Genomic DNA, 56,801 nt, shown 5'->3' with positions numbered 1-56,801 from the left:
CGTGACGGCGTCGGGCTATCCGGTCCAGCCGGCCATCACGATTCCGGCGAACGCGCTCTCCCTGACCATCGCGCGCGACGGTACGGTCTCGGTCACGCAGCCGGGCAACACGGCCAACGTGCAGATCGGTACGTTCCAGCTCGCCACGTTCATCAACAACGCCGGTTTGCAAAGCCTGGGCGAGAACCTGTACGCCGAGACGGCCGCCTCGGGAGCGCCGAACGTCGCACAGCCGGGTACCAACGGCGCGGGCGTGCTCAACCAGAACTACGTCGAAACGTCGAACGTGAATGTGGTCGAAGAGCTGGTGAACATGATTCAGGCGCAGCGCGCCTACGAAATCAATTCGAAGGCGGTCACGGCATCCGACCAGATGCTGCAGCGCCTGACGCAGATGTAAGCGGTGCGCCGCGGAAAGCCCCAAAGAATGAACGTCGAAATGTCAGCTCAAACGACCGTAAAGCATCGCGGCGCAGGCCTCGCGCGGTTCCTGGCGCTGGCGGCCGTCGCCGCGTTGAGCGGTCTGGCGGGCTGCGCTTACATCCCACAGGAACCGGTGGTGAACGGGCCGACGACCACGCGCCCGCCGCCCCCGCCGATGTCGGCCGATCCGGAAGGCTCGATCTACCGCCCGCTTTACTCGAACCGTCCGCTGTTCGAAGACCGCCGTCCGCGCAACGTTGGCGACATTCTCACGATCGTCATCAACGAAAACACGGCGGCGAGCAAGAACTCGGCGGCCAACACCACGCGTGCTGGCAGCGGCACGCTGAAGCTGAATCAGACCCCGGGCGTGATCGGCGGCGTGCTCAACAATCAGGGCCTGGACGTGAGCGGCGGCAACAAGTTCGACGCCAAGGGCGCGGCGAATGCGAACAACGTGTTCTCGGGCCAGATCACCGTGACCGTGATGGAAGTGCTCTCGAACGGCAACTTGGCGGTGGCCGGCGAGAAGCAGATCGCGATCAACCAGGGCACGGAATACATCAAGTTCTCGGGCGTGGTCAGCCCACAGACGATCTCGGGCGCGAATACCGTGCCTTCGACGCAGGTGGCCGATGCGCGCATCGAATACCGTGGCAAGGGCTATATCAACGAAGCCGAAACCATGGGCTGGCTGCAGCGCTTCTTCCTTAATATTTCGCCATTCTGATGTCGATCATGCCGTTCCCGTCGCGCCTTGCGCCGTCCTTGCATCACCTTCGCCAGGGCCTTCACCGCTTTGTCACCACGCTGGCCGTGGCGGGCGCGGCCGCGATGCTGCTGTGTCCGGGCGTGGCTCGCGCCGAACGTCTCAAGGAGCTGGCGTCGATTCAAGGGGTGCGCGACAACCAGTTGATCGGCTACGGCCTGGTGGCGGGCCTCGACAACTCGGGCGACCAGACCACGCAGACGCCGTTTACCGTGCAGAGCATGACCAACATGCTCTCGCAGCTGGGCATTACCGTCGCGCCCGGCACCAACATGCAGTTGAAGAACGTGGCCGCTGTGATGGTGACGGCGACACTGCCGGCGTTCACGCGCCCCGGTCAGGCCATCGACGTGGTGGTCTCCTCGATGGGCAATGCCAAGAGCCTGCGGGGCGGCACGTTGCTTATGACCCCCCTCAAGGGGCCGGACGGGCAGGTCTACGCGCTGGCGCAGGGCAACCTGCTCGTGGGCGGCGCTGGCGCGTCGGCCAATGGGTCGAGCGTGACCGTCAACCAGTTGGCCTCGGGCCGTATTCCGAGCGGCGCCATCGTCGAGCGTGCCGTGCCGACCGCGATGGGCGGTCAACAGGGCACGGTGCAGATGGAACTGAACGTGACCGATTTCTCGACCGCGCAGCGTGTGGTCGATGCCGTGAACCGCCGCTTCGGCTACGGCACCGCGCAGGCGCTGGACGGCCGCGTGATCCTGTTGCGCACGCCGAGCGATCCGTCGGGCCGTGTGCAGTTCCTCGCCCAGCTCGAAAGTGTGGACGTGCACCCCGACAACACGGCCGCGCGCGTGATCATCAACGCGCGCACCGGTTCCGTCGTGATGAACCAGAACGTGACGATCCAGCAGTGCGCGGTCGCCCACGGCAATCTGTCGGTCGTCATCGACACGCAAAACAACGTGAGCCAGCCCGCGCCATTCTCGGGCGGTCAGACGGTGGTGGCGCCGAATTCGCAAATCTCCGTTCAACAGGAGAACAACGCGCTCAGGATGATCAAGGCGGGCGCGAACCTGGCCGACGTCGTCAAGGCGCTCAACTCGCTCGGTGCCAGCCCGGCCGATCTGATGTCGATTCTGCAGGCCATGAAGGCCTCGGGCGCGCTGCGCGCCGATCTGGAGATCATCTGATATGGCCGACGGCTCCCGACTGAGCGGTGCGGGCAAGTCCCTGCCCGACCTGACGCAACGCGCTACCTACGACATGCAGGGCCTCACAGCCTTGCGCGCGGCGGCCCACCAGCAAACTCCGCAGGCCACGCAGCAGGCGGCCAAGCAGTTCGAGGCCGTTTTCACGCAGATGATGATGAAGAGCATGCGCGACGCCACGATGTCTGGCGGCCTGCTCGGCAGCGATCAGGAAAAGATGTTCAACGGCATGCTCGACGACCAGCTCGCGCAGCAGCTCGCGTCGAACAAGGGCATCGGTCTGGCCGACATGATGCTCAAGCAGCTCGCCCAGACCGGCACCACCCTGCCGCCGGCGGCGATGGGGCGCCAGCAACCGTTGCAGGGCCGCGCCTACAACGCGGCGGATGCCATCGGCGTGGCCGAGGGCGCCCCGGCCGCCGCAGGCGATTTCGTCGAGCGCATGGCCACGGCGGCCCAGAACGCCAGCGCCAACAGCGGCATTCCGGCGCGCTTCATGCTCAGTCAGGCGGCGCTTGAATCCGGCTGGGGCAAGCACGAAATCCGTCGGCGCGATGGCAGCACGAGCTTCAACGTCTTCGGCATCAAGGCGGGCAAGCACTGGACCGGTCCGACGGTGGAGGTCGCCACGACCGAGTACGTGAACGGCCAGCCGCACAAGGTGATGGCCAAGTTCCGCGCCTATCGCTCGTATGACGAGGCGTTCGCCGATTATGCGAACCTGATTTCGAGCAATCCGCGCTACGCGTCGGTCGTGGCGAGCGCCAACGACGCCGCGAGCTTCGCCACCAATCTCCAGCGCGCCGGGTATGCGACCGATCCGCAGTACGCCAGCAAGCTGATGAAGATCATGAAGCACTTCGCCTGACTGGCACGGGCGTCGACAGGGCATCCTCCGGCGCGTCGGCCTCAATTTTGCCGGCGGGCTGCCGTAAACACATGGGTAACGGTGCGCGAACGGGCTTTCCGCTGTGGGGCGCACCCTCCATTCAAGCCGCGAGATCATGAGCCTAATCAATATTGGCATGAGCGGGCTGAACGCCTCCCAGTTCGCCCTGAACACCACCGGCAACAACATCTCCAACTCGGGGACGGCCGGATACAACCGCCAGGTTGTCGACTACACCCAGGCGGACAGCCAGTTCGCCGGTGTGGGCTACGTCGGCCAGGGCGTGCTGGTGAGCGATGTGTCGCGCGTGTACGACCAGTTCCTGTCGAACCAGGTCAACCAGGCGCAGACACAGTACAGCCAGCTCAACACCTACTACCAGCAGATCTCGCAGATCAACAATGCGCTGGGTAGCTCCACGACCGGCCTGTCGGCCTCGATGTCCACGTTCTTCACGAACCTGCAGACGATCGTGACCGCGCCGAACAACTCGGCCACGCGGGCGACGGTGATTTCGTCGGCGCAGACCCTCACGAGCATGTTCCAGTCGCTCTCGGGCACGCTGTCGTCGCTGCGCACCAGCGTGAACGGCAACATTACCCAGGCGACCACGCAGATCAACACGTACGCGAAGCAGATCGCCAGCCTTAACGACGCGATTCTGCAGGCGCAGGGCAACGGCACCCATACCATGCCGAACGACCTGCTCGACCAGCGCGATCAGGCCGTCGCAAGCCTGAACGCCATCGTACAGACGAACATCGTCAAGGACACCAACGGGTCGTACAACGTCTTCGTCGGCAATGGCCAGTCGCTGGTATCGGGCAACTCGGCCTATCAGATGACGACGGTGCCTTCGACCAGCGATCCGTCGCAAATGACCGTGGCCTACGTCACCGGCAACGGCACGAAGGTCGCGATCCCGGAGTCGTCGATCACCGGCGGCTCGCTCGCCGGCCTGTTGTCGTTCCGCAGCGGCGCGCTCACGCAGGCGCAGAACTCGCTCGGCCAGATCGCCATGTCGCTGGCCGGCACGTTCAACGCGCAGAACCAGTTGGGGATGGACCTCTACGGTCAGATGGGCGGTAACTTCTTCACGGTGCCCAATCCGACGATCATCGCGAATACCGGCAATTCGAACGCGGCCACGCTCAACGCCAGCATCACCGACGCCTCGAAGGTGACCGCAAGCGACTACTCGGTGAGCTTCGACGGAACCACCTACACACTCACGCGCCAGAGCGACGGCGCCAAGTGGACGGCGGGGGCGCCCGCCACGCCGAGCACCCCGCTGAACTTCCAGGACACCAGCGGCGCGGCATTCGGCGACGGCTTCTCGGTGACCACCACCGGCATGGTCGCCGGCGACAGCTTCGCGATCCAGCCCACGCGCAACGCCGCGCAGAACATCGGTGTGGCCATCACCGATCCGGGCAAGATCGCCCTGGCCGCGCCGATCCTCGCCTCGACCCCCAGCACCAATAGCGGCTCGCTCAAAGTCGATCAGGGCAGCGTGGACGCCAACTATCTGTCGAACGTACTGAGCGCACCGGTCAACTTCACGTTCACCAAGGACCCTGTGACCGGCGCACTGACGCTCGTCGCCCCGTCGCCGATGACGGTCTCGGTCAATGGCGTGACGACCTCGTATGCCGCCGGCGCCACCGTGCCGTACAACGCCGCAACGGGGGCGAAGATCACGATGAGCGGCATGACGGTCAACCTGAGCGGCACGCCGTCCAATGGCGACACGTTCACCATTTCGCCGAATACGTCTGGCGCGGTGACCGACAACCGCAACGGTCTGGCGTTGTCGGCTCTGCAGAACGACACGACCAAGGTGGGGGGCGCGCAGAGCTATGCGACCGCCTACGCGAGCCTGGTCTCGTTTGTCGGTTCGACCACGAATACGTACAAGTCGACCAGCGCGGCGCAGCAGACCCTGTTGCAACAGACGCAAACGGCACAGCAGTCCAATTCTGGCGTGAACCTCGACGAAGAGGCGGCGAACCTGATCAAGTACCAACAGCTCTATCAGGCCAACTCGAAGGTGATTCAGACCGCGTCGACGTTGTTCAGCACCATCCTCCAGATCGTCAATTAAGCGCAGGGGCATCGCGATGCGGATCAGCACCAACATGATTTACGATCAGGGGATGCGCTCGATGAGCCAGAACACCTCCGATCTGCTCAACGTTCAGGCGCAACTCTCGTCGGGCAAGCGCGTGACCACGCCGAGCGACGACCCGATTGCGTCAGCCCAGGCGGTGGCCGTGTCGCAGGACAACGCCATGAACACGCAGTACGCGGCGAACCGGCAGTCCGCGACCACCCAGTTGCAGCTCGAGGACTCGACCTTCGGCAGCGTCATCAACGCGTTGCAGCACGTGATGTCGCAAGTCGTGTCGGCGGGCGACGCCTCGCTCAACGACAAGGACCGATCGACCATCGCGAGCGACCTGCAATCGAGCTTTCAGCAATTGCTTTCGCTGGCGAACACCACCGATGCCAACGGCCAGTATCTGTTCTCGGGCTTCAAGGGCAACACCGCGGCGTATATGACATCGGCCACGGGGGCGTCATACACGGGCGACTCGGGCGTGCGTTACGTGCAGGTGAGTCCGAACCGTCAGATCGCAATCAACGACGTTGGATCGAGCGTCTTCGAAAGCGTGCAGAGCGGCACGTCGGGCACGCTGATCAGCGGAAACGCCGCCAATCAGGGCACCGCCACGTATTCCACTGTCTCCACGACCAACGTGGCGGCGGCGGGCGCAAACCATCAGTACCAGATCAGCTTCGCGATCGACAACACGACCACGCCGCCCACGACCAACTACACGGTCAAGGATCAGACGGATACGACCGTGCCGGACGTGACGGGCGTCTACACCGCCGGCCAGCCGATCTCGTTCGGCGGCAAGGCGGTCACGTTCTCCGGCGCGCCGGCCACGGGCGACACCTACACTGTGCAACCGGCCACCATGGGCAGCACGAACATGTTCGACAACCTGCAGGCGCTGATCAACACGCTCAAGACGCCGGTCAGCAGCACGAACGGCACGGGCCAGGCCAACCTGGACAACGCGCTGACCACGTTCGGCCAGATGTTCAGCAACACCTACGACAACGTCACGACGATTCGCACGACCACGGGCTCCCGCATGAACGAACTCTCGGCGCTCAACAACATCGGCGACACCAATTCGCTGAATTATCAGTCGCAGTTGGGCGATCTGCTCGACGTGGACTGGAACTCGTCGGTGACCAAGTTCTCGCAGTTGCAGGCCGCGTTGCAGGCATCGCAGCAGAGCTTCCTGCAGACGCAGAAGCTGTCGCTGTTCAGTCTGCTCTGACCGGTTGCGCGGGACATTGCCCGCGCCGGACAAGGCAGGACCGCAGCAAAGACATTGGGCCGCCCGGGATTGCCGGGCGGCCCAATGTCATTTGTGGGGGCATTGCGACATCGCTCGCGCCCGGTGTTCAGGGTTTTGGGACGAAGGCCGCGGTCGTGCGGATCATCATGTCGATGCCGATCGCGATGAAGTGGTCCATCACCGGCGCAATACGCGGCATCATCAGCTCGATCACCACCAGCCCCACGCCCAGCGTGAGCGGAAAGCCGACGGCGAAGATGTTGAGTTGCGGCGCCGCGCGATTCAGAATGCCCAGCGCCAGGTTGCAGATGAGCAGCGCGGCCACGAGCGGCAGCGACAGCATGAGCGCGAGCATGAAGAGCTGGCCGCCCAGCATGGCGAGATAGTGCCAGCCCACGCTGGAGAGCGGTACGGCGGAGACTGGCAATACCGTGAAGCTTTGCACCAGCGTGGCGAACATCACCAGATGTCCATTGGTGGCGAGGAACACGAGCATGGCCACGACATTGAGCAGCATGCCGAGCACGGCGGTGCTGCCGTCGCTGTTCGGCGTGAGCAGCGTGGCGAACGACAGCCCCATCTGCAAGCCGACGAAGTCGCCCGCCATGCTGATCGCGGAGAACACGATCTGCATGCACCACCCCAGCGCCGCGCCGATCATCACCTGCTGCACGAGAATCCAGAGTCCCTCCCACGAGAACGGCGAGGCGGCGGGCATGGGGCCGAGCACCGGGGCGAGCGCCAGCGCGACAATGCCCGCGAGGCCGATCTTGACCGTGCCGGGCACGGCGGCGTCGCCGAACAGGGGGGCGCTCATCGAGAGCGCCAGCAGGCGCACGAATGGAAACAGGAACGCCGCAATGACGCCCGAGAGTTGTTCGTAAGTGAAGCTGATCAACGCGGGCGCGGCTTACCCGACGAGGCCGGGAATGCCCGTGAGCAACTGGCGCATGTAGTCGACCATCAGGTTGAGCATCCAGGGGCCGGCGATCACCAGGGTGGCGAACACGGCCAGCAGCTTCGGGATGAACGACAGCGTCATTTCATTGATCTGGGTGGCGGCCTGAAACAGGCTCACGAGCAGACCCGAGACGAGCGCGACGAGCAGCAGCGGCGCGGCGAGCAGCAGGGTGACCTGCATTGCCTGATGGGCCAGCGCCATGACGGTTTCCGGAGTCATCTCGCGTTCCTGCGCTACATGGTGAAGCTCTGGGCGAGCGAGCCCAGCAGCAGTTGCCAGCCATCGACCACCACGAACAGCATCAGCTTGAACGGCAGCGATACCGTGGAGGGCGACACCATCATCATGCCCATCGACATCAACACGCTCGCAACCACCAGATCGATGATCAGGAACGGAATGAAGATCGTGAAGCCGATCTGAAACGCTGTCTTCAGTTCGCTCGTGGCGAAGGCGGGAACGAGAATGCGCATCGGCACGTCTTCGGGGCCGTTCATCGGCGGGGTCTTGGCGAGCTTGGCGAAGAGTGCGAGGTCGGCTTCACGCGTCTGCTTGAGCATGAACGCGTGGAACGGCTTGGCGCCGGTGTCGATGGCCTGCTCGAAGCTGATCTTGTTCGCGGCGAACGGCTGGTAGGCGTCGGTGTAAGCCTTGTCGAACACCGGCGACATGACGAAGAAGGTCAGAAACAGCGCCAGGCCGATCAGAATCTGGTTCGGCGGCGACGTGGTGACGCCGATGGCATGGCGCAGCAGCGAGAGCACGATGATGATGCGTGTGAAGGCGGTCATCATCAGCAGCATCGCGGGCAGGAAGCCCAGCGATGTGAGCAGCAACATCGTCTGCACGGACAGCGAATAGGTCTGTCCGCCGCCGGGCGCCGGGGTCGTGGTGAACGCGGGCAGCGTGGCCTGCGCCAGGGCGGTGCCCGGCAGGGCGAGGCAGGCGAGCGCCAGTCCCAGCGTGATACCGAGTGCCCAACCCGCTTGGCGAGGCGATGGCCCGGTCAACCGCAAACCGCGCGCCATCAGGAATCCTTTTTCATCGTTTCGCGCAATTTCTGCGCAAACGCTTGTGCGGCGCGGTTGGCCTGCGCGCCCGGATGGGCAACGGTGGGCGCGGCGGGCATATCGGCGACACGATCCGCATCGATCACATGCAGGCTGCGCACCTGACCGGGCGCAACCCCCAGCACGATCCAGTCGCCCGCGACCTCGACCACGACCACGCGTTCACGTTGGCCCACGGCGGCGCTGCCGACCACGCGCACGTTGCCGCCCCCCAACGGGCGTTGCAGCCCGAAACGCTTGGCCAGCCACGCCAACCCGAAGAGCAGCGCCAGCACCAGCACGAGGCCCAGCCCCGTCTGCACGATGCCCGCGCCGCCAAGGCTCGGTACGGCCGCAGCCTGCGAGGCCGTGCCCTGGGCGTGCGCGGTGGCGATCGTCAGGCAGGCCAACAGGGCGGCCGCTGCCGCGGCACGCCCCACGGGGGCGCCGCGGACTTTTGTTGCATTCATCGGTTGAGCTTTCGGATGCGTTCGGATGGCGTGATGATATCAGTCAGGCGAATGCCGAACTTGTCGTTCACAACCACGACTTCGCCCTGGGCGATGAGGCAACCGTTGACCAGCACGTCCATCGGCTCACCGGCCATGCCGTCGAGTTCCACCACGGAGCCCTGCGCCAGTTGCAGCAGGTTCTTGATGGCGATCTTCGTGCGGCCCAGCTCCACGGTCATCTGGACCGGGATGTCGAGAATCAGGTCGATGTCGTTGTGCGTCGCGTTCGGCGGATTGCCGGCCGTGGCCGCCAGGGGCTGAAACACGGGGGCGGCGGCCGGTGGCGCCGCGGCTTCGGTCGCCGTCTGCTCCGCCATGGCACTGGCCCACTCGTCCGCCATGGCCTGGGCGTCGTCACCAAGCGTTTGAGGGGTATCGCTCATCACTCGTTGTCCTTCGTGTAATCGCTGTGCGAATGGTTGATCATCTGGTTCACGCGCAGCGCATATTGACCGTTGAACACGCCGTAATTGCATTGCATCACGGGCACGCCGTCGACCTTGGCCTCGAGCACCTCGGGCACGTCGAGCGGAATCACGTCGCCCACGCGCATGTTGAGCAACTGCGAGAGCGTCATGTCGAACTGCGCGAGGTTGGTCACGATTTCGACGTCGGCCGCTTGCACCTGTTGCGAGAGCAGACGCACCCAGCGCTTGTCGACTTCGAGCGTCTCGCCTTGCAGGGGGCTCGAGAGCTGGTCGCGCATCGGCTCGATCATCGAGTACGGCATGCAGATATGGAATTCGCCGCCGACCGAGCCGAACTCGATGTCGAACGTGGTCGTGACCACGACCTCGTTAGGCGTGGCGACGTTGGCGAACTGAGTGTGCATTTCGGCGCGCACGTACTCGAACTCGACCGGATACACCGGTTTCCACGACGCCCCGTAGTTCTCGAACACCAGGTCGAGCAGGCGCGCGATGATGCGCTGCTCGGTCTGCGTGAAGTCGCGCCCTTCGACGCGCGTGTGGAACCGGCCGTCGCCGCCGAACAGGTTGTCCACCACGAGGAACACGAGGTTCGGGTCGAACACGAACAGCGCCGTGCCGCGCAGCGGCTTGATGTGGACCAGATTGAGGTTGGTCGGGACAGGCAGGTTGCGAATGAACTCGCTGTACTTCTGCACGCGTACCGGGCTGACCGAGATTTCGGCGCTGCGGCGCATGAAATTGAACAGGGCAATGCGGAACAAGCGCGAGAAGCGGTCGTTGATGATCTCGAGTGTAGGCATGCGCCCACGCACGATACGCTCTTGCGTCGCGATGTTGTATGGCCGGATGCCGGAATGCTCTTCCGACTCCGACCGGTCATCCTGTTCGCCGGTGACACCCTTCAGAAGGGCATCGACCTCTTCCTGCGACAGGAACTCCTCATGCGCCATGTATCACTCACTGAATTACAAACGCGGTGAACAGCACTTCGCCCACGGCCTGCTGCGGCATGTTGGCCGCGAACGGCTGCGCGACCAGTGTGCGGATCTCGCTCGCCAGACGGCGCTTGCCGTCGATCGTGGCGAGATCCTGCGGCTGCTTGGACGACAACAGCAGCAACACACGGCTGCGCACTTCGGGCATGTGCTGCGTGATGCGGGCTTGCGTCTCGGCGTCTGCCACCTTGAGCGAGAGGCCGATATGCAGATAGCGCTCGCCGTCTTCGCCCGTCAGGTTCACCGTGAACGGGTCCATGCTGACGAACACGGGGGGCGGCGGGGGCGGTGGCGCTTTCGCGGCTTCCTGGCGTCCGGTCAGCAAATACACGGCCGTTGCCGCGCCGGCAGCGGCCATAAGGGCTACCGCAACGATCAACAGAATCCATTTGCGCATGCTCCCTCCGGAGCGAGCCGCGGCTTGCGTCGATGCGGGATTTGCCATGTGTTCGCCTGCTATTGGGTAATGATTGTCGGCCAACCCGCCAACGGGTGATCGGCCGAAAAGAAGGGACAATCGCGTCTAACTCGCGTCTTTGTCTTAACGGCAGAAAAACCGGCTGGCTTTAGGGCGGTGCGACGCCCGGTCGCGCCGCTCGTGCGGATCCCGGGGGGAGATCAGGCGAACGTGTCGACGAGACCGTTGCTCACGCGTACCGGAACGCTCACGGTCGTGGCGAGCGTCGCGTCGTCGCTCTGGCCGAAGCCCGGGGTGCCGCGTGCGTTGCCGTTGCCGCTTCCATTACCGCTTCCGTTGCCATTCGCCCCTTGCTGGGCAAAGGCCTGTTGCTGCGAACTGTCGCTGCTCACGGTAGCGTTACCCAGCGCAATGCCATTGTTGGCCAGGCTTTCGCGCAGTTGCGGCAAGGCCGCCTGCACGGCGTCGCGCACGGCGGCGTGTTGCGAGACGAACATCGCCTGCGCCGAGTCGTTCGCCACGTTCAGCACCACGTGCAGCGGACCGAGATCGGGCGGATTCAGGCTCAATTGCGCCGTTTGTGCATGGGCGGACGAGAGCCAGACCACTTGCTGCGAGAGCTGGTTGTTCCAGTCCTGCGTCCCCACGCGCGCGTTCAGGGCGAGCGCGGCGGGCAGATTGGCCTGGACCGGCAACTGCGGTTGGGCGTCCAGCGCTGGCGTGGCCGTTTGCGCGATCTGTGCGGCCGCCTGCGTGGCGGTGGCTGTCGCCGCTTGCGCGGCGGTGTCGCGATGTCCCTGCGCTTGCGCCAGCGCGTCGGCCATGCGTTGGGCCTGGGCGTCCGCACTGACCGGTGTCGCTGCGGTCTTGGCATCCGCCGCCGCTGGTTGTGCGGACGTATTGGTCTGCGTTGTCGTACCGTTCCTGGCCAGGGCGTCGAGCGGGAGGCCGCCAGTCTTGTCGGCGTTCGATGCCGCTGCGCCATTGACCGGTGCGCCCGCGTTGGTGGTCGTGGTCGCGGCCTTGGCGTCGGCCGGCGCCTGGCCGGTCAGTTGCGCGGCGCCGGTGGCCTGCAGCGCGCCGTTCACTGCGGCGGCGATGGCTGCGCCGGTGCCGGACTTTGCGTCGGCCGAACCCGCGTCGGCCGGGGTGGCCGGGGCAGGGGTCTGGGGCGGCAGCGGCGCGTTGTTCATGGCGGCAAGGGCGACGGCAAGAGCGGCTGCCGGATCGCCGGGCGCCGCTGTGGCCGCCGCGTCGTCGGCGGTAGCGTCATTCTTGTCGCTGTCGGCCGTCGTCGATTTCGAGGATTTCGTCGAAGCGTTCGTTTGGTTTGCCTGGCCCGCCTGCCCGGTCTGGTTCGCTTGATCGGCTCGCGAGCTGTTGTCGGCGGTGTTCTGCGTCGGCGTTGCGCTGCCGCCCGAGGCGTTCCCGGACGACGCATTCGTCTGACTCGCTTGCGCGGCCGTATTGTTCGCGCTGCTCGCGGCGGGCTGAACCGTCTGGCGGGTCTGCTGCGAGAGCACGGCGGAGAAGGGCAGCGCGTTGCTGTCGTCGGTGTTCGACGATCCGGCGCGGTGGCCCGTCACGGCTTGCAGGGCCGCGCCTGCGGAATCGGTCAGGAAGCTAAGAATCGACATAGTGGGCGCCTTGGGTCCTTCAAATCGGGGAGTCGGCACGACGGCGCAGGCTGCGCGCGGCGTACTCGTCGTTTTCTTTCTGCTCGCGGCGCGCGACACGCAGCGCCGTGCGGGCTTGCTCACGCGAAGCGAGCGTACCGAAGGAATTCAGGCGGCGCTGCTGCGCTTGCCATTCGCGGCGTGCGGCCGCGAGACGCTCGTCGGCTTGCTCGAGCAGCATGGCTTGCTGTCCGATGGCCGTGTCGAGCGTATCGATGAATTGCTGGAAGTTGCGCCAGTCGCAGCCGGCCATGCCCTGAATCGTCGCCGTCTGCATGCGCGTGCGGTATTCGTGGCGATACTGGCGCAGTGCTTCGAGCTGACGCTCGACCTCGGCGCGCTGCGTCTGGCGTTCGCCGAGCAGGCGCGCGGCTTCGTCCACGTCCTTCTGGGCGAGTTCGATGAGCAGCTTGAGGGGCAGGGTGGAATTCATGGCCGCCGCCGGTTAGTGGAACAGACCGTGCATCTGGTGCACGGCGTCCGGATAACTGGCCCGCTCGCGCATTCCCTGTTGCAGGAAGTTTTCGAGTCGGGGATACAGCTCGATCGCCTGATCGAGCATCGGATCGCTGCCCGGCGCGTACGCGCCCACATTGATGAGGTCGCGGTTGCGCTGATAGCGCGAGAGCATCTGCTTGAAGCGCCGTACCTTGTCGAACTGCCCATCGTCGATGAGCGCGGTCATCGCACGGCTGATCGACTGTTCGATGTCGATCGCCGGATAGTGCCCCGACTCCGCCAATTGACGCGAGAGCACGATATGGCCATCGAGAATGGCGCGGGCCGAATCGGCGATCGGATCCTGCTGGTCGTCGCCCTCGGTGAGCACGGTATAGAACGCGGTGATCGAGCCGCCACCGTCCGGACCGTTACCGGCACGCTCGACCAGCGCCGGAAGCTTGGCGAACACGGAAGGCGGATAGCCCTTCGTGGCCGGCGGCTCGCCGATCGCCAGTGCGATTTCGCGCTGGGCCATGGCGTACCGGGTGAGCGAGTCCATGATCAGCAGCACATCCTTGCCCTGATCGCGGAAGTACTCGGCCAGCGTGGTGGCGTACGCCGCGCCTTGCAGGCGCAGCAGCGGCGAGACGTCGGCGGGCGCCGCCACGACGACGGAGCGCGCCAGGCCGTCCGGCCCGAGAATGTTTTCGATGAAGTCCTTCACTTCGCGGCCGCGCTCGCCGATCAGGCCCACGACGATGACTTCGGCCTGCGTGAAGCGGGCCATCATCCCCAGCAGCACGCTCTTGCCGACGCCCGACCCGGCGAAGAGGCCCATGCGTTGGCCGCGCCCGACGGTGAGCAACGCATTGATGGCGCGCACCCCCACGTCGAGCACCGAGTCGATGGGCGCGCGACCCAGCGGATTGACCGGCACCGACGCGAGCGAGGCGCTGTCGGTCATGCCCAGCGGGCCGAAATCGTCGAGCGGACGGCCGGCGGCGTCGACCACCCGGCCGAGCAGCGCTTCGCCCACGGGCAGACGCTTGCCGTTGTGACGTTGATTCGGCAGCGGACCGTCGGCGGCGGGCTCCATCGGGTACACGCGAGCGCCTGGCAGCAGGCCGGCGACCTCCGTCTGCGGCATGAGAAACAGACGGTCGCCACCGAAGCCGACGACTTCCGCTTCGGCCGTGGCCGGTTCGCGCGAGGCGTCGTGCACCGGCAGCTCGATCAGGCAGCCCGCGCCGACCGGCAGGCGCAGACCGACGGCTTCGAGCACGAGACCGGCGGCGCGGGTGAGGCGGCCGCAGCGGCGCGTCGGTTCGACGGCGTGAACGTGCGCGATGCGCTCGCGCAGCGTGTTCTGCCAGCGGCGAAGATGCGAGTCGCGGGCGATCTCGCGAGCGTCCAGGACGTGCGTGGCGGCTTTCGGCGCGGCGGATTCGATGGCAGCGCTCGGATCGGGACTGCCGGGTTCGGCGTCGGCGCTTGGCCATTGAGCCGGACGGTCGCTGTGATCGGCGTGGTCGGCGTGATCGTTTGGGTCGTCGGGTTGCAGCGCGCCGGCCTGCGCGGTCGGTGGGGTCGTATCGAAGCCCGAGCCGACGCCCGTATCGATTTCATCCCACAGGCGCACCGAGGGCTTCGTGCCGTCGTTCGCCGGGGCGGGCGCGGAGGGCGTGGAGGGCGTGGCGGCATCGTGCGTGTTCTCGGTGCTGGGCAGCACCGGCGCATGCGCGGTAAGTGGGGTGAGGTCGGCGTTCACCACGGCAGATCCTTGCCCAGCGCGGCCATCACACGCTGCCAGCGCGTGGCGACGGTGGCATCGACTTCGCCACTCGCGGCTTCGGCCTTGCAGCCGCCGCGTTCGATGGTGGAATCGGCGCGCACGGTCCAGCCCGCAGCGCGCAGTTCCGCGCCCACATGCGCGTCGACGAGCGCGACGTCTTCCGGATGCAGGAGCAGACGCGGCGAGCCGGTCAGCGGATCGTTGGAGAGCAGGTCGCGCACGAGCGGCAGCAGCGTTTCGGGGCGAATCGTGAGGGTCTGGCCCAGTGCCTGGCGTGCGATGTCGAGCGCCAGTCCGAGCAGCGGCTCGGCCACTTCGCGATCGATGGCGTTCACCGCGTTGCCGAACCCATGCGCGATATCGGCGAGTTGTGCGGCACGCGTGTCGACTTCCTGTTGTCCGGCAGCCTGCCCGGCGGCGTAGCCCTCGGCGTGACCGGTGGCGTAGCCTTGCGCATGGCCCTCGGCGCGCGCCGCCTCACGCCACGCAGCGATCTGTTCCGCGAGCGCGGGATCGTCGAGCGGGTTGGGCGGCAACGGTTGCGGCGGGGACGGCGGCGGCGGCGGGTCGAACGACGCCATCTCCCAGCGCTGCCAGGCGGAAAGGCGTTCTTTCGGAATGATGGTCGACATGCGCGCGCGGTCCCTGGTCGGTTACACGTAAGCGTCTTCGCCGCGGCCGCCCACCATGATGGCGCCCTGATCGGCGAGGCGCCGCACCACTTGCAGCACCTTCTTCTGTTCGGCTTCGACTTCCGAAACGCGCACCGGACCGCGAGATTCGAGATCTTCGCGCAGCAGCTCGGCCGCGCGCGCGGACATGTTCTTGAAGAACTTCTCGCGCAGCTCGACCGGCGCGCCCTTGAGCGCGATGATGAGCGACTCCGACTCGATCTCCTTGAGCAGCACCTGGATGCTGCGGTCTTCCACGTCGAGCAGGTTCTCGAACACGAACATCTCTTCGACGATCTTCGCCGCGAGGTCCGAGTCGTAGTTGCGCACGGCTTCGATGACCGACTCTTCGTGCACCCCGCCCAGGTAATTGAGAATTTCCGCTGCGGTGCGTACACCGCCCATCGGGCTGCGCTTGATGTTCTCGCTGCCCGAAAGCAGTTTCGTCAACACGTCGTTCAGCTCACGTAGCGCGGCAGGCTGAATGCCGTCGAGCGTGGCAATGCGCAAGACGACGTCGTTGCGCAGACGCTCTGTGAACAGCGCGAGCACTTCCGAGGCCTGGTCGCGGTCGAGGTGTACGAGGATCGTGGCGATGATCTGCGGATGCTCATGGCGGATCAGCTCGGCGACGGCCGTCGAGTCCATCCACTTCAGACCCTCGATGCCGCTGGTGTCGCCGCCTTGAAGAATGCGCTCGATCAGGCCCGCGGCCTTGTCGTTGCCCAGCGCCTTGTTGAGCACCGAGCGGATGTATTCGGAAGAATCGAGCGAAAGCGCCGAGTGCTGTTCGGCTTCGAGCACGAAGTCCTGCAACACGTCGGCGATCTGGTCGCGCGTGACCTGCCGCAGCGAGGCCATGGCCGCGCCGAGCTTTTGCACTTCGCGCGGCGCGAGGTACTTGAAGACCTCCGCCGCTTCGTCTTCACCCAGCGACATCAGGAGGATGGCACTGCGTTCGAGTCCCTCAGCCGCGCTCATCGCCACCACCCACCCATGATTTGACTACCGTTGCCACGATCTTCGGATCCTGTCGCGCGACTTGGCGCGCGTACTGCAAATTGCGCTCGTAGGCGCTGACTTCGGCCCGCTTGCCGGCCTCGCCGTCGGCATTCTCGCCCTCGACGCCTTCTCCCCCGGCGGCACCGGCCGCACCGGCCAGCGTGGGCTCGGCCGGCGGCGGCGGGGTCAGATGCTTGCGAATGGCCGGACGAATGACGCCGAACCACAGATAGAGGCCGACCAGGCCGATCAAGACCCACTTGCCGACTTGCTTGGCCAATTCGATGTTCTGGCGCTGACGCCACCACGGCAGGTTGGCTTCCGGATCGGCCTCGACCGTGAACGGGCTGTTGACGATGTTGAGCGTGTCGCCGCGCTGGGTCGAGTAGCCGATGGCTTCCTTCGCCAGGTTCTGTATCTGGTCGAGCTGCGCTTGCGTGAGCGCCACCATCGCGGCCTTGCCCTTCGCGTCGGTGCCCGGGTGATAGTTCACCACCACGGCGGCCGACAGACGCTTCAGACCGCCCGTCGCTTGCTGAACATGGCGAATCGTGCGGTCGACTTCGTAGTTGACCGTGGCGTCCTTGCGGTCGCTGCGCGGGCCCTGCGGCGCGCTGGCGGCGCTTGCCGCGTTTGCGGCGTTTTGCTGGGCGAACTGCTGCTGCGTTTGCGTGATGGGCGCGGTGGCTTGACCCGGCGGCTGGTTCGACAACGCGCCGGGCACCCCGCCGGCGGGCGTGATGCCGATTTGCGAGGCTTCGCTGTTCTGCTGACTGCGCACCGCCTGCTCGCCCGAATTCGGCTTGTAATTCTCCGACGTCTGCTCGACCTGGTTGAAGTCGACGTCCGCCGTCACCTGAGCGTGCACGTTGCCCGGCCCGACGATCGGGTTCAGGATGGCCTCGATACGGCGCGCATACGATTGTTCGAGTTCGCGAACGTACTTGAGCTGGCTGGCGTCCAGACCCAGCGCATTGGCGCTCTGCGCGGAGAGCAGATTGCCGTTCTGATCGAGCACCGTCACGTTCTTGACCGGCAGCTCGGGCACACCCGATGCGACCATGTGGACAATGGCGCTGACCTGGCCGTCGTCGAGCACGCGGCCCGGATACAGCGTGACGAGCACCGAGGCGCTGGGCTTTTGCTGCTCACGCACGAAGACCGACGGCTTGGGGATCGCGAGATGCACGCGCGCGGCCTGCACCGCCGACAGCGATTCGATCGAGCGGGCGAGTTCGCCTTCGAGGGCGCGCTGGTAATTGACCTGCTCGGCAAACTGGCTGATGCCGAACTTCTGGTTGTCCATCAATTCGAAGCCGACCAGACCGCCCTTGGGCAGCCCTTGCGAGGCCAGACGCAGCCGCACCTCGTGCACCTGCTCGGCCGGCACCAGAATGGCACCGCCGCCCTCGGCGAACTTGTACGGCACGTTCATCTGCTGCAGCGAGGTGATGATGGCACCCCCGTCGCGATCGCCCAGGTTGCTGTACAACACCTTGTAGTCGGGGGCACGGCTCCACAGGAAAACGGCGATCAGCAAGGCGATGAGGGCCGCGCCACCGATGAGCAGCGGCAAGCGCTCGCGCGAGCGCAACTGCGCCAGCAGGGGCGACTTGGCGGCGACGTCCGCCGACTGGGTGGCGGCGTTCATGCGCGGCTCCACGCCAGCGGCGTTAACACGACGTTCTTCGCGGTGGAAGTGCTCACTAACATGCGACAGAATTCTCCGGGGGTACGCTTGGCATCGCGCTCACGTGCGACGGGCGCTAAGGATTGGAAAGGTCCGTTACCCGGTGCGCACGATGCCGATGGTCCTGATTATTCGTTGCCGAATATGGAATCGTTTCAAGGATTAGGCGGGTGTTTTGCCGCCAATTAGGGTCTTGGGGGCTTGCCAGGCGGTGGTAAGCTCCGACGTAACTGATAAGAGGCAAACCGGTGAGCACGACGCGGTGTCGCGGCGCTGCCGGTGCCAATCGAAGACAAGCGAGGACGAGCATCATGGCCATTCCGGGGATCGAGTCGGTATTGCAGAAGCTGGGCAGTGTGGCGTCGCAGGCGGCGGGCTCGATCCTGGGCACCTCGACCGCTGGCACCGGCGCGGCCTCGGCGACGGGTGGTTTCGCGTCCGAACTGGAAAACTCGCTCAAGCGCGTTTCGTCGGCGCAGAACGGCGCGGAGTCACAGGCTCGCGCGTTCGAAATGGGGCAGCCGGGCGTGGCGCTCAACGACGTCATGGTCGATCTGCAGAAAGCCAACATCGGCTTCCAGATGAGCTTGCAAGTGCGCAACAAACTCGTGTCGGCCTATACGACCGTGATGAACATGCAGGTGTAATGCCCACGTAGGGCATGGGAGGGCGCGCCGAAGCACGTCGTCCGCACCGAAAAGGCCTCGTCGACCTTGGACGGGGCTTTTTTATTGTCGGCGGGCGCGTGCTCGCGAGAGGGGCGATGCGCTGCCGGCCGATGACGTGCCCGGGCCGGCAGGCCGCGCACCGGTCATGCCGCACCCGCGCATGCGGGTTGCGGCGGCATGATGCGCTTCAGAAATGCGTGAAAGCGCGGCACGGTGAATGCCGCATCGTCCAGCGGGGTGCTGTAGAGCATGCCCTTGTTGACGAGTGCCTGTCGAACCGGTTCAAGCGCTTCGGCAGGTTTGCCAAATTCCGCGGCGACGGCGTGCAGATCGTGCGGACCTTCTCCCAACTCTGCCATCGCCCGCAGGTAGTGCTTTTCCGTCGGGGTCAGCCGCTCGAAGCGGAGGCGGTAAAAGTTGTTATCCAGCGCATCGATGGCCGCCCTCGACGCAAGTCTGACGTGTTCCGAAGTGATGGGACTTTCGTGCGCCACCTTCCAGACGAGCTTCCCCCATTGTTGGAGAAAATATGGGTAGGCGCCCGTGCGCTCGACGATCTCGTCAAGCGCATCCGGCGTGATGGCGACGCCGGCTTGTGCGGCGGGGACGGCGATCGCATCGCGTGCCCCGGCATTCGAGAGCGGTCCGATCGTGGCGATTTCGAACATTCGCTCCGCATAGGACTTGGCGTCACCCACCTGCCGGATCAGTGGCGGCAAGCCTGCGCCGATCAGAATGACGGGCAGCTGGTATTGCGCGCATCGGTGAAGGGCGTAAAGCAACGCGGACAACTCCCGCTTCGGCATGCCCTGAAGTTCGTCGATAAAAATGGCGAGCACGGTGTGCGCCGATCGGGCCGCGCGCCCCACCTCAACGAGCAGTGCACAAAGATCCAGGTCGAGAATGCCGCAATCCGCCAGACCTGGCTCGGGCGCGTAATCCAGACCGACTTCGATGCCGTCATAGGTGACTTTCAATCCGGAGACGAAGCCGGCGAGCGCGCGCAATCCTCGAACGACGGTGTCCTTCGCCGACTGTGTTCGACTCATGCGCAATAACGCGACACGCAACGCCGGGGCGATCGATGCCGGCAGCGACTTCACTTCCGGGGCTTCGAGATGCACGGTGATCGCGCCTTGCTGTTCGGTGTCGTAAAGGAGACGTTCGAGCAGCACCGTCTTGCCGACACCACGCAGGCCGATCAGCAGTTGACCATTGGCGTGGCGTCCGATGCGAAGGCGTTCGATGCAGACACGCACTTCCTCGCGAATATCATCGCGTCCGGACAAGGAGGGCGGCGGTGTTCCCGCGCCGGGATTGAAAGGATTCTGAATGGCTTCCATGGCAGACACGCAAGGTTGGGTTGGCGAGCAAATGCCTATGCCCGGCACGCGGTGCCGCGACATACGGAGAGAATCCTAGTGAGATCGCTTGTGCTGCGCGGATGGCAAAACGTCTGCCCATCGCGAGGAAGCCGGGGAAGCCTTTGCCCGCAGCGGTGCGCCGCTCGTCAGCGGTTACGGGGCAGGGCAGGAATTCAGACACTTCACCGCACGCTCGCCCGATGTGCGAACGGCATGACTTAGCGCGTGCGGTGGTCGGCGGATGGATTGTCGAATGCGTTGGACGGTGACGTGGCTGCGGCGGCCGGCAAGTCGGCCGAGGACGCCGGGGCGGCGACGCCCGGCGGCAGCGGCGGCGGGTGGCCACCCCGTCCCGCTTCGAGTTTGTAGAGCCACGCCAGCAACTCCGCGACCGCCTGATAGAGCTGCGCCGGAATCCGCTGATCGAGGTCGACCTGCATGAGCAGGCTTACCAGCTCCGGCGATTCATGCACATACAGGCCATGCTCGTGCGCGGTGCGCACGATCGTTTCGGCGAGCAGGCCGTAGCCCTTCGCCACCACGCGAGGTGCCGTGTCGTTCGCCCCGTAGGCGAGCGCGATCGCCGTGCGACGCTCCGGTGGCAGCGTCATGCCGCACCTCCGGTCTCTGCGTCTGGCGGCACATCGCCCGCCGAGGGCCCTCGCTGCCCGGTGGCATTGGTCGGGGCGGCAGCGTGCAATGGGCGCGCAGGGTCGGCCGGGTTGGCACCTGCCGATGACCCGCCGACGCTTGCCCCCGCGTCCGTCAGCGCGCCGAACGACAATTGGCTCGCGATGAGTCCGACGGCCGCGAGTCGCTGGCGCAATACATCACCCTCTTGCGACAGTACATCGGCCGACACGGACGAATCGGTCAGCAGGCGCGCCTGTAACTGCTGCCCGGACAACCCGAGCGTGACGTCGACCGTGCCCAGCAACGGCAGCGTGAGACGCAGATGGGTATGCCATGTCGAGGGCGTGGCCGCCTCGCCGGGCATCGGTTGCCCGGCCCGTTCCTCGACCTGCCATGTCATCGGCGCTCCCGGCCACGCCATGCCGTTCCATTGGAATTGCGGATTCACCAGCATGTCCAGCTGCTGACGCACCAGCGTGACACTTTCCGCGGGCGCATTCGCCACGGCGGCCATCACCCCGGCCGGGCCGTGCGGCGCAGCATTGGGCGGTGAGCCGTTGCTCAGCGCAGCGAGGGTGGCGTCGGCCCCCTGCGCGCCTGGCAATACGCTGCTCGTTGTGTGCGCCACGCTTGCGGCATGCGCCAACGCGTTGGCCGTGTTGGGCAGATTGGCGCTCGCATGCAGACCGCTATCGGCTGCCTCGCCCGTTGCCGGTGGCGCAACGACGCCGGGCGACGCGGCACCGGAGGCGGCCGCCACGGGCGGGGTCGACGGGCTGAGCGTCGGCCAACCGGTGGCCAGCACGGCGTCGGCGCCCGCAGGGCCGAGCAACCGGGTGAGGGGGCCGGGACCGGGCAGCGTGGCGTCGGCACCGGCCGCGCGCAACTGCGCGGCCAGATTCGCCGAAGCGGGCCAGCGCAATTGCGGCTCGGCCTGTAGTTGCTCGAACGAGCGGCTGCCCGAGGCCCACTGCGACAGATGCGATTCGTAAAAGAGCCCGCTCGCGGACAACGCCTCCTTCAACGCCGCCGCGAGCAGTGGCGCGAGCGCGGGCGCGCCGGTGCCGGGGGCGGCCGGCCATACGGGCGTGCTCGCCTGCACGGGGCCAGGCGAGTCGGGCGCCAGCCGCAGAATCGTGTCGATGGTGCGCGCGGCGGCCGAGAGCGTCGCCTGTTGAACGGGGGAGGCAAGCCGGGCACCGGCTTGCGGCGGCGCGTTACCGAGTCCGACGGCCGTCGTCGACGGGCGGGTGGCGAGGTCGACGAGGGCGGACGTGGCGTCGCCGGTGGGCTGCAGGCCCGATACGGCACCTGGCGCAGTCGTCGAGGCCGCGCCTTGCCCGGCACCCAGCAATGTGTCGAGCCGTCGTGCGAGCGTTGTGGCCAGCACCGAATCGAGACCGGCCATACCTGACTGACTCCGAAGAATGGGCGACGCGACGCGCTGGCGCGTCAGGCGCCCAGGTTCAAGCCGTAGACTTCGTGCAGGGCACGTTGACGGCGTGTGCTGTTGATCATGGCATCCAGATGCGCCAGGCGCGGTACCACGAGATCGCGGATCGCGGCGTCGTCGGCCAGAATGCGACGGATGACGGCGTGCTTTCGCGCCCGCTCGTCCTCGCTGAGCGGTAGCGACGCGTCGAGCTGCTTGATCGAATCGACCTGCGCACGATACTGCATCTCGAGGTCGATGAGGGCATCCCAATCGCCATCGCGCGCCACGCCGAGCATGCGCTCCGTGAGGCCGGCAATGCTCTCGTAGCAGTTCAGCAACGACTTGGCTTCATTCATAGCGCACTCCGGTGCCCGCCTGTGCGGCGGGGGCCCCCGTGCCGGCCGCCGGCGTGATCGCTCGCCAGGCCGATGCAATCGTATCGAGCAGGGTGTCGACTTCCTGCACCTTGACCACGTCGTTCTCGAGATTCGCTTCGAGCAGGCGTTGGCCCATGTAGTCGTAAAGATCGCGCAGGTTGCGAGACAGTTCTCCGCCGGCGTCCATGTCCAGGCCGTCGCGCAGACCGCCAATAATGCCGATGGCTTTCGAGAGCGCGAGTCCGCGATCCGCGATGCGGCCGTCTTCGAAATGGACGCGGGCCTTCGTGAGGGCTGCCTTGGCGCCGTCGAACAGCATCATGATGAGCTGGTGCGGACTCGCGGCGATGACGCCCGTCTCGAGTCCGACTTTGCGATAAGCGTTGGCGGCGTTTTGACCGTACATGACTTTCTCCGAAGCGCGCGGCGTGAGTGCGTCGCGCGCTTACTTCGAGGACGACGACGAAGACGACGACCCGCCAAGCACCTGCTTGAGGTAGTCGCTCGTGTTCTGCAACTTGGCCATCGTCGCGTCCAGCGCCGTGAACTGGGCGAGGTAGCGGTTCTGCATCTGCGTCATCTGGTCTTGCCAGTCGCTTTCCTGTTGCTGCACGTGCTTGATGCTGGCATTCAGGTTCGACGTGGCCGTGCTGATGGCGCCCTTGGCACTCAGGAAGTTGCTGACCTGGTTCGACAGCAGCGACGCATAGCCTTGCGAGAAATTGATGGTGCCGCGATTGCCGAGGTTGGTGCCGGTGACCTGGATCTTGAGGCCGTCGGTCAGCGAACCCGCGGCGCCGGTCAGCGACTGGCCGCTGCCCGTGGCGATCACGCCGCCGATCGAGCCGCCGACATCCACGCCATCGGTGCTGGGCGACACCCCCGTGCCGAACAGCGTGGTCTGGGCATTGCCCGACGTCACGCGGATGTTCGAGGCGGAGCCGTAACGGTTCGACGTAATCGACAGCACCCCGGCCGTCTGCTTGACGGTCACTGTCGAGCCGTTGGCGACGAATTGCGAGTTGCCATTGATCGCGGCCTGCAAGGCGGCGGCCATCTTGTCGGGCGTGTAGGTGCCGTTCGGGATGGTGATGGTCGTGCTCGTGCCGTCGACCTGCACCGTCAGCGTATTGTTGGTGCCGTTGATGACGGTGTTCGCGCCAAGCGTGGCGTTCGACGTGAGCGTGCCCTGCGTCGCCAGTCGCGTGACGACGACGTCGTACTGGCCCGGCTGGGTATTGGTGGTCGAGCTCTGGTAGTTGATCAGGCTGTCGCTGGTCGTGCCGTTGGTGGCAAGCAACGACGCGAGTTGGGCGAAGCCGCCCGAGGCGATGGCCTTCTGCAGCTTGGTCGAATCGACCGCCAGCTGGCCCGATGTATCGGTGGCACTGCCGGAGCCGTCGCCGGCCTGGAACGTCACGCCGATGTCCGCGAGCGAGGTCAGCACCGATCCCGAGACCCCCGGCAGCTTGCCGTTCAGGATCTGCTGGATCTGCGTTGTGATCATCTGCGTGGTCGTGTCGCCGATCAGCGGACCGTTGTTGTTCGAGGTGCTGCCGGGCGAGGCGCTCGACTTGTCGAAGTACGTCAGTTGGCCGATCGCGGAGTGCAGCGTGTTGTACGCGGTGACGAAATCGCTGACGGACTTGGTGACGCCGTCGCTGTTGTTGCTGACGCTGACGGTGGTCGAGCCGGTCTTGAGCAGGGTCATCGACAGACCCTGCACGGCGCTCTTGACCGTGTTGGTCTGGCTCGACACGGCCAGGCCATTGATGGTCAGGTTCGCGTTCTGGCCCGCGGCCGTCTGCGTCAGGTTCTGGGTGGCGGTGGGGTCGTACGCCAGCATATTGGTGAGCGTGGCGTCGCCGCCGGCGGCGACGTCCACCTTCATGCTCATCGCCTGGCCGGTCTGCGTCGAGGTCAGCACCAGGCGGTTCGGCGTGGCGCTGCCGTCGTTGACGATCGTGGCCGTCACCCCGCCCTTGGCGGCGTTGATGGCGTCGCGAATGCCTTGCAGCGAGTTGTTGCTGTTCGTGATGGTGATGCTGAACGGCGCCTGCTGCGCATTCGGCGAGAAGCTGGCGCCGGTGTACGTGCCGTTCGCGAGCGTGCCGCCCGATATCGTGCCGAAGCTGAACGTCAACTGGGTGGACGCGCCCGTGCCGATCGAGGCGGCAGGATCGGACACGCCGGACGTCGACAGGCTTTGCGCCTGCGCCAGTTGCGTCGTGTTGATCGTATAACTGCCGGCCTTCGCCGTGGTGTCCGCCGACGTCGTCAGGAAGGTCGCGTCGCCCGGTGTGGCGGTCATCTGCAGGAACGACGACGCCGACGACAGGGCCGACAGCGACGACTGGAACGAACTCAGCGCCGATTGCAGGCTGCCGAGTGCGGAGACCTTGGTCTGATAGCTGGCTTCTTGTGATTTGAGCAAGCTGAGCTTTTGCGTGGCCGGCTGCATCAGACTGGTCACGAGCGCGTTCACGTCCAGCCCGGAGCCGATGCCCGGTGACGAAATGGAGCCCGTAGTGCTACTGCCGGTAGTCGCCATAAATTGCTCGCTCTCTAAAATGGTTGCTCAACTCACAAAACGCCGGCACAAAAAGTCTGCCTTTGTAATGTTTGCGGCGGCGCCCCCCGTGAAGGTGGCGCCGCCGGCGGCCCGGCCACGTTGCCGCCGGGCGTCAAACCCAACCCAACAGGCGCTTACTGGAGAAGCTTCAGCACTTGTTGCGGCAGTTGGTTGGCCTGGGCCAGCATCGAGATACCGGCTTGTTGCAGGATCTGCGACTTGGTCAGGTTGGCCGTTTCCGCAGCGTAGTCGGTGTCTTGCACGCCCGAACGCGCCGTGGTCAGGTTCTGCGTCGTGGTCGACAGGCTCGAAATCGTCGACTGGAAGCGGTTTTGAATAGCGCCCAGGGTCGATTGCAGCGTGTCGACGGTGCCGATGGCCGAGTCGATCTGCGACAGCATCAGCGTGGCGCTGTTGACCGTCTTCACGTCGGCTTGTGCCAGGCTACCGCTCGTGGCGTACGTCGTGGCTGCCGTCGGCAGGCCCAGCTTGGTCAACGTTGCCGCCGTACCGCCGCTGATCTGGAACGCCGAACCCGAGCTGAGGTGCATCTTGCCCGTGGTGTCGACATACGCGTTCACGCCGCTGTTCGACGAGTTGATCGCGTTGGCCAGGTCGCTGGCGCTGTTCATCTTGCCGGTGATGTTCGTGGCCTTGCCGTTGACGGTCAGGACCAGGTCCCCTGCGGCCAGCGTTTGCGAGAACGTACCAGCGACGGCGGTCGACGTGGTCGTCACACCGGCGGCGGCGCCTGCGACGGCCATGCCCAGCGTGGTGGCGTCGGCACCGGCGATCGTCATCGTTTGTGCCGCGTCGGTGTTGGTGATCGCGATTTCACCGGCCGAGTTGACCGAAGCGACATTGCCCGTGAAGCCCGCGGATTGTGCGGCGGTGTTGATCGCCGTGGCCAGGTCGGCCGAGCTGTTGTACGTGCCGGCCTTGACGTTGACGGCGGCGCCTGCACCCATCTGCACGGTCAGTGCGGCAACGGTGAAGCTCAGCGGGTTGGCGGCGGACGTCGTTTGCGCGACCGAACCGATGCTCGAGATCGTCATGCTTTGTTGCAGGTTGACCGAAATGGTCTGACCTGCGTTGGCGCCGACCTGGAAGTTCGCCGTGCCCATCGAGCCGTCGAGCACGTTCAGGCCGTTGAACGACGTTTGCGTGGCCAGACGGTTCACTTCCGCCAGACGCTGTTGAACTTCCTGATCGAGCGCGGCACGGTCCGAAGCCGAGTTCGTCGAGTTGGTCGACTGAACGGCCAGCGTGCGGATGCGTTGCAGGTTGTCAGTGATCGCCGACAGGGCGCCCGCGGCGGTTTGCACCAGCGAGATACCGTCGTTGGCGTTGCGCTGCGCTTGCTGCGTGCCGTTGATCTGGGCCGACATGCGGTCCGTGATCGCCAGACCGGCGGCATCGTCGGCGGCGCTGTTGATGCGCATACCCGAGGACAGGCGCGTGATCGAGGTTTGCAGGCCCGACTGCGACGTGCTCAGGTTACGTTGTGCAACCAGCGAGAAGATATTGGTATTGATGACAGATGACATTTAGCCACTCCTTTCCCAAAATTTTTGGCTCCGGCTTAAGCGCCGTAACTTCGGCTCTACAGCCATTCGCCGAAAGCCGCCGTTGTAGGGGATATCGGACGGCCATTGGGAAAATTTAGGGTGATTTCACAAAATGATGTGTCACCCCCCATCGACGGGCCCTGTCGATGTAGGAAAAACGCTAGCGGACCAGTCTACAAAATTCTTCCCCGATCGATCCCGCAAGGAAAGGGGCAATCTGCCGCTTATTCAATCCCTGTAAGGCTTGGAGAGGCGCAGACGACTGCCTGGCTCCTGTCGCGCGACCGCCAATTCTCGGCAGGTGGCAACACTTTGAAGGCGCACCAGAAAATTTCTCGCCCGGGTGAGAAAGCGTTGCCGGACGCAACGCTGTCGACGATCGAGGTCGGTTCGGCGGTCCGAAATGCACGTGGCCCGCATTCTCGGGCCACGTAGTGATCGCTTACTTCTGATTGGGTGGTGCCGGAGCGCTCAGGCGCAGAGCGGTCCCATCTCGGCGCTGACCAGGCCGTGTTGCATCACGTAATAGGTGAGTTCGGCGTTGTTGTTCAGGCGCATCTTTTCCAGCAGGCGCGTGCGATACACGCTCACCGTCTTGACCGAGAGCGAAAGCGCATTGGCGATGTCGGTCAGGCGCTTGCCCGAGCCGATCATGCAAAGCGTCTGATATTCCCGGTCGGACAGGCGCTCGTGCGGCGGTTGGTCGGCGTCCGGGCCGAGGTAGTCGGCGAGCGTCTCGGCGACCATCGGGCTGACATACTTGCGGCCCGCGGCGACCTGCCGCACGGCCGAGACCAACTGCTGCGCGTTCGAGCGTTTGCTCAGATACCCGGCCGCGCCGGCCTTGAGCGCCCGAAGCGCGAACTGGCCTTCACCGTACATGCTGAAGATCATGATCGGCAGACGCGGATGTTTGCGCCGCAAGGTCTTGAGAATCTCGAGCCCGTTCGTGTCGGGCAGCGAAATGTCGAGCAGGACGATGTCCCACTGGGCGGCGTCGGTCATCTCCAGCGCTTCCGCGCCGCAGTCGGCTTCGCCGACGACCGAGATGCTCCCGCTGTCGGAGAGCAACTGTCGCACGCCCTGACGCACGATGGCGTGGTCGTCGACGATGAGCACTCTGAGCGTCATGATGCGTATCCGTGAAGAGCAAGCGATTCCGGGGCATGATGGCCGGTCGCGGGTGCCGCGGCCGGGGACGACAGAATCTGGTGCCAGGGAAGACGCGCGCTCACGAGCGTCCCCGATCCTTGCGCACTGCCAATACGTATCGTGCCGCCAAGCGCCGTGCAGCGCTCGCGCATCCCAACCAATCCGAAATGTCCCTGCTTGCGACGCGCGCCGCGGACCAAGCCGCAACCGTCGTCGGAAATCGTGAGTTTGAGTGAACGATGACCGCCGTCGAGCGCCACCACTACGCGAGAGGCGTGTGCGTGTCGGGCAACGTTGGTCAAGGCTTCCTGCGCAATTCGATATAACGCCAGCACCGCGTCGGGCGTGAGCCTGGCGACGCGCTCGCGCGTCACGTCGTCGCAGCGCCAAATGCAGGTGAGACCGCTTTGTTCGCCAAAGCGACGCAGCCAGGCGCGCAACGCCGCGACGAGACCGGCGTCGAGCGCGGGGGGGCGTTGGCGGCAGACGAGGTCATCCGCCGCGTCTTGCGCCGCGTTTGCTGCCTGCTGAATCTGGGTGCAGAGGGACTGCCACTCGGCGGCGTCGGCCGGGGCGCGCGTGGCAAGACGCGCTACCACCAATTGCAATGCCGTGAGGTGCGCCCCAAGTCCGTCGTGTATCTCCCTGGCCAGGCGCGTGCGCTCGGCTTCGCGAGCGGCGTCAATTGCGTGTGCCTCGGACTGTGCCGGCGCGCGCGAGGCGGACTCGGCGGGCAACGCCGTGTCGCACGCGGCCGCCAGACCCGATGTCGGCGTCACGGCGCGCGTGTGCAACGCGTCGTCAAGTGACACGCGACGTCTCGCAGCCTGTGCGGCACGATCGACGAGAAACGGCATGGAGGCAAATTCCTGAGAGAAAAAGTCCCGTGCCGCAACTTGCGCGCCGAGACCCCACCGAATTTAACAAACTTTACATTTCGTCACAATTACACGTGGCAAACAAGCACGTGACGGACGTCGAAGCATAACTCTTTGATTTGGATCAAAAAGTATTGGCTTGCTTAAGGGGAATTCTGCGAAGACCCCAAAATATATCAGGGTTTGTCCTAGCGCATGGAGTCGAGCCAGTGTTTCAAACGATTTTTTCAATCTAACCAACGGTAAAGCCTGAGTTTTTCTTGCGACTTCATACGGCTGCGAGTTTCTATCAGGCGGCGGTGCAGGCTTGCGGTGTGCGGTATCGGAGACGTGACGCCGGCAACGTCTTCTAAAGGGCGTTGCGTTCAGCCTCTATCGCGAGCGGTAGCGTCACGGTCACCATCAGACCGCGACCGTCGTCGCCCGACGCCAGCGTCACGGTGCCGTAACTGGCCGCCACGATTTCCTTGACGATGGCCAGCCCCAGCCCGGTGCCGGGCTGACCCGGCGGCGCATTGCGATAGAAGCGCTCGAACACACGCTGCCGCGCCTCGGCCTGGATGCCCGGCCCATCGTCGATCACGCGCAGGCGGGCCATGTCCTGAGGACTGTCGATGGCGACGGTCACGCGACCACCCTCGTGGATATAGCGGATCGCATTGTCGACAAGATTCATGACCATGGCGTGAAACAGCTCGCCATTGCCCTCGACCCACACGTGCGCTTCGGTCGTCTCCAATCCCAGATCGATATGGCGTCGTTGCGCAAGGGCGACGAGTTCCTCGAGCACGGCGGCGGCCACGGCCACCAGATCGACACGCGAGCGCGAGAACGCCGGCGTGTCGGCCGCCTCCGCCTGCGAGAGCAGCAACAGCTTGTTGGTGAGATCGGCCAGCCCTCGACTGCTCGTCTGCATGGCGGCTAGTACGTCGGCCAGCGCAGCGCGATCATCGAGCTGCGCCGCGAACTGCAACTGGGTATCGAGCAGCGTGAGCGGGGTGCGTAGCTGGTGCGCGGCGTCGGCCACGAAGCGCCGCTGTTGCTGCGCCTGTGCCGAGAGCCGCTGGATGCACAGGTTGATGGCGTCGACGATAGGTCGCAGTTCGGTTTGGAGTTGTCCGGCGCGAATGGGCACCAGTTCCTGCGGCGCGCGCCCGGCGACCTCGTCCTTAAGGCGAATGAGCGGATGCAGCTCGACCGTCAGCCCGATGAGCACCAGCAAGGCGGCCAGCGCGGCCATGGCGATCTGGCGGTGCAGCGACGGTTCCCACAACTGCGAGAGCATCGCGTCGTGCGCGTGCATCGTCTCGGCCACCACGACCGCGACCTGATAGGGTGTGCCGGCGTTGTACATCGTGCGCACATAATTGACGGCCCGAAGCGGTTCGCCATTCACGGTGACGCTGAAGTACGCCGGGGTCGTGCCGGAAAAGAGCGGCGGGCGCGGGAAATCCGGCGGGCCGGCGAGCAATTGGCCGTCTTCGGTGACGACCTGATAGAGCACCCGGTCCCGCGCCGGCGACGCGAACAGTTCGAGTGCGGAGGGCGGCACGCTCGCGCGCAGGGCCCCATCGACCCAGGTGAGTTCCCCGGCGATCACTTGCGCCGACGTGAGCAAGGCCCGGTCCTGCACGAGCGCGGCGGTGTCGCGCGCACTGCGATAGGCCTGCCACCCACTCGCGCCGATGTAGAGCGTGAGAGGCAGCATCAGCCACATCAGCAGCCGTACGCGAAGGCTAAGCATCTTTGGCGCGCAGCAGATAGCCCAGGCCGCGCAGCGTCATGATGGCTGCGTGGCTCGTCTCGAGTTTCTTGCGCAGACGATGGATATAGATCTCGATGGCATCGGCGCTCGGTTCGTCGTCGAGACCGAAGACGCCGTCGACGAGGGCGCTTTTGGCAACGGTCTTTCCCTGCTTGCGCATGAGGATTTCGAGCACGGCATGCTCGCGCGACGGCAGCGCGAGCGGCGCACCCGCGATCGTAAACTGTCGCGTGCCCGCGTGATAGGCCAGATCGGCACACACCAGATCCGCGCTCTGCTCGGGCGCATGCCGGCGGGCGAGCGCCTTGACGCGCGCGATTAGCTCGCGCACTTCGAAGGGTTTGACCAGATAGTCGTCGGCCCCCGCGCCGAGACAGTCGACCTTCTCGTCGACGGAACCGCTGGCCGTGAGAATGATCACCGGCACATTATTGCGACGCTCACGCAGCCGTCGCAGCACATGCTTGCCGCCGAGCTTTGGCAGCATGAGATCGAGCAGCACCACGTCGTACGTCTCGGTTTGCAGTAGACGGTCGGCGGCGTCGCCGTCGCGCGCGGCGTCGACCGTGAAGTTGTCGTCGCGCAGCATGCGGGCGAGCCAGTGGGCGAGGGTGTCGTTGTCTTCGATCAGCAGCAGTTTCATGACGGCAAAGGCGTAGGGCGACGCAGACAGCGGCGCAGACAGCGACGGCGAGTGTGCCCGCCGAACCGGCGCAAGCCAACAGCGGGTAAACACCCATCGGTTGCGCAAGAAAACCTGCATGGGACGAAAGCTCGATGAAAGCTTCGGTTTTCTACAATTCGCATCAAGGCAAAGGAAACGATTCAGAGGACCGCTGCCTGGGCCCTGTGGCAAACCACAGCGGTCGGCCGGCGCCGCAACGCGACGCTTGAGCCATTATCCCTAAAAACGATGGAGACACCATAATGCGAGCAAGCCATGGCGTGCGTACGCCGAAAGCCTTCGTGAAACCCGTTCTGGCCGCCGTGTTCGGCGCATCGCTGGCGCTGGCCGCCGTGCCGAGTTTCGCCGCCGACAGCGGCAAGATCACGATCATGGTGGGCGGCATCACCAAGATGATCTACCTGCCGGCCAAACTCGCCGAGCAACTCGGATACTTCAAGGACGAAGGGCTGAACGTCGAGCTGCTCTCGCAGCCGGCCGGTGTCGACGCCGAAAACGAATTGCTCGCCGGTGCCGTGCAGGCCGTGGTTGGCTTCTACGATCACTCCATCGACCTGCAAAGCAAGGGCAAGGAAATCGAGGCCATCACGGTCTTCGGTCAGGTGCCCGGCGAAGTCGAACTGGTCAATGCCAAGAGCCGCGACACCATCAAGAGCATGGCCGACGTCAAGGGCAAGACCCTGGGTGTGACGGGCCTGGGTGCGTCGACCAACTTCCTCACGCAGTACCTCGCGGCCAAGCACGGCATCACGTCGTCGCAATTCTCGGTGCTGCCCGTCGGCGCGGACAACACGTTCATCGCCGCCATCAAGCAGAACCGGATCGACGCCGGCATGACGACCGAGCCGACCGCCTCGCGTCTGATCAACACGGGCGACGCGGCAGTGCTCGTCGACATGCGCACGATGAAGGGCACGGTCGACGCGTTGGGCGGCGCTTACCCGGCGTCGAGCCTGTACGTGCAGCGCGCGTGGGCCGACACGCACAAGGAAGAGGCGACCAAGCTGGCCCGCGCGTTCGTGAAGACACTCAAGTACATCAACACCCACTCGGCCGCAGAGATCACCGAGAAGATGCCGAAGGACTACTACGCCAACAACAAGGCGCTGTACCTGCAGGCGCTGCAGAACTCGCTGCCGATGTACTCGCCGGACGGCCGCATGCCGAAGGATGGTCCGGAGACGGTGCTCAAGGTGCTCGCCGCGTTCAACCCGAACGTCAAGGGCAAGCACATCGACCTTTCGAAGACCTACACCAACGCGTTTGTCGACGCCGCGAACGTGCCGAAGTAAGCGTTCGATCTCGCGTCACCCTTTGATCCTGTAGTTCCGGCGCGCGCGTCGCTCGACGCGCCGCCACCCGAGCCGCCCGCACCCGACGACCGTCCGGTGTGTGGGCAGACTCACCCCTGAAAAACCGCAACGACACCGTTTGCCCTTCGACGTCACTGAGGAACCGGGCATGACCCAGACCATCACCCCCACTGCGCCGGCGCGCGCTGCGAGCCCTGTCTCGCGCGATACCCCGGCCATCGAATTCGACAACGTGTCGTGCCGCTTCATCTCGGCGGACGGCCACGCCACCATCGCGCTGCGCAACTTCAGCATGTCGGTCGCCCGCGGCGAGTTCGTCGCCATTGTCGGGCCGACCGGCTGCGGCAAATCGACCACGCTGTCGATGATCACCGGCCTGCTGCGCCCGACTGCCGGCAGCGTGCGCGTGATGGGGCAGCCGGTCAACGGCATCGACCCGCGCATTGGCTTCGTGTTCCAGAACGACGCGGTATTCCCGTGGCGCAGCGTGCGCGAGAACGTGGCCGCCGGCCCGCTGTTTCGCGGTCAGTCCAAAGACGCCGCTTACGCACTGGCCGACCAATGGATCAAGCGCGTGGGCCTGGACAAGTTCGGCGACCACTACCCGCACCAGCTCTCGGGCGGCATGCGCAAGCGCGTGGCGCTGGCACAGACCTTCATCAACAACCCCGAAATCCTGTTGATGGACGAGCCGTTCTCCGCGCTGGACATGCAAACGCGCACGCTCATGCAGGACGAGTTGCTGCAACTGTGGTCGTCAACCTCCGGCTCGGTGGTGTTCGTCACCCACGATCTGGAAGAGGCGATTGCGCTGGCCGATCGCGTGTTCGTGCTCACGGCGCGTCCGGCCACGCTGAAGAATGTGTACACGATCGATTTGCCGCGTCCGCGCGTGATGTCGGAAGTTCGCTACGAGCAGCGCTTCATCGACATTTCGCGCGAGATCTGGGCGGATCTGCGTGAGGAAGTGAAGATCGGTTGAAGACGACGCCCCCGCCGGGGCATCGACAATGCATTTGCGGGCCGCGCATCGACGCGCGTGCCCACGCCGTCTGGAGGAGGGCATGAACATGAGTGAACAGGCCATGGTGGCAGGATTCAGTGACGCCGATCTCGCGCGCGAGGAAGCCAGCGCGCAGCGTCGCATCAAACAGCGTCGCGCGCTGGTGATTTTTCTGCGCGTGGCCATTCTGGTGATCGGATTGGGCGGCTGGGAAGTGGGCGCGCGCGTGGGGTGGATCGACCCGTTCTTCTTCTCGCAACCGACTCAAATCGTTGCGCAGATCTATGAATGGTGTGTGGAAGGCACCTCGCAGGGCCCGCTCTGGACGCAGGTGTTCGTCACGCTCGAAGAGACCGTGCTGGGCTTTCTGATCGGCGGCGTGGCGGGTGTTATCTGCGGCATCGTGCTCGGCCGCAACAAGCTGCTCTCGGATGTCTTTAGTCTCTACATTCAGATCGCCAACTCGATTCCGCGCGTCGTGCTCGGGTCGATCTTCGTGATCTCGCTGGGTCTGGGCATGGCCTCGAAGGTGGCGCTTGCCGTGGTGATGGTGTTCTTCGTCGTGTTCGCCAATGCCTTCCAGGGCGTGCGTGAAGCCGACCGCTACATGATCGCGAATGCGCAGATCCTGGGTGCGTCGCGCCGTCAGGTGACGATGTCGGTGGTGATTCCGTCGGCGTTGTCGTGGATTCTCGCCAGCCTGCACGTCAGCTTCGGCTTTGCCCTGGTGGGTGCGGTGGTCGGTGAGTTCCTCGGCTCGAAGCAGGGCATCGGCCTGCTCATCTCGACCGCGCAGGGCGCGTTCAATGCGAGTGGCGTGTTTGCCGCGATGATCGTGCTTGCCGTGGTGGCGCTGGCGGCGGATTACCTGCTGACGTCGCTCGAGAAACGTTTGCTGAAGTGGCGTCCGGCGGCGTTCAGCACCGAGTAATGCCGACGGTCATCGTCTGCGCATAAAACAACGGCGCCATCCATTGCGGATGGCGCCGTTGTCGTTTGGCGTGGGACGTGGGACGTGGGACGCGAGGTCGCCAGATTCCCGAATGCCTCGCGGTCTCCGGGCGTCGTCAGATGTTGAGCTTGCTGACCTTTGTGCCTTCGACGTTCAGGTTGGCCATGAGACCGGCGTTGGTCATCACGATCACTTCGACCGGCGAAGTCGCGGTGTTCAGATCGACCGCGCCGTTCGCGCCGATCTTGACCAGGGCCACGGAGGCGTCGGCCCCCGCCGTCCAGCCGTCGGTGCGCTGGAATTTGTCGAGGGCGTCCTGCGTCATGAACAGGAAGATAATGGCCTTCGACTGCGCACCGATCTGCAGACCGAACGACGCCGTCACCGTGTTGTAGTAGCCCTTCGTGGCGCCGCCCACGCGCAGCGCGCCTTCGCCGTATTGGCCGCCCACGACGAAACCGGCTTGCAGCACCGACGGGAACACGAGCATGCCGCGCGACTTGTTCACCAGTTCGCGCGAGCCCGGTACGGACGCATACATCTTGTCGAGCGCGCCATTCACGGAAGCATCGATCTCACGGCGCTTGTTCGCGTTGGCGCCGGGTGAGCTGTCGCTCTTGCTGGCCTGCGACGGGGTGGTCGTGGTGCAGCCCGACAGCGCGAATGCAGCGGCGGCAACAGCGACGGAAGTCTTCATCAGGAATTCGCGTTTTTGCATTTTCTCCCTCCAGGTAGCGTGTGCCCCGTGCTGAGCACGGCGGCATGGATCCGGATAAAACGTCGGGCCGATGACGCATTCCACGCGGCACGCGTCGTGTCGGCCATGAAGCGGATGATGAGAACGATAATTCGGCATCCGACGGATGTGTCTGCGTGAAATCGTGGCAGACAACCCATCGGCGTGACGACGATTATGCGGTCTCTGACGTTATTGTCAAGGAAATGGGGCAACAAGTTCCGTTAACTTGCAGACATCTCTCGTCAACTTGTAGGTGTCCGCCTACGTGCACTTGCGCATGTACTCTTCCTTGAGCGCTTTGCGCGGGCGGGTGCGTGTAGGAATGTCGACGCGATCGCCGGCGGGCGACTCGACCCGGCGTCCGCGCTGGTAGACCGGCTTGTCCGGCGTGTTGGCGATCTTGTCGGCGAGCGCGCGACACTCGTCGCGCAGTGAGGGCGATCTCGCGCCGGACGCAGTCGCCTGCGATGCGGCCTGATCGCGCGCGGCTTGCGAGCATTGCTCTGGCGGCAGGGCGTGGCCGACGCTATCGAAACACACGGGCGTCTGCGCCCACGCGCCGCCGCTCACACCGAGCAGTGCGACGACGGTGGAAGCTTGCAGAAAACGTTTGATCGGCGCGTAAGACCGCGCAAGATCGGCAATGCCAAGCATCGACGCTGCGACGCCGTTTGGCGTGAATGACGCGGATGAGGTGAAGGCTGTGAGGGCAGTGGACATCGGGGACAACGTAGCGGCGCGGCGTGGCATCGTCGATCTCCTCAAGGGAACCGCGCTGCGGCGCGGGTGCGCCTATTCTGGCATCGCCCCGGCGGGATTGTCGATACCCGCGACGCCATGCCGCGCGGCGCCCATGCCCGGGCGGTCCGTGCGCAATTCGAGCCGATAGCCGACGCCATAGATCGAGCGCACGATTTCCTCGTCGGGCCGGATCGCCTGCAACTTGCGACGCAGGTTCTTGATATGGCTATCGACCGTGCGATCGGCCACCACGCGGTGATCGTCGTACATGCGATCGAGCAGGTGGGCACGAGGGAAGGTCTTGTCGGGATGGCTGGCGAGCGTCGCCAGCAACCGCAACTCCACCGGCGTGAGCGGCAGTTCGTGTCCGTCGAGCCGTGCGTGATGACGCATCGCGTCGATGACGAGCGCGCGCGGCGGTGCCGCGTTTGCAAGACTGGCGGTTCCCTGGGGGCCGAAGGTGGTACTGGCGGTACTGGCGCCTCTCACCCGGCGCAGAATCGCCTTGACGCGTGCCACGACTTCGCGCGGACTGAAGGGCTTGCAGATGTAGTCGTCGGCGCCGAGTTCGAGGCCCAGCAGCCGGTCCGTCTCTGCCGCGCGCGCCGTCAGCATGACGACCGGCACCTCGGAGAACTCGCGCACGGCGCGGCAGACTTCGAGGCCGTCCATGCCCGGGAGCATGAGATCGAGCAGCACCAGGCGCGGTTGTGTCGCGCGCACGGCCGGCACCACGTCGCGGCCGTCCGAGAGAATGCGGCAAGGCATGCCCGCCACCCGCAGGTATTCCGCGAGCAACGCGGCGAGCTTGGGCTCGTCTTCGACGATCAGAATCGGGGCGGTGTTGGAGAGGGTCATCGCGTCGGTCGGTGAACGTGGGGCGGAAAGCGGCGCCGGGGTCAATGCGTGCGAAGCGCCCGGCGACGGGTTCGGCGAGGTCGAAGGCATGGGCGAAGGGTTCATCACGAGCTCGCAAGGGCGGGGTCATCGAGCCGCGCGGGCCCGGGGCGGCTCGTCCCGCCGGGTGACCGGTCGCATCCGCCGCCGCACGCCCCCCCTGCGGCCGCAGGCGCAGGGCGGTGACGCGGCAGAGTGATCGTGAGTCCGAGACCCCCCAGTGGGGAATGCCGCGCGGCGATCTGACCGCCGTGCGCTTCGACGATATGTTTGCAAAGCGTCAGCCCCAGACCGGCGCCACCGCTTCGCCGGCTGCGGGATGCCTCCACGCGGAACAGGCGCTCGAACAGACGCGGCAGCGCGTCGTCCGGCACGCCCGGCGCAGAATCCTCGATCTCCAGACGCAATTGCGTGGCCGTGGCCGACAGGTACACGCGCACGGCGCCGCCGCCGTCGGTGTAGCGCAGCGAGTTTTCGAGCAGATTGCCCAGCAGTTGCGTCACGCGGTGGAGATCGCCGTTGATGATGAGCGTGTCGTCGGGCAGGTGCACGTTCAGCGCGATGCCCTTGGCGTCGAACCAGTCGCCGAACGCGGCCACGGACGTGGCGACGCGCTCGGTCATGTCGACGGGGGCGAACGTGTAGGTGAGTGCGCCGACGTCCGAGAGCGAGAGTTCGTACAGATCGTCGATCAGTTTGGAGAGCTGCGAGATTTCAACGCGCAGCGAGGCGAGGGCGTCTTGCGTGAGCGGGCGTACGCCGTCTTCCAACGCTTCGATTTCCCCGCGCAGGATCGACAGCGGCGTGCGCAGCTCGTGGGAAATGTCCGCGAGCAGGTCGCGGCGCGAGCGGTCGTTGCGGGCGAGCGTGTCGGCCAGGCGGTTCAGATCGACGGCGAGACGGGCGAGCTCGTCGGCACCGGCTGTCGGCGCGCGTACGCTGTAGTCGCCCATCGCCATGCGGTGGGTGGCCTCCAGCAACGGGGTGACGGGCACGAGCAGACGCCGGGCGAGATGCAGCGCCACGACACCGAGCAGCGCGACGCCGAGGACCGTCAGATACATCAGGTTGTCGCCGCACAGCCAGCGATGCCCGCCGAGCGCGGCGCGCACGGCGAGTGCCGTGGCCGTCATGGTGATCAGGCCTGTCGCGAAGAGCGCGAGGAAAAGCTTGCGGGTGATGCCGGAGTTCATGCGCTGCGTGGTTGGGCGAACGGTGATGGCGGGAAAGCGCGCCTGACGGGGCGAACCCATGGAGCTCTGCCGACGTTGGCGCGCCATTTTCTCAGCATCGGTGTGGCGCGCGGCGGGCCTCCACAAATTTTCCTCTATTTGTGCTTAGTGCCTGCACCTGCACTCCTTACTATTCCTCTCGACGCTGGCCGCCGTGTCGGCTGCGCCATCGATCAACCGTTCACACTATTCCAAGACGACCGGATCCGGCATCCGGGATCGGCGCGGGGGCGCCTCACCATGTCGAAGCTGTCGATGCTACCGCGCGTTGCGGCGCGCGGTGTTCTCCGGACGCTTGCGCTGCTGGCCGCCACGGGCGCCATGTTGGGGGCCTGCTCCAGCTCGTCGCCGGCGCCCACGCCGATGGGCATGATGCCCATGCCGCGCGTGGCGAACGTGCAGACGGGCGGATCCATCTACCAATCGACCACCGCCACGAACTGGTTCGAGACACCGGTCGCGCATCGCATCGGTGATCTGCTTACGATTGCGGTGTCCGAAAACTCGTCCGGTGGAAACAAGTCGCAGAGCGACATCTCGCGCAACGCGAGCGTGACGGGCAAGAGCGCCAAGGCCAATGGGGCCGATTCCGTGCTGGAGCGCTGGTTCAACATCGGTCAATCGGCCAGTGCCTTCAAGGGCAACGGCAACAACAGTTCGAGCACGGCGCTGGCCGGCACGATTGCGGTGGCGATCGTGGACGTATTGCCGAACGGCGCTTATGTCGTGGGCGGGGAAAAGCAGGTCCTGCAAGGGCGCAATATGGAGACGTTCCGCTTTACCGGCGTGGTCAACAAATTCGACATCTCACCGGGCAATGTGGTCGCATCGAGCAAGGTGGGACAGGCCAAGGTGGCGCGCGTGGAGGAGGGGCAGGTCGCCGACGGGAGCAGTGGTGGCTGGCTGCAGGGCATTCTGCTCGGCGTGTCGCCGTTCTGATGAAACGACTGGCGATCGTGCTGATGCTGGCGGCGGCCGCCAGCGCCACCCTGGGCGGGTGCCTCTTCACGACACCGGTGCCGGTGCTCGCCGCGCAGGTGGCCTCCAGCATGGTGTCGACGGGCGTGATGCTGTCGGATCAACTGCCGTCCATCGTGCCGCCGACGACGCCTGCCGCACCGGAGCTGCTCTCGCACAATGTGTGTATCGAGCTGGCGCCCGACGGCATTTCCGATCTGCTGCCGGCGATACAGGGTCGCCTGCGCGCTTATGGCATCGTGAGCACGATCTACAGCCCGGGCACCTGGCCGACGGGCTGCGTGGTGCTCAATTACTCGGTGCGCCGCGCCTGGCGCGATGCTCTGTGGGGCAACACGCCGAGCGAATACCTGGCCTATGCAACGCTGACGCTCAGCCGCAACGGGTCAGTGATCAATACCGTGTACTTCGACGGTCGATCGCGTACGGTCGAATCGTGGTCGGCGTCAAACTCGCGCATCGCGCAACTGGTTGATCGGCTGGTGGTGTTTTGAGCGATCAAGGGGCGGCGACAAGCGTCATCCGCGCAAGGGCGTTCAGAACCGGTAACTCACCTTCAGACTCCCCGCCTGCGACGATGCGCGTGCCGTATTGACGAGCGCATCGTAAGCGAGCGAGATATCCAGGTGCTTGGCCAGTGTCACGCCGACGCTGGCGCCGAGCGTCAGGAAGCCGCGCGGCAAATCCGCACCCGATGCGACGAAGGCCGTACCGTCCTGCGAGGCCACGGTGATCACCCGGGCGACATCGAGCAGTTCGTGCGCGTACGCCACGCGGAACTGGACGTTCACGGGGCGCGTTGCGTCGCCGAACGCCTTGTCGAGCGTCACACCGACAAACGGTTGCAGGCTCCGCGTGTTGTCCGTGCCAACGCGCAGATTCTGTCCGCCCGCACCGCTTTCGTCGAAGCCGTTCGCGTGGAAGTAGGCGTAGCGCAGGCCGGCTCGAGGCGTCACGACAATGCCCGCGATCGCCATCGGTGCACTCGCCTGTGCCGCCGCCGTCAATTCCTGCCCGATATGATCGCCCTCGGCCGTGCCGATGCCCGCGAACGGGCGTTTCTGCGACAGGAAGTGAAGGCCGTACCCGACAGTGGCGGCAACATCGACCGCGCCCATCTCACGGCTCGCATACGCGGCAAGGCGCAGCGTGTCCCGTGTGCCTGAGCTCGCCGTGCCCTGTTCCGAAAGATCGGCATGGGAATAGCCGCCCGCCAGCCCAAACATGACGCGTTCTTCGTGCCGTTCCGCGCCAGCAAGGAAGCCGTATTGATTCTCCTGAAAGCCAGACTGAGCGCCCGAGCCATTCACACGTGCGTGCAATCCGGTGGCCGTGGCCCAGACGGGCGAGGTACGCGGCGCCGCGTCGCCGGTGGCAAGCCCTGTATCCACGGCGCGTCGCGTGGCTTGATCGAGAAGCGCCGCGGCCGTCGACTGCGCATTCGCCAGCGCCGCCGTGCCCAGCGCGGTGTAGACGCTCGTGTTTTTCGGCGCAATCACGATTGCGCCCGAGCTCCCGGGATCGCTGACGGACGGATCGACCAGCGACAGGATGACATCGTTCGCACCATAGGCGACCGACGATTGCAGGCTGCCAAGATTGGCGCCTGCCGCCTGCGCGCCGGTGACCGAAGAGAAGCGACCGTTGACGCCATTCGCCGCGGTCACCACTGTATAGCGTGTTGCCTGGTACGTGCCGGGATCGTACGTAATCGCCAGCACCCCGTTCAGCGTCGCGCTTCCCGATACCTTGAGCTGCGACGCCGCCGTCGGACTCACCTCGATCGCCAACGTTGCATTGGACGCCTGTGTGTAGTTCCCACTGATGCGCAACGTGCCGATGGAGCCTCCCGGCGCCACGATGCCGCCGTTGGTCACGCTGCCGATAATCGTGCCGTGCCCGCGCAACGTCCCTTGTGCGCCGACGGCCACGTCGCCGCCCAGTGAGGCGGTGTCGTGGTTGGCGTCGCCGACTTCGAGCGTGCCCGCCGCAACGCTCGTCGTCCCCGTGAAGGCCGTGCTCGCGCCATTGAGAACGAGCATGCCGCTGCCGAGCTTGGTGAAGGTCCCGCTGCCCGCAAGGTCGCCGGCATACGTACTGTTGCCTGAGGTGTCGACGCTCAGCGAATTCGCCCCCATGAGCAGACGCGTGCCCGCCACGCCGCTTAATCCCGAGACCGCTTGCGTACCCGCAGCAGACATATCGAACGTCGCGCCGCTGCCCAGCATCGCAAGGCTCGTCACCGAAGACAATTGGCCGGCGCCTGTCAATGCCAGTGTGCCTCCATTGATCGTGGTCGCGCCGGTGTAGACGTTCGCGGCCGAGAGCGTCTGTGTGCCGCCATTCAATGTCAGCCCACCGGAGCCGCCGATGCTGCCGGAGAAGACGCCCGAGGCGTTCGTGAGCGTAAGGGTGCGGGCCCCGAGCGCGACCGAACCACTGCCGGCGATGCCCGTGAGCGACGCGCCGTTTGTCGTTGCCGAAATGTCGAGCGCGCCGTTACTGGTCACGCCACTCGATGCTGCGACACTGCCGCCGCCGCTGAGCTTGAGCGTGGCCCCGCTGTCGACCACGGTCGCGCCGGTGTAGGTGCTGGTGCCTGTCAGCGTCTGGGTGCCGTCGGCCACCCGAACGCCGCCCGTGCCGTCGATGACGCCGTCGAACGTGCCGGCCGCGTTGGTGAGCGACAGTGACTGTGCGCCAAGCCGCACCGTACCCGCGCCTGAAAGCGCCTTGATCGACGTCCCCGACGTGACGGCGGATATATCGAGCACCGAATTCAGCACGACGCCGGACGAAGCCGCGATGCTGCCGCTTCCCGCCAGGGCGAGTGTGCCATTGCTGATCGTGGTCGCCCCCGTATACGTGTTGATGCCCGAAATCGTCAACGTGTTGCCGCCCACGACACTGAGCGAGCCAGCCCCGGAAATCACGCCCGACATCGTCAAGCCGGTCGACGCCGTGGAGACGGTCGCGCGCGACGCCGCGTCGCTCAGAATGACATCGTTGTTCAGTGTCAGCCCTGTGTTGCTTGCGGCAATGGTGGCCGTCGCCCCCGCGTCGAAGAGCAGCGTTCCGAGGATCGAGGAGCCCGTCAGCAGATTCAGCGAATTGTCCGTGCCGCCAAACTCGATCGCCGCCGCTCGGGTCCCACCTGCGCCGGTCAGCGCACCCATGATGAGACCTGCGTTCGTGATCGAATCCATGCCACGCGTCACCACGCCGACACCGCCCCCGATGCCCATACCGCCCGAGATCGTTCCGATATTGGCGAGGGAATTGTGGGTTTGGGCAAGATCGACCCCAGTGCCCCCGGCGCCGCCTGCCGCGGACCCCGAGGCGCCCGCGCCCGCGGCCCCGCCTGCGCCGCCCGTGATCGTGCCGGTGTTTACGATGGACGCACTGCCGCCGAGCGAGAGCAGGCCGTCGCCGCCAGCGCCGCCGCCGCCGCTGAACCCACCGGAACCCCCGGTGCCGCCGACGCCCCCGGTAATCGTCCCGTTGTTGGTGATCGTCGCTGCGACCCCGGCCGAGGTGAGTCCGCTACCCCCGCCGCCACCGCCCCCGCCGTTGCCGCTCACGCCGTTGGTGGTATTTCCCCCGTTGCCCCCAGCCCCGCCCGTGACCGCTGCCGCGCCTGCGACGGTGATGTTGCTGCCAAGGTAATAAAGGCCGGTGTTGCCGCCGTTCCCGCCGCTTCCGAAGTTGGTTCCGTCCGGTCCCGTGTTGCCGGCGTCGCCCGTCACGGGGGCGTTGATAACGATGTTGCTGGAGGCGATCACTTGCGCGGGACCGTTGGCTGTCGCGGCAGCGACGTCTCCGGTTGCGCCCGCGCCGCCGGTACCGAGGGCCCCCCAGCTTCCCGGGTCCTGTACGGTCACGGTGCTGGCGTCGAGGTGGCTGGAGCCGCCGCCCTGGCCATTTCCGGCGCCGCCCGCGCCGCTTCGACCCGGGAAACCGTCGCCGCCCGGTGCACCGCAGCCGCTGGTGTCGCTGGGCGTGCAGGCCGCGGCCCAGACAGGGGCTGCAGCCCCGGCGAGGGCCAGCGCAATGGCCGTGCTCCCGACCGTTCGAATGAACCCCTGACCCGTCGGTCCTCGGGCTGGACGTCGCGCCGGCACAAAGCCGAAATGTGGAGCCGAAGACGTCACCGACGTCGTAGCGGCGAGCTGCGCCTGACGGGCTGCGCGCCCGAGTTTGCCTTGGACCACGAATAATCTCTCGTATCGCGCCGTGCATGGCGACCGGTGACCGAGAAGCTACGGCCTTTCCCCCGCACTACGGCAGACATGGGACGCCAATGCTCAGGAAGACCGCGCCTATTTCGATGGATGAGCATCGGTGCGTGCGCTATTTGAGTGCGCATAGGACACCGAATGTAATACAAAGGAAGGTAACTCGCTATAAGGGTGACGTTTCCCTGCGACGGTGTCCCGCGGTGAAGTGGGCGGTGAGGCTTCAGGCGGCCAGATGGCGGTTCGCGCCTGGTCGGCCATTCTTGCCCTTTCAGCCGCGTCAGGATGGCGCGGCGCGGCCGAACCCATCTTCCTTCTGGACAAACTTTGGGAATCCGTTGGCAGCGCACACCGCGTTGCCGTTGGGCCAGCGCCGTTCAGCTGTCCGGACAATCATCCTGCCGGGCGGCAAGCACCTATCGAGCCATTGCGGCCCGCCGTCTTTTTGTATCAGGTCATTGGCGACGAGCATATGCACGCCGGACGTAGGAATGTCCGTCCGAGTCTTCGGACACGGAGCCATCAAGGCGTTCAATTCCGGCGGCGCCGCATATTCCGGATGCCCGCCGAATGCAGAATGAGAGCGGATGTAAGTGCTTGATTTGATTGGCGCGCCCGACTGGAATCGAACCAGTGACCCTCGGCTTCGGAGGCCGTGAGTGTTCTAATTTATCGGCGTTGACCTAAATTCACGAAATCTGTAAAAGTGCCGTGGAATATGGGTTTTATGCCATTTTAAGCATAGTGTTCCGTTGACCTGAATTGATTATTTACCCCATACTCGGGTTACATGGCGGTTACATGAGGTCATGTAGCCCAGTCCGACGGGGGTGACGAAGGTGGCAAAGGTCAATTTCACGGCGGCGCGAGTAGAAGGCTTTACTTGTCCGGCTGATAAGGCTCAGGCATTTCTCTGGGACGGCAAAACGCCGGGATTGGGTTTGCGCGCGACCGTCGCTGGGGCGAAGTCCTACATATTCCAAGCCAAGATTCACGGCGGCACGGTTCGCGTGACCATTGGCGACCTGAAAAGCTGGCCTATCGACAAGGCGCAAGGGGAGGCGCGCCGCCTGCAACGCCTGATTGACGAGGGCAAAGACCCAAGGGAGGTCAAGGCCGAACAGCACGCAGCCCATGAGGCGCGGCAAGCCGCCAAGCGCCGCCAAGATGTGACTCTAGCCAAAGCATGGCAGGCGTATCTTGAGGCGAACCGCGCCAAGTGGAGCGAGCGCCACTATCGGGACCATGTCAACCTGTCGCAGCTTGGCGGCGAGGTAAAGCGCCGGGGCACCGGTCAGACCAAAGCGGGGCCGCTGGCGGCGCTGATGCCGCTGAAACTGTCAGATTTGAGCGCCGTCAAAGTGGCCGACTGGCTGGCGTCTGAGGCGCAAACCCGCCCGACCAATGCCGAGCAGTCATATCGCAAGCTGCGGGCCTTCATCCGTTGGTGCGATGACCACCCCGAGTATTCAGGCATCGTGCCGCCTATTACATACAGCGCGAGGTCTGTAAGGGACGCAGTGCCACGAACCAACGCGAAAGATGATTGCCTGCAACGCGAGCAATTACCTGCGTGGTTCGATGCCGTCCGCAAGATTCAGAACCCGGTTATCTCGGCCTATCTGCAAAGCCTACTGATTACTGGTGCACGCCGGGAAGAACTGGCGGCGCTCAAATGGCCCGATGTGGATTTTCAGTGGAATAGTCTGACCATCCGGGACAAGGTGGAGGGCGAGCGCACTATCCCCCTGACGCCTTATCTGTCATTCCTACTGGCGAACCTGAAGCGGATAAACGACACGCCGCCGAACGTCCGGGAATTGGCACGTTTGGAGGCCCAAGGCGCGGCATGGAAGCCCTCGCCGTGGGTATTTGCGAGCAAGACCGCCGCAGGTGGCAAAATTGCCGAACCGCGCATCGCCCATACCAAGGCGCTAAAGGTGGCCGGATTGCCTCATGTGAGCCTGCATGGCCTGCGCCGGTCCTTTGGCACATTGTGCGAGTGGGTCGAAATGCCGTCCGGTATCTCGGCACAAATCATGGGGCACAAGCCGTCCGCCCTGGCTGAGAAGCATTACCGCCGCCGTCCGCTCGACCTGCTGCGCATGTGGCACACCAAGATTGATGCGTGGCTGTTGGAGCAGGCGGGGATAGAGTTTGAGCCGGGGCAGGCCAAACCGGGATTAAAGGTTATTACCGCCGCCTGACGGTATCAGGCATTAACCGTTTTGCCCCTGTCTAGCTCGACGGAGCGAAAAGCCGGACACCTTCACCGGCCTGGCAGGGACACCCGATTGAAGGCTTGCGCATCGAAGGTGTGCGAATGAATGACGAAAGAGCGCCGCGCTGGCAAAAATGGCTACTGATGCCGGAAGTCAGGGCATGGGAAGCTGTCGCACTGTCGCTGAATATCGAACCGGAGAGGATTAATACTGACCGTTACGCGTGGATGGGCGCGGCGCATCCGTTCGATGAAGGCGAGGAGTTCAACGATAGGCTTGCGGTGCTGCTGGCAAATTTCACGAACAGGGCTTTCTTTCCTACCCCTTGCGTAATCAGCATGCAAGCGCCATACAAGTGCGGCGTCCGACTTTGTGAATTTGTCCAGTTTGCAATATCTCATGCGAATTGGCACCTGCCCGCAAAGTTGATTGACTCGAACCCAATTAGCAAGCAAACCGCCGCGTCTGCCGAAATCCCCCTGCCAACCGAAGTCAGTCACGCTGCCCTGGACACTGTCGCCAGCATGGCACTTGGCGCGCAAGCCTGCCCCGATAAATTCACTCTGTACTGGCTCAACGGGAAGGTTGACGAGGACGCTGTATTTGCTGCGGAAGCGTTGGCGGTGCTCGAGCGGATGAGAGGGCAGCAGCCAAAGGCGCTTCACGAGACTACTACGGCAGCATCGGCGGCTGGTGCGTTGGTCAATGCGTGGCTGGTCAACCGGGATTTGCCTAGCTATATGCGAGGCCGCGCAATTGACGATTTTGCCGCATTGAAAGTCGAGCCACTAAACTGCAACTTGTCCGAGGCTTCGGAAATCCTGGAGGGTTCCATTGAGGTCTATCGAGATGATGTCGTGAAGCTGCTGGAGCGAGAGCGCATGACAGTGCCGTCGTTCTTGCAATGCGTTGCGCCTGCCGAGGCCGGTCAGCCGAGCGCCGAAGTTGCCGAACTTGTGACAAAGACGAGGACCGACGAGACCAGTCAGCAGAGCGGGAGCAGGATTCATCGAACACGCAGTAGGCGTCACGCTTTAGGCCACGTTATCGACAAGGCGAAGCAGGACGCCAGCGAGCCGGATAACTATCTGTCCGTGTGGCCCGAATTGGTGCGCTTGGCGGAGAGTACCCCGCCGCCTGCACCACTCATTGGATATGTTGACGGGGAAGGCGTGAAGTATCGGACCAGTGGTCCTAATCCAGACGCAGAGGTTAAGGCTTTCACGAAGGACGCATTACGCAAGCAGATGGACCCCAACGCCCGTTAATGCCCGCTTGCGCCCGGTAGCGCCCGCTTCCGCCCGTAGCTATCGGGTCAACAGGCTCTCTCGCATAAATTAATCAACGCCGAGACACAAAGCCGAACACGGCGAAGCGTTAAGGCGTTGATAGCGAATATCGGCACGTTATCAGCGCCCCATGCTTCGCCGGGTAAGGTGGAAATGAGCGTTGACAATGAACCTTCAAACTCTGCTAAACCGCGCCGCCCTTCCCGAAGTCCTGCCAACGGACGAAGCTGCTGCCGCAATCAATCGCAAGCCGCAAACCTTGCGAAAATGGGCCTGTCTCGAAAATGGCCCGATTCGCCCGGTTCGTATCAATGGGCGCTTGGCGTGGAAAGTCTCCGACCTGCAAACGCTATTGAATGGGGGGCGGTAATGAAAAACGCCCGACCGACCAAAGGCCAATCGAGCGCGAACGAACAACGCGATTCTACCGAATACGAGCAGTTCGAACTACTGCCGCCGCCTGAATTTAAGCCGACGTGGCCCGTCAGCGATACTCTGCCCGCCGAAGCGCTCGCCCGCCTGTTGACCGGGGAACGCTTGACGCAGCCTGCATTTGGTACGCGTCGCTGGCGACTCGCTGCTTACGTCAAAACGCTTGATTACCTGGGCTGGCCCATTGAAAGGGAGTGGGTCCATACGCCGGGATATTCGCGCCCGATTAAACGCTATTGGTTAGCTCCGAAAACCATTATGGCGGCGCTGGCTTTGCGAGGTGCGGAATGAACTATTCTCCGGCGTGGCGAGAGCGGCTCTATGACCTCTTGCAGCGGTTTCCTCACTGCGGCATAGAGGCCGACATTTCCGAGGCATCCGAAACGGCGCTATGGGGCGTCTATCGTTTCCTTTCGCGTTTGGACGAGGCCAGGGCATGAGCAAGCGGAAGCCACAAGAGGCCGTTGCTGGCTCCTATACGCCAATTCCTCATGCCGTACTCGATAGCATTGCGTTCACTGGCGCATCTGTCCGTGCAAAGGCGATGCTGTTCGATGTGCTGCGGCAGCATAACGGCAAGAATAACGGGCGGCTCCAGTTGTCCGTTTCGTGGCTTAGGAAGCGCGGCTGGAAGTCCGCCGACCAAATCCAAAAGGCCAAGCTCGAATTGCTGGAGCGTGGTCTGGTCATCAAAACGCGGTTTGGCGGCCTGACGGTAGGGCCGGATTGGTACGCTCTGACTTGGCTACCAATTTCGAATTATGACGGACTGGATTTGCGACCCGGTGCCTACTATCCGGGACACTGGCGGATGATGGACCCGCCGCCAGTCGCAAAAAATCACGATGCCAGTTCCGCCACACGGAATAGCGCCGTTCCACCACACGGAATAGATGGAGCGCCCACCACTCCGCCACACGGAACGGTAAAGGCCGATATTGCCCATTCTCCTATTCCGTCACGCGGAAACAATGAATGTTGCCAGTTGCCCCCAGTTAAAACCCATTCACGTGTTGTCGGGAAGAAGGGGGCGAGCGGAGCAAAAGGCACGGGCGCTCCCACTTCTGCTGCGACGTGAGCGATGACGTGTCGTCACTGGTTGGGGTCTCGTGTGACCATCTTCCCAACGCGTTGGGCGCAACCGGTAGGCAGTGCAACGGCGGGCGGCGCTGGCTGGGGCGGGACACTCCGATGACCCAATTCAAGCAAAGAACAGGAGTGGGCTGCAAAGCCAATGGTGGCGCGGTTTTTGGGCATTTCAAGCCTCGAAATATGCGTTTGCTCCCGCTAATGATTTCGTATTCTGCGAGGTTTGTATGCGCGGTGGAATGAGATTGGGGGCCGGTAGACCCGGCTGGAAGCCGAAGACGAGCCAGTTCCGAAGCATAGACGTCCGGCGCTTGCAGCGAGATGGCCTGCTACAGGGCGGGATGTCGTACGGCTGGCAATGGAAAGATGACGCGGGCGAAGTGGTGTCGAGCATAAACATACGCACGCATGACCACGCCCTGACTGCTACCTACAGGACGAGCGGCGAGGACGTGGAGGAGCGAATTATGACGACCACTACGTCATGCAATTTCGGAGCTCGGCGTACATGGTTCCTCTGCCCTTATTGCCATAAGCGTGTCGCACTGCTGTACCTGTCACGGCAAGTGGCTTGCCGCCAGTGCTTTCGCATGACCTACCCCAGCCAGTGTGAAGATATTGTGGATAGGTTATGGCGCAAGCAAGCGAAGATAGAAAGACGCTTGCACTCAGGCAAACGTATGAGGCATAGCACGCGCGACCGGCTGATAGACGAGCTGTGTCGCATCGAGGAATCCAAGGACGCGGTTCTTTTTCGGCAATTGTCATGCTTGCTTGGTCCCGCCGAGGCGTCTAATCTTTGCTAGGCAGTGCCTGACTTATTCCGGTCGGCAGAAAGCGTCTTTGGCAAAATTTAGGAGAAGAACATGAGGGCCAAGGAATTGCGGGGTGTCGGAGGATGGCTAGCTTTGCTTGCGCATGGGTTGCTTTGGATTGGGCCACTAATGGGTGCCGGTCGAATCAACACCAACCTATTAGATGTGGAGCATCAATACACCGCGCTGGATGGTAATTCGCTTTGGTGGGACTACAAGTTGGCGACCTGGCTGGTATTTGCGCTCGGCGCATCCGTAAGCGCCGCTGCCGGCTGGCGTTTATTTCGGCGACAGGCCCCGACTTCTGTTTATTTCGCAAAGGCAGCTTTGTGGGTCGCAGGTCCGTGTTTGTCTCTGGCTCTCCAGGGGCTAGGGCCGCTTGTTTTGGGAATCCCCGCAAGCGCTGAATACTGGTCGGAGGCGGCGCCCCCAGTGGTCGGCGCATTCCTGTCCGCCATCGTATGGACCCTATATCTCGCGCGGTCAGAGAGGGTAAGAAACACTTACGGACTGGGTTTCCCCATTGACGGCAAGGCCGTTGCCTCGTCGACTGCAACCAGGCGGTTTTCTATCTCGGCGCTGTGGGAACCCGAGAAAATTCAAAACGAAGGCGTAAGGCGAATCTGCAAAGTTATCAATGTGACGGGGCTCATGTGGGTGGCGTTGCTGGTCTTGATTGCCATCACATCGCGGGAATCCGGTGTAACTGCATTTGCCCTTATTGCGGCAGTACTTGGCTATGGGCTCGCCCGGACCGTAACATGGGTAGTCGCTGGATTCATGAAGCCTAAGGCGTGACGTCGAACGAGCAGGGCAAACGCGGGCTCTCCCGAGCGCGCCGATACTTTCGGACGCCGCTTACATCACGGTTACACGGGCTTCAAAATGCAAAAAGCCCAGCCTGCTTGGCTGGGCTAACCCATTGATTGAATTGGCGCGCCCGACTGGAATCGAACCAGTGACCCTCGGCTTCGGAGGCCGATACTCTATCCCCTGAGCTACGGGCGCTATGCTGACCACCGGGGGAGAAGGCGCGAACGCGCGACCGGTAGGCAAAGAGGTAGAAGCATAGCGGTTTTGCCGCGCGCCGTCCATGCCCTGTGCATCGTCTCGCCACACAATGCGGCAATTCGTTGCCAAGCGCCGCGTGAGCGCGGATTTACTGTACATGCAGTACCCCCGCACTTCGCGCACGAAGCACGCGGAACACCGCTTTGGCTTTCGCGTAAGCTAGGGAAAACACGGGACTTTTGCGGCGTCTGCGCACCGCCTTGGCGTGTCATCGGTCAAGGGTTTGTTGCTACAATGGCTCGATATTTTGACCGGATGGCGCCAGCCGCCCGGGGTGATGCACTCGGTTTCCACAAAAATACTATTGAGAGATCCCGCATGAGTGAAGCACATAACGAGCATGAGTCTCTGATCAAAACACCCAAGCAGCTCATCGCCGCCGTCGTTGCGGGTTTCCTGGTTCCGATCGTCATCATCGTCCTGCTGGTCAATTACGTCGGCAATAACGCCCTGACCGGTGCCGGCAGTTCCGCCATGACCGAACAGGCCATCGCCGAGCGCATCGCGCCCGTCGCCAAGGTCGATATCAAGGACGCCAACGCACCACGCGTCTATCAGACCGGCGAACAACTCTACAAAGCCGTCTGCGCCGCCTGCCACGCATCGGGCGCAGCCGGCGCGCCGAAAGTCGGCACGGCCGACTGGGCGCCGCGCATCGCACAGGGCTACGATGGCATGCTCAAGATCGCTCTCGCCGGCAAAGGCGCCATGCCCGCGCGTGGCGGCACCAGCCCCGACGACGTGACGGACTACGAAATCGGCCGGGCGATCGTCTACATGGCCAACGCCTCCGGCGGCAAGCTGCAGGAACCGGCCGCCCCGGCACAGCCCGCCTCGGGCGCTGCTGCGCCCGCCCCGGCATCGGCGGCACCCGATGCAGCCTCCGGTGCCGACGCCAGCACAGCCGCCGCTGCAGCGATGGCCTCGCTCAAGACCGCCGCCCCGGCCGCCACCAGCGCGGGCAGCAATCTCGAAGCGGGCAAGAAGCTCTACAACACCGTTTGTATGGCCTGCCACGCGAGCGGCGTGATGAACGCCCCGAAGTTCGGCGACAAGGCCGCATGGGCCCCGCGCATCGCCACCGGCATTGATACGCTGCACAACGCGGCCCTCCATGGCCTGAACGCCATGCCGCCGAAGGGCGGTGCCGCCAACGCGTCGGACGACGACGTCAAGGCTGCCGTTGATTACATGGTGAGCGCGGCCAAGTAAATCGCCAAGTCTGGCGTGAATCGCTCGGCACCCACAAGAATCCCCGCTTCGGCGGGGATTCTTGTTTCTGGCGTCCGACGAGCAGCGTCCAACTACCCATGGCGAGGGAGGCTGGATTACACCCGCACCGTCAGCGTCGGATCGAACGCCGCGTTTTCGACGCGTCCCTCGAAGCAATAGCCGCGCGGATTGCACAGCACCCGGGTCGCGCCGACGCGGTAGTCAAACGAATCGTGCGTATGGCCGTGAATCCACAACGCCGCCTCGGAGGCTTCGACGAATGAGGTCAAATCCGAAATAAACGCCGGATTGACGAGCGACCCTGCGAAACGGGGATGGATGCTCTGCGGCGTTGGCGCATGATGCGTGACCACGATGGTCGGGCCGTCGTGCGGTGCGGCGAGCACGCGCGCAAGCCAGGCGACGTTTTCACGGCACAGCGCCGCGCAGTCGTCCGGCGAGAAGAACGGCAGATCCGCCCACGGCACCGCCGGATCGCCCACGCGAATGCGTGTGAAGTCGCGTACGAATTTGCGTGACTCCTCTACGACGTCGTCGTGCTTGCCGTCGGCATCGTACAACGCGAAGTCCGTCCATAACGTCGTGCCGACAAAGCGCACGCCGCCAATCACCTCCGATCGTCGCTCAAGCAGATGCACGTTCGTGCCCGCGCTCAGGTGCCGCAAGTCGGCCAGCGTGCCCGCCAGTGTCGCGCCGTAGAACTCGTGATTTCCGGGAACGTAGATGACGGGGCGCCCCAACGCTTTCGCCCACTCGATGGCTTGCGCCGGTCGGCCGATGTCGCCGGCGAGAATCGTGACGTCGGCGTCCACCTCGGGAATGGCCAACGGCGCCACGGACAAATGCAGGTCGGACAGGATATGCAGTTTCACGCACCAGCTCCACAAAGTCTTGGGATCGGTGCCGCACACGCGCCGCCGCCGTGTGCGCCGAGCGCATCACGTGAGCGCGGGCGGTGTGGGCATTGGGTCGAAATCAAGGCAATTCACGTTTTGTTTCGCCCGTTTTCTACCGACTATCGCCCGCGTCACGCCGATGGTCAAGATGTCTTTGTCATCGGCAGGATGCGCTTCTATAGTGAAACTTCACCTGACGAGTGGAGGCGAGCCTATGCGGAAACTGTTGGTTGCTGTTCTGCTTTGTTTGACCGGTCTGGTCGGGATGGTCGTGGCGTCGAGCCCGGCAGCCGCTTGCGATCAGACGTCTTCGGGTAGTGGCAAATAGCAGCAAGCATTGACTTTACGGTACGCCGTGCCGCCGCCGACAGCCCCGGTACGATGTCGCCGTTCCTCAAGCCAGCCCCCGCTCGCGGGGGCTATTCATAGGTAGAGCGTGGTCGGCGCGCGTCGAGTCAGGCGCCCGAGGAGGATGGGGTCTTGTTCGCCCCGCCCGCGAGCATGGCCTTGAGGCTGGCGAGCCGGTCCTTCGGCGACATGGGCGCGTCTTCGGGGGGCGGGGGCGGCGCTTCGTCGAGTTGCATCTCGGGCACGAAGCGCGAGACCTCGCACGAATAGGTTTCGCGTGCCCGCTTGCGCTTCTTGCACCACGACAGTTGCAGCGAACGCTGCGCACGCGTGATGCCGACATACATCAACCGGCGCTCTTCCTCGATCTTTTCGGCGGTAACTTCTTCGTCCTCGCGAAGGTGCGGCAGGATGCCCTCTTCCACGCCGACGAGAAACACGTGGGGATACTCCAGCCCCTTCGAGGCGTGCAGCGTCGACAGGCGCACGGCGTCGGGATCGTCGCCGTCGCGGCCTTCGAGCATCGACATCAGCGCAATGGTCTGCGTGAGTTCCATCAGGCTCTTGCCGTCGTCGTCGAGGCCGTCGGCCTTGTCGAAGCCGGTGGGCTGCGCCTCGTCGCCCCGCGTGCCCTTGCGCTTCATCCATTCGAGGAATTCGAGCACGGTGGTCCAGCGCGATTGCGCCTGACGCTCGTCGAATGTGTCGTACAGATAGGCCTCGTAGTGAATCCCTTCCATCAGATCGTCGATGACTTCATTGGCCGGGTCGCGCGCCGCGCGCGCTGCAATGCGCTGGATGAAGTCGCAAAACGCACGCAGCGGTTCGAGCTGGCGCGGCGGCAGCCGCGCCTCGACCGCCCCCATGTAGACGGCCTCGAACAGCGACACCTTGGCCTGTCCCGCGAAGCTGCCGAGCACTTCGAGCGTGGTGCTGCCGACCCCCCGGCGCGGCGTGGTCACGGCGCGAATGAAGGCGGGATCGTCGTCGGGGTTTGCCAACAGCCGCAAGTACGCGCACAGATCCTTGATCTCCGCCTTGTCGAAAAACGACTGGCCGCCGGAGAGCACGTACGGAATGCGTTCGCGCCGCAGCACCTGCTCGAAGATACGCGCCTGATGGTTGCCGCGATAGAGAATGGCGTAGTCGCGAAACTCGGCGCGCCGCTCGAACTTGTGTGCCGACAAGCGAAATACGACCGACTCGGCTTCATGCTCTTCGTCGTTCATCGCCGTGACCGTGATCGGATCGCCCAGGCCGTGCTCACTCCACAGCTTCTTCTCGAAGAGTTTCGGATTCTTCGCGATGACGTTGTTCGCCGCCGTCAGAATGCGCGACGTCGAACGGTAATTCTGTTCCAGCTTGACGACCTTGAGCGTCGGGAAGTCGACCTGCAACTGCTTGAGGTTCTCCAGCGTGGCGCCGCGCCAGCCGTAGATCGCCTGATCGTCGTCGCCCACGGCGGTGAACGCCGCGCGTGGACCCGCGAGCAGCTTGAGCAGCAGGTATTGGCAGGTGTTGGTGTCCTGGTACTCGTCGATGAGCAGGTAGCGCAGCTTGTTCTGCCAACGCTCGCGCACTTCCTCGTCGCGTTCGAAGAGTTGGGCGGGTAGCCGGATCAGGTCGTCGAAGTCGACGGCCTGATAGGCCTGCAACGTGGCCATGTAATTGCGATAGACGAGGGCGGCCTGATGTTCGTCGGCGGTTTCGGCGGCGGCCAGCGCTGTCTCGGGGGTGACCAGTCCGTTCTTCCAGAGCGAGATGGCGGTCTGAACGCCGCGAATCATCGCCTTGTCGGTCGTGCCCAACTGCTCCTGAATCAGCCCGAAGCAGTCGTCGGCGTCGAGAATCGAGAACTGCGGCTTCAACCCGACGTTCGCCGCCTCGCGCCGCAGGATTTGCACGCCCAGCGAGTGGAACGTACAAATGGTGAGCTGGTTGACAGGCACCTTACGGCCTTCCTTGCCCGGCGTGGTCAGCAGCTTGCCTTCGAGCTGCTTGGCCACGCGCTCGCGCATTTCGGCGGCGGCCTTGTTCGTGAAGGTCACGGCGGCGATGTGCTTCGGCTCGAACCCCTTCGTCTCGATCAGCCAGGCGATCTTTTGCGTGATGACGCGCGTCTTGCCGCTGCCCGCCCCGGCCAGCACGAGACATGGGCCGTCGAAATAGCGCGTGGCTTCGTTCTGAGCGGGATTGAGCGGGAAGGAGGACATGGTGTGACGCGAAGGAGATGAAGACGGCGGCCGGCAAGGGTGCGCGCACGGCGAGGGCTGTGACGGCGATGCGCGGCCGCCCGCCGGGGCGATGCATCGGCAAGCGCCGGGCGGTGGGCAAGTCTATCATGCGAGCGCCACTCGGCTGTGCGCGCCCGACAGGCGTTGTGCGAACGCCAACTGTGGGGCGGGCGCGACGCCGGAGGCTGGCGTCGACGCAGACCGGATGCCTATAATGGGCAACGTTGCCATCGTGGTGAGGTCGCCGTGCAATGTCCAACCTGTGGGACGAACAATGCGCCGCGTGCGCGGCACTGTGCGCAGTGTGGCGCAAGACTCGCGCACGCCGAATCTTCCGGCTGGGTCACCGGCGCGCTGGTGTTCGGCACAGCGGTTTTCGCTGCCATCGCGCTGCTCGGCATCTGGTGGAATCTGCGCGCCCCCTACGTCGACCCGGTGCCCAAGTCATCCGACGCAATGACCGTCACCCCTTTCAACTCCGGTAACGAAGCACCGCCAGCCGTCGCGTCGGCCGCGCTGGCCGCTGCGGGTGCCGACCCTGCGTCAGGCGAGGCATCTGCCGCGTTGGCCCGGGCGCAGGCGTTGGCGGCGGTCGATGCGGCCGCGTCCGGTGCGGCGGCCGACGTCGCTTCGGCCAACCAGCCCGCGCCGCTCACCGCCTCGGCGGCCACCGCAGCGTTGACTGCCGCTGTCACGGCGCCCACATCGCCCCCGACCCGCAACAACGCGCCGGACGACATGATGCAACTGCTCAGCCGCCGCGCAGGGGCAGGTGCGGTCGGCAATACGGCGCGTCCGCCGGCCAATGTCGATCTTCCCGCGCATTTCGACAACAACGATATTGGCTCGATCGCCGCCGAAGCCCAGCCGGGCGCGGCACCGGTGGCATCACCGGCAGTGGCGCCGTCGACGGCCAGTGCCGTGGCCGCAGCGCTTGCGCAGTGCGACCGCTATCGCTGGTATGAGGTAATACCGAAGCAGCGCTGTGTGTGGACGGTGTGTAACGGACGCTGGGGCAAGAATGGCTGTCCGGCGGGCACGAATCCAGGCGAGTCACGCTGACCGGCGCACGCGCTCGGCGCGATCAAAAAAGCGCCCATTTCCCCGTGCGCGACGAAGGACTGGGAAAGCCCGTCCGACGGTGTTCAACGCCGATTGGCGCTCAGGTAATCCGCATCAAATTGACAGCCTTCGTCTTTCGCCGTAAAGTGCGCGAGCGTGGTCGGGAGAGCGCACCGGGAAGCACATGCCGGGGCCGCCGAAGGGGTAATACCCACAAACTCTCAGGCATCAAGGACCGTCCGCGCCGAAGGCATCGCCTTCGATCTCTGGAGAGCGGTTGCAGCGTGCATGGCACGCGGACAACCCACCGAAGGGGCCGGCACGAGCGGCATGGCGCACAGCGCGCCGCACGCACCGGGCAATCTCTCAGGTACCAAGGACAGAGGGGTCATCTCGCCAACTGGCATTGCGCCGGGCTCGTGCACATGCACGCGCCGGACGCGGAAAGTGCCGGTCGTCGAGATGACCCCTTTTTGCATTGTCGGACGCCGTATTCCGACATGCCTGACCCTTGATGCCTTGATGCCCCGATGACCGAACTCAAACGCACTCCGCTCAACGATACGCACCGCGCCGCAGGCGCCCGCATGGTCGACTTCGGCGGCTGGGACATGCCCGTGAACTACGGCTCCCAGATCGAAGAGCACAACGCCGTGCGCACCGATGCCGGCAT

52 protein-coding genes, 1 tRNA gene and 2 riboswitches (2 of these 55 only partly in view) are annotated in these 56,801 nt (G+C 64.5%); of the genes, 21 read left to right on the top strand and 32 right to left on the bottom strand.

Annotated features, from left to right (window positions below):
* The 6 genes from flgG to flgL all read left to right on the top strand — a co-directional run.
* Positions 1-400 carry the 3' portion of a flagellar basal-body rod protein FlgG gene (gene flgG, locus OYT13_RS24315; protein WP_017233637.1) on the top strand. It extends 383 nt beyond the left edge of the window, so the window shows 400 of its 783 coding nt (coding positions 384-783); its start codon lies off the left edge, out of view; it ends in the stop codon at positions 398-400.
* A gap of 39 nt (positions 401-439) precedes the next feature.
* Positions 440-1,153 (top strand): flagellar basal body L-ring protein FlgH, encoded by a 714-nt coding sequence (locus tag OYT13_RS24310; protein ID WP_026131889.1) that lies wholly within the window; start codon positions 440-442, stop codon positions 1,151-1,153.
* Positions 1,153-2,328, top strand: a complete 1,176-nt coding sequence (locus tag OYT13_RS24305; protein WP_017233639.1) for a flagellar basal body P-ring protein FlgI — start codon at positions 1,153-1,155, stop codon at positions 2,326-2,328. Before OYT13_RS24310 ends, OYT13_RS24305 begins: the two co-directional genes overlap by 1 nt.
* A 1-nt stretch (position 2,329) precedes the next feature.
* Entirely contained in the window at positions 2,330-3,214 is an 885-nt protein-coding gene (gene flgJ / locus OYT13_RS24300) for a flagellar assembly peptidoglycan hydrolase FlgJ (protein WP_017233640.1), read from the top strand.
* A gap of 136 nt (positions 3,215-3,350) precedes the next feature.
* Positions 3,351-5,339: a flagellar hook-associated protein FlgK gene (gene flgK, locus OYT13_RS24295; RefSeq protein WP_039830255.1), complete on the top strand. Its 1,989-nt coding sequence runs from the start codon at positions 3,351-3,353 to the stop codon at positions 5,337-5,339.
* Between the two features lie 16 nt (positions 5,340-5,355).
* Positions 5,356-6,591 (top strand): flagellar hook-associated protein FlgL, encoded by a 1,236-nt coding sequence (flgL, locus tag OYT13_RS24290; RefSeq protein ID WP_017233642.1) that lies wholly within the window; start codon positions 5,356-5,358, stop codon positions 6,589-6,591.
* 127 nt (positions 6,592-6,718) lie between these two features.
* On the opposite strand, the gene fliR is transcribed toward flgL, so the two are convergent.
* The 13 genes from fliR to fliF all read right to left on the bottom strand — a co-directional run bounded on the left by fliR (position 6,719) and on the right by fliF (position 18,211).
* Positions 6,719-7,510: a flagellar biosynthetic protein FliR gene (fliR, locus tag OYT13_RS24285; protein ID WP_017233643.1), complete on the bottom strand. Its 792-nt coding sequence runs from the start codon at positions 7,508-7,510 to the stop codon at positions 6,719-6,721.
* A gap of 12 nt (positions 7,511-7,522) precedes the next feature.
* A complete protein-coding gene (gene fliQ, locus OYT13_RS24280) occupies positions 7,523-7,792 on the bottom strand; it encodes a flagellar biosynthesis protein FliQ (RefSeq protein WP_026131892.1) in 270 nt (89 codons plus the stop codon).
* A gap of 14 nt (positions 7,793-7,806) precedes the next feature.
* The gene (gene fliP / locus OYT13_RS24275) at positions 7,807-8,601 is read right to left on the bottom strand and encodes a flagellar type III secretion system pore protein FliP (RefSeq protein ID WP_017233645.1); all 795 of its coding nucleotides are present in this window, start codon (positions 8,599-8,601) and stop codon (positions 7,807-7,809) included.
* Positions 8,601-9,092, bottom strand: coding sequence for a flagellar biosynthetic protein FliO (fliO, locus tag OYT13_RS24270; protein ID WP_261939562.1), 492 nt, complete (start codon positions 9,090-9,092; stop codon positions 8,601-8,603). The genes fliP and fliO overlap by 1 nt, the downstream gene beginning before the upstream one ends.
* The gene (fliN, locus tag OYT13_RS24265) at positions 9,089-9,517 is read right to left on the bottom strand and encodes a flagellar motor switch protein FliN (protein ID WP_017233646.1); all 429 of its coding nucleotides are present in this window, start codon (positions 9,515-9,517) and stop codon (positions 9,089-9,091) included. The genes fliO and fliN overlap by 4 nt, the downstream gene beginning before the upstream one ends.
* Positions 9,517-10,515, bottom strand: a complete 999-nt coding sequence (fliM, locus tag OYT13_RS24260; protein ID WP_017233647.1) for a flagellar motor switch protein FliM — start codon at positions 10,513-10,515, stop codon at positions 9,517-9,519. The genes fliN and fliM overlap by 1 nt, the downstream gene beginning before the upstream one ends.
* Before the next feature lie 7 nt (positions 10,516-10,522).
* Complete coding sequence (fliL, locus tag OYT13_RS24255; protein WP_017233648.1) at positions 10,523-10,957, bottom strand: flagellar basal body-associated protein FliL; 435 nt, start codon at positions 10,955-10,957, stop codon at positions 10,523-10,525.
* Positions 10,958-11,178: 221 nt separating this feature from the next.
* Positions 11,179-12,615: a flagellar hook-length control protein FliK gene (locus OYT13_RS24250; RefSeq protein WP_261939563.1), complete on the bottom strand. Its 1,437-nt coding sequence runs from the start codon at positions 12,613-12,615 to the stop codon at positions 11,179-11,181.
* 19 nt (positions 12,616-12,634) lie between these two features.
* Positions 12,635-13,087 (bottom strand): flagellar export protein FliJ, encoded by a 453-nt coding sequence (gene fliJ, locus OYT13_RS24245; protein ID WP_017231687.1) that lies wholly within the window; start codon positions 13,085-13,087, stop codon positions 12,635-12,637.
* A 12-nt stretch (positions 13,088-13,099) separates the two neighbouring features.
* Positions 13,100-14,656, bottom strand: coding sequence for a flagellar protein export ATPase FliI (fliI, locus tag OYT13_RS24240; RefSeq protein ID WP_442796501.1), 1,557 nt, complete (start codon positions 14,654-14,656; stop codon positions 13,100-13,102).
* Between the two features lie 203 nt (positions 14,657-14,859).
* Positions 14,860-15,519: a flagellar assembly protein FliH gene (gene fliH, locus OYT13_RS24235; protein WP_261939564.1), complete on the bottom strand. Its 660-nt coding sequence runs from the start codon at positions 15,517-15,519 to the stop codon at positions 14,860-14,862.
* A gap of 21 nt (positions 15,520-15,540) precedes the next feature.
* Positions 15,541-16,539, bottom strand: a complete 999-nt coding sequence (fliG, locus tag OYT13_RS24230; RefSeq protein WP_130027558.1) for a flagellar motor switch protein FliG — start codon at positions 16,537-16,539, stop codon at positions 15,541-15,543.
* A complete protein-coding gene (gene fliF, locus OYT13_RS24225) occupies positions 16,526-18,211 on the bottom strand; it encodes a flagellar basal-body MS-ring/collar protein FliF (protein WP_017235189.1) in 1,686 nt (561 codons plus the stop codon). Before fliF ends, fliG begins: the two co-directional genes overlap by 14 nt.
* Positions 18,212-18,561: 350 nt before the next feature.
* On the opposite strand from fliF, the gene fliE reads away from it, so the two are divergent.
* Positions 18,562-18,897: a flagellar hook-basal body complex protein FliE gene (fliE, locus tag OYT13_RS24220; RefSeq protein ID WP_017235190.1), complete on the top strand. Its 336-nt coding sequence runs from the start codon at positions 18,562-18,564 to the stop codon at positions 18,895-18,897.
* A 164-nt stretch (positions 18,898-19,061) separates the two neighbouring features.
* Here the strand turns inward: fliE and OYT13_RS24215 are convergent, their stop codons facing one another.
* The 11 genes from OYT13_RS24215 to OYT13_RS24165 form a co-directional block, all read right to left on the bottom strand.
* A complete protein-coding gene (locus tag OYT13_RS24215) occupies positions 19,062-20,261 on the bottom strand; it encodes an ATP-binding protein (protein ID WP_268567066.1) in 1,200 nt (399 codons plus the stop codon).
* A gap of 239 nt (positions 20,262-20,500) precedes the next feature.
* Positions 20,501-20,893: an EscU/YscU/HrcU family type III secretion system export apparatus switch protein gene (locus tag OYT13_RS24210; protein WP_150564401.1), complete on the bottom strand. Its 393-nt coding sequence runs from the start codon at positions 20,891-20,893 to the stop codon at positions 20,501-20,503.
* On the bottom strand, positions 20,890-22,323 hold the full coding sequence (fliK, locus tag OYT13_RS24205; RefSeq protein ID WP_268567065.1) for a flagellar hook-length control protein FliK: 1,434 nt from the start codon (positions 22,321-22,323) through the stop codon (positions 20,890-20,892). The genes OYT13_RS24210 and fliK overlap by 4 nt, the downstream gene beginning before the upstream one ends.
* A 44-nt stretch (positions 22,324-22,367) precedes the next feature.
* A complete protein-coding gene (locus OYT13_RS24200) occupies positions 22,368-22,706 on the bottom strand; it encodes a flagellar protein FliT (protein ID WP_017231579.1) in 339 nt (112 codons plus the stop codon).
* Positions 22,699-23,133 carry a flagellar export chaperone FliS gene (gene fliS / locus OYT13_RS24195; protein WP_017231580.1) on the bottom strand — a complete coding sequence of 145 codons (435 nt, stop codon included), beginning with the start codon at positions 23,131-23,133 and terminating at the stop codon, positions 22,699-22,701. Before fliS ends, OYT13_RS24200 begins: the two co-directional genes overlap by 8 nt.
* A 39-nt stretch (positions 23,134-23,172) precedes the next feature.
* On the bottom strand, positions 23,173-25,278 hold the full coding sequence (gene fliD, locus OYT13_RS24190) for a flagellar filament capping protein FliD (protein WP_017231581.1): 2,106 nt from the start codon (positions 25,276-25,278) through the stop codon (positions 23,173-23,175).
* Between the two features lie 155 nt (positions 25,279-25,433).
* Entirely contained in the window at positions 25,434-26,846 is a 1,413-nt protein-coding gene (locus OYT13_RS24185; protein WP_268567064.1) for a flagellin N-terminal helical domain-containing protein, read from the bottom strand.
* A 492-nt stretch (positions 26,847-27,338) separates the two neighbouring features.
* Positions 27,339-27,998, bottom strand: a complete 660-nt coding sequence (locus OYT13_RS24180; RefSeq protein WP_017231583.1) for a response regulator — start codon at positions 27,996-27,998, stop codon at positions 27,339-27,341.
* Positions 27,995-28,876, bottom strand: coding sequence for a sensor histidine kinase (locus OYT13_RS24175; protein ID WP_268567063.1), 882 nt, complete (start codon positions 28,874-28,876; stop codon positions 27,995-27,997). The genes OYT13_RS24180 and OYT13_RS24175 overlap by 4 nt, the downstream gene beginning before the upstream one ends.
* A gap of 370 nt (positions 28,877-29,246) precedes the next feature.
* Positions 29,247-30,641, bottom strand: a complete 1,395-nt coding sequence (locus OYT13_RS24170; protein WP_039829658.1) for a sensor histidine kinase — start codon at positions 30,639-30,641, stop codon at positions 29,247-29,249.
* The gene (locus tag OYT13_RS24165) at positions 30,634-31,305 is read right to left on the bottom strand and encodes a response regulator (protein WP_026131524.1); all 672 of its coding nucleotides are present in this window, start codon (positions 31,303-31,305) and stop codon (positions 30,634-30,636) included. Before OYT13_RS24165 ends, OYT13_RS24170 begins: the two co-directional genes overlap by 8 nt.
* Before the next feature lie 284 nt (positions 31,306-31,589).
* On the opposite strand from OYT13_RS24165, the gene OYT13_RS24160 reads away from it, so the two are divergent.
* The 3 genes from OYT13_RS24160 (at position 31,590) to OYT13_RS24150 (ending at position 34,594) form a co-directional block, all read left to right on the top strand.
* The gene (locus OYT13_RS24160) at positions 31,590-32,639 is read left to right on the top strand and encodes an ABC transporter substrate-binding protein (protein ID WP_017231587.1); all 1,050 of its coding nucleotides are present in this window, start codon (positions 31,590-31,592) and stop codon (positions 32,637-32,639) included.
* A 169-nt stretch (positions 32,640-32,808) separates the two neighbouring features.
* Positions 32,809-33,642 carry an ABC transporter ATP-binding protein gene (locus tag OYT13_RS24155; RefSeq protein ID WP_017231588.1) on the top strand — a complete coding sequence of 278 codons (834 nt, stop codon included), beginning with the start codon at positions 32,809-32,811 and terminating at the stop codon, positions 33,640-33,642.
* 82 nt (positions 33,643-33,724) lie between these two features.
* Positions 33,725-34,594: an ABC transporter permease gene (locus OYT13_RS24150; protein WP_017231589.1), complete on the top strand. Its 870-nt coding sequence runs from the start codon at positions 33,725-33,727 to the stop codon at positions 34,592-34,594.
* A 136-nt stretch (positions 34,595-34,730) separates the two neighbouring features.
* On the opposite strand, the gene OYT13_RS24145 is transcribed toward OYT13_RS24150, so the two are convergent.
* From OYT13_RS24145 to OYT13_RS24130, 4 genes are all read right to left on the bottom strand, one after another.
* A complete protein-coding gene (locus tag OYT13_RS24145) occupies positions 34,731-35,333 on the bottom strand; it encodes a BPSL1445 family SYLF domain-containing lipoprotein (protein WP_017231590.1) in 603 nt (200 codons plus the stop codon).
* 282 nt (positions 35,334-35,615) lie between these two features.
* On the bottom strand, positions 35,616-36,104 hold the full coding sequence (locus OYT13_RS24140) for a hypothetical protein (RefSeq protein ID WP_017231591.1): 489 nt from the start codon (positions 36,102-36,104) through the stop codon (positions 35,616-35,618).
* 42 nt (positions 36,105-36,146) lie between these two features.
* Entirely contained in the window at positions 36,147-36,953 is an 807-nt protein-coding gene (locus OYT13_RS24135; RefSeq protein ID WP_039829662.1) for a response regulator, read from the bottom strand.
* Positions 36,954-37,057: 104 nt separating this feature from the next.
* The gene (locus OYT13_RS24130; RefSeq protein ID WP_261939567.1) at positions 37,058-38,245 is read right to left on the bottom strand and encodes an ATP-binding protein; all 1,188 of its coding nucleotides are present in this window, start codon (positions 38,243-38,245) and stop codon (positions 37,058-37,060) included.
* 219 nt (positions 38,246-38,464) lie between these two features.
* Here OYT13_RS24130 and OYT13_RS24125 point away from each other — a divergent pair, with 219 nt between their 5' ends.
* Complete coding sequence (locus tag OYT13_RS24125; protein WP_268567062.1) at positions 38,465-39,163, top strand: flagellar basal body L-ring protein FlgH; 699 nt, start codon at positions 38,465-38,467, stop codon at positions 39,161-39,163.
* Positions 39,163-39,696, top strand: a complete 534-nt coding sequence (locus OYT13_RS24120) for a hypothetical protein (RefSeq protein ID WP_017231595.1) — start codon at positions 39,163-39,165, stop codon at positions 39,694-39,696. Before OYT13_RS24125 ends, OYT13_RS24120 begins: the two co-directional genes overlap by 1 nt.
* A 42-nt stretch (positions 39,697-39,738) precedes the next feature.
* Here OYT13_RS24120 and OYT13_RS24115 read toward each other — a convergent pair whose 3' ends face one another.
* Positions 39,739-43,413: an autotransporter domain-containing protein gene (locus OYT13_RS24115; RefSeq protein ID WP_268567061.1), complete on the bottom strand. Its 3,675-nt coding sequence runs from the start codon at positions 43,411-43,413 to the stop codon at positions 39,739-39,741.
* 863 nt (positions 43,414-44,276) lie between these two features.
* Here OYT13_RS24115 and OYT13_RS24110 point away from each other — a divergent pair.
* The 6 genes from OYT13_RS24110 (at position 44,277) to OYT13_RS24085 (ending at position 50,082) form a co-directional block, all read left to right on the top strand.
* On the top strand, positions 44,277-45,644 hold the full coding sequence (locus OYT13_RS24110) for a tyrosine-type recombinase/integrase (protein ID WP_268567060.1): 1,368 nt from the start codon (positions 44,277-44,279) through the stop codon (positions 45,642-45,644).
* Positions 45,645-45,760: 116 nt separating this feature from the next.
* Positions 45,761-46,927, top strand: coding sequence for a hypothetical protein (locus OYT13_RS24105; RefSeq protein WP_268567059.1), 1,167 nt, complete (start codon positions 45,761-45,763; stop codon positions 46,925-46,927).
* 187 nt (positions 46,928-47,114) lie between these two features.
* Complete coding sequence (locus OYT13_RS24100; RefSeq protein ID WP_268567058.1) at positions 47,115-47,318, top strand: DNA-binding protein; 204 nt, start codon at positions 47,115-47,117, stop codon at positions 47,316-47,318.
* Positions 47,318-47,671 carry a hypothetical protein gene (locus OYT13_RS24095; RefSeq protein ID WP_268567057.1) on the top strand — a complete coding sequence of 118 codons (354 nt, stop codon included), beginning with the start codon at positions 47,318-47,320 and terminating at the stop codon, positions 47,669-47,671. Before OYT13_RS24100 ends, OYT13_RS24095 begins: the two co-directional genes overlap by 1 nt.
* Positions 47,672-47,816: 145 nt before the next feature.
* Positions 47,817-48,458, top strand: a complete 642-nt coding sequence (locus OYT13_RS24090) for a hypothetical protein (RefSeq protein WP_268567056.1) — start codon at positions 47,817-47,819, stop codon at positions 48,456-48,458.
* An 877-nt stretch (positions 48,459-49,335) separates the two neighbouring features.
* Positions 49,336-50,082, top strand: coding sequence for a DUF2569 family protein (locus OYT13_RS24085; protein WP_268567055.1), 747 nt, complete (start codon positions 49,336-49,338; stop codon positions 50,080-50,082).
* Positions 50,083-50,216: 134 nt separating this feature from the next.
* On the opposite strand, the gene OYT13_RS24080 is transcribed toward OYT13_RS24085, so the two are convergent.
* Positions 50,217-50,292: transfer RNA gene (locus tag OYT13_RS24080), tRNA-Arg, on the bottom strand.
* A 381-nt stretch (positions 50,293-50,673) separates the two neighbouring features.
* Here OYT13_RS24080 and OYT13_RS24075 point away from each other — a divergent pair.
* Positions 50,674-51,567 (top strand): c-type cytochrome, encoded by an 894-nt coding sequence (locus OYT13_RS24075; protein ID WP_268567054.1) that lies wholly within the window; start codon positions 50,674-50,676, stop codon positions 51,565-51,567.
* A gap of 116 nt (positions 51,568-51,683) precedes the next feature.
* Here the strand turns inward: OYT13_RS24075 and OYT13_RS24070 are convergent, their stop codons facing one another.
* The gene (locus OYT13_RS24070) at positions 51,684-52,460 is read right to left on the bottom strand and encodes a metallophosphoesterase (RefSeq protein ID WP_268567053.1); all 777 of its coding nucleotides are present in this window, start codon (positions 52,458-52,460) and stop codon (positions 51,684-51,686) included.
* 479 nt (positions 52,461-52,939) lie between these two features.
* Positions 52,940-55,045, bottom strand: a complete 2,106-nt coding sequence (locus OYT13_RS24065) for a UvrD-helicase domain-containing protein (RefSeq protein WP_017231709.1) — start codon at positions 55,043-55,045, stop codon at positions 52,940-52,942.
* Positions 55,046-55,312: 267 nt separating this feature from the next.
* Here OYT13_RS24065 and OYT13_RS24060 point away from each other — a divergent pair, with 267 nt between their 5' ends.
* Both OYT13_RS24060 and gcvT read left to right on the top strand, forming a co-directional pair.
* On the top strand, positions 55,313-56,128 hold the full coding sequence (locus OYT13_RS24060; protein WP_268567052.1) for a zinc ribbon domain-containing protein: 816 nt from the start codon (positions 55,313-55,315) through the stop codon (positions 56,126-56,128).
* 151 nt (positions 56,129-56,279) lie between these two features.
* Positions 56,280-56,376, top strand: a riboswitch (glycine riboswitch).
* Positions 56,377-56,384: 8 nt separating this feature from the next.
* A riboswitch (glycine riboswitch) is annotated at positions 56,385-56,521 on the top strand.
* A 137-nt stretch (positions 56,522-56,658) separates the two neighbouring features.
* Positions 56,659-56,801, top strand: partial view of a glycine cleavage system aminomethyltransferase GcvT gene (gcvT, locus tag OYT13_RS24055; protein WP_017233614.1) — the 5' portion only. Its footprint extends 964 nt past the window's final position; the window shows 143 of its 1,107 coding nt (coding positions 1-143); the start codon lies at positions 56,659-56,661; its stop codon lies off the right edge, out of view.

Origin of the sequence: Pandoraea sp. XJJ-1 (assembly GCF_026802345.1) — a bacterium.
GTDB lineage: Bacteria > Pseudomonadota > Gammaproteobacteria > Burkholderiales > Burkholderiaceae > Pandoraea > Pandoraea cepalis.
The sequence above is the reverse complement of the archived record's forward strand: the minus strand, read 5'-3'. Positions and strand labels throughout refer to the sequence as shown.

What these genes read in the sequence shown, in the direction of transcription:
- fliF (WP_017235189.1), bottom strand. Translation starts at nt 18,211, where the DNA reads ATGAACGCCGCCACCCAGTCGGCGGACGTCGCCGCCAAGTCGCCCCTG.
- fliN (WP_017233646.1), bottom strand. Translation starts at nt 9,517, where the DNA reads ATGAGCGATACCCCTCAAACGCTTGGTGACGACGCCCAGGCCATGGCG.
- fliQ (WP_026131892.1), bottom strand. Translation starts at nt 7,792, where the DNA reads ATGACTCCGGAAACCGTCATGGCGCTGGCCCATCAGGCAATGCAGGTC.
- fliM (WP_017233647.1), bottom strand. Translation starts at nt 10,515, where the DNA reads ATGGCGCATGAGGAGTTCCTGTCGCAGGAAGAGGTCGATGCCCTTCTG.
- flgJ (WP_017233640.1), top strand. Translation starts at nt 2,330, where the DNA reads ATGGCCGACGGCTCCCGACTGAGCGGTGCGGGCAAGTCCCTGCCCGAC.
- OYT13_RS24135 (WP_039829662.1), bottom strand. Translation starts at nt 36,953, where the DNA reads ATGACCCTCTCCAACACCGCCCCGATTCTGATCGTCGAAGACGAGCCC.
- fliG (WP_130027558.1), bottom strand. Translation starts at nt 16,539, where the DNA reads ATGAGCGCGGCTGAGGGACTCGAACGCAGTGCCATCCTCCTGATGTCG.
- OYT13_RS24175 (WP_268567063.1), bottom strand. Translation starts at nt 28,876, where the DNA reads ATGCCGTTTCTCGTCGATCGTGCCGCACAGGCTGCGAGACGTCGCGTG.
- OYT13_RS24185 (WP_268567064.1), bottom strand. Translation starts at nt 26,846, where the DNA reads ATGTCATCTGTCATCAATACCAATATCTTCTCGCTGGTTGCACAACGT.
- flgK (WP_039830255.1), top strand. Translation starts at nt 3,351, where the DNA reads ATGAGCCTAATCAATATTGGCATGAGCGGGCTGAACGCCTCCCAGTTC.
- OYT13_RS24145 (WP_017231590.1), bottom strand. Translation starts at nt 35,333, where the DNA reads ATGCAAAAACGCGAATTCCTGATGAAGACTTCCGTCGCTGTTGCCGCC.
- OYT13_RS24125 (WP_268567062.1), top strand. Translation starts at nt 38,465, where the DNA reads ATGTCGAAGCTGTCGATGCTACCGCGCGTTGCGGCGCGCGGTGTTCTC.
- OYT13_RS24100 (WP_268567058.1), top strand. Translation starts at nt 47,115, where the DNA reads ATGAACCTTCAAACTCTGCTAAACCGCGCCGCCCTTCCCGAAGTCCTG.
- OYT13_RS24090 (WP_268567056.1), top strand. Translation starts at nt 47,817, where the DNA reads ATGAGCAAGCGGAAGCCACAAGAGGCCGTTGCTGGCTCCTATACGCCA.
- fliP (WP_017233645.1), bottom strand. Translation starts at nt 8,601, where the DNA reads ATGGCGCGCGGTTTGCGGTTGACCGGGCCATCGCCTCGCCAAGCGGGT.
- fliH (WP_261939564.1), bottom strand. Translation starts at nt 15,519, where the DNA reads ATGTCGACCATCATTCCGAAAGAACGCCTTTCCGCCTGGCAGCGCTGG.
- OYT13_RS24200 (WP_017231579.1), bottom strand. Translation starts at nt 22,706, where the DNA reads ATGAATGAAGCCAAGTCGTTGCTGAACTGCTACGAGAGCATTGCCGGC.
- OYT13_RS24170 (WP_039829658.1), bottom strand. Translation starts at nt 30,641, where the DNA reads ATGCTTAGCCTTCGCGTACGGCTGCTGATGTGGCTGATGCTGCCTCTC.
- fliK (WP_268567065.1), bottom strand. Translation starts at nt 22,323, where the DNA reads ATGGCCGGTCTCGATTCGGTGCTGGCCACAACGCTCGCACGACGGCTC.
- OYT13_RS24165 (WP_026131524.1), bottom strand. Translation starts at nt 31,305, where the DNA reads ATGAAACTGCTGCTGATCGAAGACAACGACACCCTCGCCCACTGGCTC.
- OYT13_RS24065 (WP_017231709.1), bottom strand. Translation starts at nt 55,045, where the DNA reads ATGTCCTCCTTCCCGCTCAATCCCGCTCAGAACGAAGCCACGCGCTAT.
- fliE (WP_017235190.1), top strand. Translation starts at nt 18,562, where the DNA reads ATGGCCATTCCGGGGATCGAGTCGGTATTGCAGAAGCTGGGCAGTGTG.
- flgL (WP_017233642.1), top strand. Translation starts at nt 5,356, where the DNA reads ATGCGGATCAGCACCAACATGATTTACGATCAGGGGATGCGCTCGATG.
- OYT13_RS24250 (WP_261939563.1), bottom strand. Translation starts at nt 12,615, where the DNA reads ATGTCGATTCTTAGCTTCCTGACCGATTCCGCAGGCGCGGCCCTGCAA.
- OYT13_RS24150 (WP_017231589.1), top strand. Translation starts at nt 33,725, where the DNA reads ATGAACATGAGTGAACAGGCCATGGTGGCAGGATTCAGTGACGCCGAT.
- OYT13_RS24215 (WP_268567066.1), bottom strand. Translation starts at nt 20,261, where the DNA reads ATGGAAGCCATTCAGAATCCTTTCAATCCCGGCGCGGGAACACCGCCG.
- OYT13_RS24305 (WP_017233639.1), top strand. Translation starts at nt 1,153, where the DNA reads ATGTCGATCATGCCGTTCCCGTCGCGCCTTGCGCCGTCCTTGCATCAC.
- OYT13_RS24085 (WP_268567055.1), top strand. Translation starts at nt 49,336, where the DNA reads ATGAGGGCCAAGGAATTGCGGGGTGTCGGAGGATGGCTAGCTTTGCTT.
- OYT13_RS24310 (WP_026131889.1), top strand. Translation starts at nt 440, where the DNA reads ATGTCAGCTCAAACGACCGTAAAGCATCGCGGCGCAGGCCTCGCGCGG.
- OYT13_RS24180 (WP_017231583.1), bottom strand. Translation starts at nt 27,998, where the DNA reads ATGACGCTCAGAGTGCTCATCGTCGACGACCACGCCATCGTGCGTCAG.
- fliL (WP_017233648.1), bottom strand. Translation starts at nt 10,957, where the DNA reads ATGCGCAAATGGATTCTGTTGATCGTTGCGGTAGCCCTTATGGCCGCT.
- OYT13_RS24140 (WP_017231591.1), bottom strand. Translation starts at nt 36,104, where the DNA reads ATGCCACGCCGCGCCGCTACGTTGTCCCCGATGTCCACTGCCCTCACA.
- OYT13_RS24155 (WP_017231588.1), top strand. Translation starts at nt 32,809, where the DNA reads ATGACCCAGACCATCACCCCCACTGCGCCGGCGCGCGCTGCGAGCCCT.
- OYT13_RS24120 (WP_017231595.1), top strand. Translation starts at nt 39,163, where the DNA reads ATGAAACGACTGGCGATCGTGCTGATGCTGGCGGCGGCCGCCAGCGCC.
- fliD (WP_017231581.1), bottom strand. Translation starts at nt 25,278, where the DNA reads ATGGCGACTACCGGCAGTAGCACTACGGGCTCCATTTCGTCACCGGGC.
- OYT13_RS24075 (WP_268567054.1), top strand. Translation starts at nt 50,674, where the DNA reads ATGAGTGAAGCACATAACGAGCATGAGTCTCTGATCAAAACACCCAAG.
- OYT13_RS24095 (WP_268567057.1), top strand. Translation starts at nt 47,318, where the DNA reads ATGAAAAACGCCCGACCGACCAAAGGCCAATCGAGCGCGAACGAACAA.
- fliJ (WP_017231687.1), bottom strand. Translation starts at nt 13,087, where the DNA reads ATGAATTCCACCCTGCCCCTCAAGCTGCTCATCGAACTCGCCCAGAAG.
- OYT13_RS24210 (WP_150564401.1), bottom strand. Translation starts at nt 20,893, where the DNA reads ATGACGCTGCCACCGGAGCGTCGCACGGCGATCGCGCTCGCCTACGGG.
- OYT13_RS24130 (WP_261939567.1), bottom strand. Translation starts at nt 38,245, where the DNA reads ATGGGTTCGCCCCGTCAGGCGCGCTTTCCCGCCATCACCGTTCGCCCA.
- OYT13_RS24160 (WP_017231587.1), top strand. Translation starts at nt 31,590, where the DNA reads ATGCGAGCAAGCCATGGCGTGCGTACGCCGAAAGCCTTCGTGAAACCC.
- OYT13_RS24105 (WP_268567059.1), top strand. Translation starts at nt 45,761, where the DNA reads ATGAATGACGAAAGAGCGCCGCGCTGGCAAAAATGGCTACTGATGCCG.
- fliO (WP_261939562.1), bottom strand. Translation starts at nt 9,092, where the DNA reads ATGAATGCAACAAAAGTCCGCGGCGCCCCCGTGGGGCGTGCCGCGGCA.
- fliS (WP_017231580.1), bottom strand. Translation starts at nt 23,133, where the DNA reads ATGTACGGTCAAAACGCCGCCAACGCTTATCGCAAAGTCGGACTCGAG.